Genomic DNA, 55,784 nt, shown 5'->3' on the forward strand with positions numbered 1-55,784 from the left:
GAAGCCAAAGCCAACGAGATTGCGCGCGCCGCAAACGCCCTAGCCCGCCTTGATGTGCTGGCAGCCCTTGGGGAATTGGCGGTGGAGCGCGATTACAACCGCCCGATCCTGTCCGATGGCTATGAATTTGATATCCAGGGCGGGCGTCATCCGGTCGTGGAAGCCGCCCTTGAAAAAGCCAACGAAGCCGCCTTCGTCGCCAACAATTGCGATCTCAGTAATGATCAGCGCCTTTGGCTGATCACCGGTCCCAACATGGCGGGTAAATCCACATTCCTGCGCCAGAATGCCCTGATCGCGATCTTGGCCCAAATGGGTGGGTACGTGCCTGCGGCTGCGGCCCATATCGGCGTGGTGGATCGCCTGTTCTCCCGCGTTGGGGCGGCAGATGATCTGGCGCGTGGTCGATCCACCTTTATGGTGGAGATGGTGGAGGCAGCGGCGATCCTTAATCAATCCAGTGATCGATCCTTGGTTATTTTGGATGAGATCGGGCGCGGAACGGCGACCTTCGATGGGCTATCCATCGCTTGGGCAGTGGTGGAACATCTGCATGAGCTGAATAAATGCCGCGCCTTATTTGCCACCCACTATCACGAACTGACGGCCCTGACCTCCAAGCTCAGCCACTTGTCCTGTCATTCCATGAAAGTGAAGGAATGGAAAGGCGATGTGATCTTCCTGCATGAAGTCGGTGCGGGGACCGCGGATCGGTCCTACGGGATCCATGTGGCCCGATTGGCAGGCCTACCGAAGGCCGTGATCAAACGCGCAGAGCAAGTTCTTGCCACACTGGAAAAAGGCGAACAAAGCAGTGCAGTCACAAAACTGGCAGACGACCTGCCCCTGTTCGCCGCCCTTGCAAGCCAACCCGATGTGGAAGAACCCGCCGGCCCCAGCGCCACAGACTTGGCGTTGGATGAGATCAACCCCGATGACCTCACCCCGCGTGAAGCCTTGGAAGCGCTCTACAAACTCAAAGACCTAAGGCAAGGCTAATTCAATCCCACCCGCAGTACCATATGTAACAGCGGGTAAGGTTTGCCTTGCCCGTCAAGGGGGGAACGTCCCACCACCTCAAAGCCCAGATGTTCATAAAAACCAAGGGCTTGCGGGTTTTGTTCATTCACATCGACCTTTGTTGCGCCTTGCGTCGTTGTCGCCCGCTGAACCAGCAAGCGTCCCACGCCTTGCCCGCGCGCGTCAGGGTCGATAAACAGCATTTCGATATTGCCCCCCTGCACACCGCAAAACCCCACAATTCGCCCCGTTGCGGTTACCGCACTGGTGAGTTCAACCGCATCAAAATAGCTGCCAAGGATCAGCGGGCGCAGTTCTTCGATATCCCTTTCTGACAAAAAGTCATGGGTGGCCCGCACCGACCTTTCCCAAATGTCGATCAGGGTCGGATAATCTGATTTTGTTGCAAGGCGCATATCCATGAAACGTTCATCCCATCCAGCACTTTAAAAACAAAGGGATAATAGAATTTCCCGTCCCTTTCCAGCCATAATTTACACAAGCGCCAGACTCTTATTTCGCAAAAAATGTTTACAAGACGAACAAAATGTTTGAAGACAGTTCCCCACGAGACATAACCACTAAAGCCGAGAGTAAGACGATGACAGCCAAGTTGTACCAGATCACCGGACAGGGCGCCCCGCTTGTAATGCTTCACAGTTCCATGAGTTCTAAAAAACAATGGGCGGGACTTGCAGAACGCGTGTCATCCGACTTTACCTGTATCGCGATTGATTTGATCGGCTATGGCGCGGCCTCACTGCCAACAGATCAAGACGGCTACAGCCTGCAAAGCGAGATCGACCATATTGACCAGATTCTGGCTGACGCTGGCCTCGACACATCAACGCCTGTTCATTTGATCGGACATTCTTTTGGCGGTGCTTGTGCCCTTTATTGGGCGCACCAAAACCCCGCGCGTGTCAAATCGATGCATTTGTTTGAACCCGTGGCTTTTCACCTGCTAGATCATGACAGTGAAGGCTGGCAGGAAATTGCAAATGTGGTAAGCAACCTTGAAAGGTACATGGCCCAAGGGGACGAAACGGCAGCCTGCACCCACTTCATCAATTACTGGTCCGGTGCCGGTGCCTTTGAAAGCTTCCCGCCCCATATCCAACAAGCCATGACCGCACAGGTGCCCAAAGTCATCCTTGATTTTGTCGGTATCCGAAACTGTACCCTCGACCTGTTGGACTACGCCGCTTTTGACTTTCCCATCAGTCTGATCAAGGGCAGCCGCAGCCCCATCGCCTCGCGCTCCGTTGCCAAGGCCCTGCAAACTGCCATAGCGCAAATCGACTTTAGCATCGTTGACTGCGGGCATATGGGACCGATCACCCACAGCCAACAGATCAACGATATCTGGGTAGAAAAGTTACACCAGCAAAAAGGCTAAACAGTCCTTACTTCAACAAGTCGAGCCTGTTTTTTGCCATCCAGTCCTGCATGGCTTGGGCAACAAAGGCATTGCCTGCTTCACGGATATGACCGTCTGCCAACCAATAGACCTCTTGATGTGGGTATTGAGTCTGCTTGGCGAAGACCTCCGACATATCAATGAAATCAATGTCTTTTTCGCGCAAAAAATCTTTCACTTGCGCAAAATAGGCTGTGTTTTGCCATTGATCCATCCGTGGAATCAACACAACAACCAGATTTGACGAGATCTGATCCGTATAAGCCTTAAAGGCTTCCAGCGCGGCCTTATTTTCATCGGCATTCGGGTTGTCTTTATAATAGACCTGATCGCCATCATCCAAAATCGGGGCGCTATAGATGCTAAACTGTGTCTGCGATGGATCGGGAGCTTGCGGCTTATCTTCGGTCAAACGCTTAAAGATATTGTATGTGACCGAATAGCGGCTGCCAAAGCTCACAGGTTTGTAATACAGATAATCCAGCAGTTTTAAGCGATCTTCTTCACTGCCAACCACTTTTTTATAGCGTTCTTTAAACCCTTCCACATCCGATGGTTCGCGCACAAACCTGCCATCATCCTCCCGCTTTAGATTGACCGTATTCACCTGCCAGCCATACGCCACGGTGGAATGGGGATGAGCCAAATCATTCTGAATATCGTTGGGGAAATAACCGATAAATGTCAGGGTCGGATTGATACCAATTTGCCCGGCAAGATCTTGCAATTTATCAAGCTGGTGTTTTTGACCCGTGTGGGTCACCCCGCATTTTAAAACGTCTACATTTGCTTTGCCTTCCAGCAAAGTTGCAAACTTCAAACGATAAGGGGTGTAGCCCCATGTGTGGCTATCCCCCGCCACATAGATATACGGGGCTTTAGGGTTTTGTTCGCGATCAAAGCAGCCCAGCTCATTTGACCAGATGGGATAGGCATGGCCCTGCACCACATGGATTTGCTTGCGCTGTCCGGGCGCAATGTCAAAACCACGTCGCGCATTTTCTTCAAAATAATCGTAGGGATAGCCGCCGCGCCCTTTGATTTTTGTCGCCTTTACACACTCATTGCAACGATAATAGGGCAGGTTTTTGGTCAGGCTGTCGGGTAGATATTTATAGGCCACCACATCAAATGCCACAATAAGCGCGATCACAAGCAACAGATTGATAAAGATAATTTTGAACAGTTTCATCACATGCCCCGATTGAAAGAGAGTGTTGCGTAAATCTAGACAGACCGCCCTTGAATTGCGAGCCTAAATTTCTCGTCATAGGGGATAAAAACTTTTCTCCCTCACGAGAGATGTGTTAAATCCCCTATACAAAATTTATCATGAGGAAAAAGATGTCTTTGATCAAATACCGTCGAGATATTGATGGTTTGCGTGCCCTTGCCGTCCTGCCTGTTGTTTTTTTTCATGCAGGTATTGACGTCTTTTCCGGCGGATTTGTCGGGGTGGATATCTTTTTTGTCATCTCCGGCTTTTTGATCACCAGCATTCTACTCAAAGATATTCAAGCTGGTACTTTTAGCCTCAAAAACTTTTACGAGCGCCGCGCCAGACGTATTTTGCCAGCTCTTTTCCTTGTTTGCTTCCTCTCCTTTGCGGCTGGGGCATGGTTGCTGTTGCCCTTTGATTTTAATGATTTTTCCCAATCACTTTTAGCCACCCTCGGATTTGCCTCCAACATCCATTTTTATGGGGATATCGGCTATTTTGCAGGGCCTGCGGACTTTAAACCCCTACTGCATACATGGTCGCTGGCGGTAGAAGAACAGTTTTATATCTTCTTCCCGCTAATTCTCATAGCGCTCTACAAATTTTGCCCGCGCGCCCTAAAGGGGGCAGTGGTTGTCCTCTTGGTTATCTCCCTTAGTCTAAACCTCTGGGGAATCGAGCATAATGCCAAACTAACGTTCTATTTCCTGCATACACGGGCATGGGAGCTTCTGTTCGGAGCTATTCTTGCCCTTGGACTTTTACCTTCCCTACCCAGCCGCAGCTTACGTCAAGTCACATCCCTCATTGGGTTAGGACTGATCTTGTATGCAACGTTCACCTTTACCCACCAAACCCTGTTCCCGGGCTATGCCGCAATCATTCCCGCCCTTGGCGCTTTGTTGCTCATCTGGTCCAACGACAAACAAGACACCATCATTGCCGCAATCCTCAGCTGGCGTCCCTTTGTCTTTATTGGCCTGATTTCATATTCACTCTACCTGTGGCACTGGCCTGTTATTGTTTATACAAAGATCTACCTTGATCGCCCACTGGACCAAATGGCAATCGCCTTTGTCCTAGCGTTGAGTTTAATCGGGGCAACCCTGTCTTGGCGCTTTGTTGAACAAATCGTGCGACGCAAGCAAATCTGGCCGACCCGCAAGAGCCTCTCCTACGGCCTAGGGGGTGTGTTTGCTGGTATCCTTATCCTTGCGCTGACAACCGACCTGACGGATGGTTTGCCCAACCGACTATCACCCACAGCCCTGACTTACCTCAGCGCCAGCAAAGACCTAAACCCGGACCTGGAAGAGTGCGACCGCATAGATGTTAAACGCATCAAAGAAGGTAGGCTCTGCCCCATGGGACCTTCGGATCAAGCGCCACGCTTTCTCCTCTGGGGCGACAGCCATGCCGATGCCATCATGCCCGGTATCAAAAAAATGGCCGAAGCCACCCAAATTGCCGGCTTGCACGCAAGTTTTAGCGATTGCCCGCCTTTGTTAGGGGTAATTCGCCCTGAAAAGACATCCTCTTACCAATGCGCGCCCTTTAATCAGGCAATGTTTGATTTCCTGAAAAAAAGCGGCATTAAAACCCTGATCCTCGCTGCCCGCTGGAACGGTTACGCCCAAGGCGCCATGCCCGACAGCGTGGACAACACCACCTACATGCTGGTCGGCCTGCCACAAGATCGCGGTCGCAGCGTCACCAAAGCTGAAAGCAAAACCAACTTCAAGTACGGAATTGCACAAACTCTGCCTGCCCTACAAGAACTGGGCGTCAACATTTGGATTGTGGAACAAGCACCCGCCTATAAAAAACATTTGCCCAATGCCCTGACACGGGCAGAAATTGCTGGCAAATCCTTCTCGGCATTTACACAAGCTTTACCCAGTCACCAGGCGCGATCCAGCTTTGTGGCAGACGCATTTGCGCCTTACCTAAACGACACGACACACTATCTTCGCCTCAGCGACACATTCTGTCCCCAAACAGAAGAAAATTGCCTTTTAACCCATGACGGGATACCGCTTTATCGCGACAGTCATCACCTATCCGCCTATGGCTCACGTTGGGTAGCCGAGGCCTTCGGTCCGGTTTTCACATCCTTAAGGAACGTAGATTAACAAGATATAGGTGATAAAGAGAACCAGATGAACAGCGCCGTGCAAGACCCCGGTGCGCGCCCCGCCGAAGGTGAGGGCGCTCATGAGTAAGGTTAAGAGCAGTAGGATCATCTGCACGCTGTCCAGCCCCAGGATCACTTTTTGATCCACGCTCAGGCCGATAAACAGCATGATCGGCACACTCAGGCCGATGGTGGCCAGCGCCGACCCCATCAACAGATTGACGGATCGTTGCAAGGCGTTTTTGCGTGCGGCATTCAGGGCGCTTAACCCTTCTGGCGTCAGGACAATCAGCGCAATGATCACCCCGCCTAACGAGATTGGCAACTGGTGCTGAGACACGCCGAAATCAACAAAAACCGCCAGACGTTTAGATAAAAACACAATGACCAAAATGCTGGCAAACAGGACAAGGGCATGAAAAATGGTCGCCTTTAAGCTGGCCTGTTCCTGCCCTTCCTCGACCACGCTCGGCACTTCTGCCACCGGTTCCTGAAAATAGCCGCGATGACGAAAGGTCTGTACCGAAATGAACACGAAATAAAGCAGCACTGTCGCAATCGAGATCACCACCGATTGCGATGTTGAAAAGGTCGGATCACTGGTCGAAACCGTAAAGCGCGGCAGAACAAGGGCAATGACAGCCAACGGAATGATAACCGCCAGAAACGCATTCGCACCCTGCAAATTATAAGACTGTTCCTTATGCATAAAGCCCCCGAGGAGCAGTGCAAGACCGACAAACCCGTTAAGGACAATCATCAGAACCGCCAACATAGTGTCACGCGTCAATGTGGGGGAGGCTTCCCCCGTCAACATGACCGTTGCGATCAAAGCAACTTCGATCCCCGTCACAGAGAAGGTGAGTAACAGCGTGCCATAAGGTTCCCCCAGACGGTGGGCGACTTTTTCTGCGTGGTGGACAACCCCAAAGGCGGCATAAAGCACTACCCCAAACAATCCAATAAAACCACCCGCTGCGACACTCGCGGACAACGGCCCCGTCAGATATCCATCCCCCCACGCCAAAAACAAACATAAAATCGTTAAAGACACGAGAAACGGGACACACTGACGGATCACTTGGGGCATAAAGGGAGGTCCAAAGATAAGAAATGAAAAACAGACGACTCTGTTATTAGTGACACAAAAACGCTTAATGTTTCATTTCACCAATTGAATATTTTATCTCTACAGCACCTGCAAACCGTAGGCCTGCAACAAATCAGATGCCTGATTCTTGGAGATAATGGCCCCTTTCAAAAGGCTTGCATCTTTCAATTCCAATCCACCTAAATCACAAGACCGTAAATCCGCACCGCTAAATTTCGCGCCCCGAATATTGGCATTCCGCAGACGGCAGTCTTCAAAGACCGATTCGGTAAAATCACAGCCGCCCAAATCCGCATCACTAAAATCCAGACCACAGACATGTTGTTTGCGAAAAGAAATCCCCTGCAGATTTGCCATCGCCAAAATGCAATGGCTGAAAGTAAGATCCAGCGCTTTACTTTTAAGGAAAGAGGCCCCAAGCAGCTTACAGTGCATGAACTGGGTTTGCGTAAGCTGTGCACCAACCCAGGCAGAGGAGGACAGATCACATCCTTCAAAGGTCGCATCCATCACACTGCTATATGACATATCCAACCCGTGAGCCTTGCATTTATACCAGTGGGAGTTATCCAACTGACAGCCCTTCAATTCAGTTTCACGAAAGATGCCGTTTTCAAACCTAACGGTCCCGGCTTCCACATCCCGACAGACCATCCCCTCAAACGTACAGTCCTTAAAGATCAGGGTTTGGTCCTGATGTTCTTCCAAAAGCTGTTCAAACGCATCGGACATCGCGTGGTCAAAGGTAGTTGCATTGATTATTTTATCCATTTCATCCCCCGTCTTTTCGCCACCATACGGAGCAACAGACGCCCCAACAAATAATCAAAATCTATTAGTATAGATAAATTAATCAATTTTACAGATTTAACCTTTCTGCTTAACCTTGGGTTCACAGCCCCAATGCTGTGCGTTGTTATGAGAAAGGGAACGATCATGCAGCTCAAAAATTTACGGATTACCGATCGACAAATATTAGGCTTCGGCACTCTGCTGGTCCTGATGCTCGCCCTCAGTGTGATGGCTGTGTGGGAAATGAACAAGATTGAGGCAAATCTGACACGCATTAACGATGTCAACGCCGTCAAACAACGTCATGCCATCAATTTCCGCGGGAGCGTCCATGACCGTGCCATTGCCGTGCGCGATGTCATCTTGCTGGATAAGGTCGATCAAATCGGCACCGTTCTTAATGAGATTGACCGATTAAAGAGCTTTTACCTGCAAGCGGATCAGGCCTTACAGGCGATGTTTCAAAGCCCGGACAATATGACCGAACAAGACTTGCGCTTATATCAGGCTATTCAATCCATAGCACAAGCGACCGATCCCCTCATTGATCAAACCATCGCCTTGCGTCAATCCGGTGCACTCAAAGACGCTCATGATCTCTTGCTCACCCAGCTGCGTCCTGCGTTTGTCGATTGGTTGGCTGCCATTAATGCCTTTATTGATTTGCAGGAAGATAAAAACCAGACCATTGCCGCAAACACCCGCAGCACTGCACAGAACTTTGTCTCCCTTATGCTGGTGACACTGGCTGTTGCCTTGTTGATCGGTATTTCCTTTGCCATCTGGAATATCCGGTCGATTAAACCCTTGAAAACCGCCACAAAGGTTATGCTGCGACTGGCTGACAATGACCTGAACGTTGAAGTTCCAAACCTGACCAATAAAGACGAAGTTGGCGATATCATCGCGGCCCTGACCGTCTTTAAACAGAACGCCCAACATATGGAAGAAATGCGCCTTGAGCGCCACCAAGCCGAAGAAGATAACGCCAAGGCCCGCAAAGCCGAAATGGAACAGCTCGCCGCCAACTTTGAAAGTTCCGTCGGCAGCATTGTCCGGATCGTCGCCAAAGCGTCCGAACAGGTGCGGGACTCTGCTGACTTTTTGGTCACACAAGCCGATCAATCCAAAACGGCGTCCAAAGAGGCAAACGGTGCAAGCGAACAAGCCGCCGCCAACGTCAATGCCGTTGCAACCACCCTGGAAGAAGTCAACCAATCCATCTCCGAGATTGTCAACCGCGTCACAGTCTCACGCGATATCGCCAGCCAAGCGGCCGATGAAGTCGCCCAAAGCAACGACAAGATTATGAGCCTGTCCCACTCCGCACAAAAAATCGGGGAAGTCGTGAAGTTGATCAGTGACATCGCCGATCAAACCAACCTGCTGGCCCTCAATGCCACCATCGAGGCAGCGCGGGCGGGGGATGCCGGCAAAGGCTTTGCGGTTGTGGCTTCCGAAGTCAAAAATCTAGCCAACCAGACCAGCCTTGCAACGAAGGACATCACCACACAAGTCAACGATATCCGCAACGCCACCGAAGATACGGTAAAGGCCATCGGTGATATTCACACCATCATCGAAAAGATGAACCAGAATACCGTCGTGGTCGCCAGCGCCGTCGACTCCCAAAAACAGGCAATCGATAATATCACCAGCCATGTCATCGAAGCCCGTGAGGTCAGCAGCTTGGCCCAAGCCAACATGCAGCAAGTCAATGAGGGGGCCGACCAGATCGAAGGTTCCGCCCTGAATATGAAAAACGCCGCCTCGCACCTGTCGCAACAATCAGGCGATCTGCAACAACAGGCAAACGCCTTCATTCATCATGTGAGAGGGGTTTAAAACGATCCTTACAGACAAAAACGGCACCCAACCCGCATGGTGCCGTTTTTTTTGAGCTAAATCCCCCAATCCCCCTCACCCCACGCGCCGCAACAGCCGTGAAAAATGATCGAAACCGCGTTGAATACAGTTGAGCCCAGCCCTTACGTCGGGAGCTTCTCAAAAGATGGGACTTTATGTAAATCCTCATCCCACGACGCTTTCGAGCCGGTAAACAAATGGGCACTCGGCGTGATTTCAAGGGTACTATCCAGACTCCCTGCCGGAACGACCAGCCACTTGCCGTCGGCCTGCAAATTTGGCAACGGAGAACCACAGCTGCCGCAGAAACTCCGCTGATGGCGGGTATCCTTGAGCTGAAAAGTCTTCACCAACGTCTCACCGGACAGCCAGTTTAACGTGGCGCCCGGCGCAAACAGGTTCGCCGCATGGGCAGAGCCTGTGCCTTTTTGACAGCGCGAACAATGACAGAGGTAGAGTGCTTCGAAATCTCCTTCGATTTCAAACGTCACCTCACCACAAAGGCAGCTTCCCGTGTGTTTGGTCACTCACTCACCCCCCATCCTGATTTTTTAAACAGCCGGATTGCGGTTTTGCATTTCAATCGTGAAGGCATGGCGGAAAAATCTAAATGCTGCCCAACAGGTCGTTGCAGCAATCACAACCTGAAACGACAGGTCCAGCCAATGTGGAAAAGCCATTTTATGGGCCAATGCCAGTTCAACACCCAGCAGCAAAGCACCCGCTTCGCCGACGATTAAAGCCGTTACAGACACTGCCGTAATCAAGGCCAGTAAAAATGCAGTTTTTGCAGCAGACATATCTTGTCACTCATCAAAGGGATCTGAGGAAATTCTCAGTTGATCCTAATTATGCCTAATCCATCCAAAAATCAAGTCTGCCCATCATTTCCCCCTCAACGATCAAACCTGTTTAAAGGTCAGGGAAGGATCAGTTTGACAACTTATTTGTCATAATATACGATCCTAATAATACCACACAAAAGGCCATCCATGATGCACGACACCCGCAATGCAAAAGCTTCTTACGCCCTTATCCGGCTCTTGCGCCCGCTTTACAAACAGTTGGAAAAAGCCGTTCAGGAGCGCCTGAAACCCTATGGGCATTCCGTGATCGATCGTGCCGTCCTGGAAGCGCTACACCCTGATCACTCAAAGACGGTTCCACAGATCGCACACGAGCTCATGGTTGAACGGCAGTTCATTCAACGCACCGTAAACGAGCTGCGGTCAGAAGGCTGGGTGCGACGACTGACCAATCCCCATCACAAAAGATCCTTCCTCTTTCAACTGACCCCTTCAGGACGAGATCGAATCGAAGAGATTTTACAGGCCGAACATACCGTCTTGGCAGAGATCATGGGCGACATTCCACTTGACGATATACACACGGCCCGCACTGTCCTCCAACATCTCGCGACTTCTTTTACCCAACTCAACAAGGAAGCCTCCCATGACTAAAAGCGCGCTGCTTCTCATTGATATTCAGGATGACTATCTAAGTCCTGATCTCCCGTTCCCTTTCCCTGCGGATCAGGTTGACCAGCTTCTCACAAACAGTACCCGACTTATCGACCACGCGCAGACATCAGAGATGGAGATTATATATATCCAGCATATTTTTGACGGATTTTTGGGACGGTTGACGTCTCGCCTTTTTCTAAAAGGGCATGGGGTTTCCAGCCGAAAAGGGATCAAGATCACTGAACGCCTCCCTCTGCGCAGCGATCACATTTTCGTCAAAAACAAACGCAATGCCTTCACAAATCCAGCGCTCGATAGCTTTTTAAAAGATCTCGGCATTCAGCACCTGTATCTTGCCGGTCTCGACGGGATTTATTGCGTCAACAGCACCGCAAAGGGGGCATTGGATCAGGGATATCAAATCACCCTGATCGAAGATGCCATCATCACAGTCAGTAAAAAGAAATGGCAAAAGTGCTGCGCCAACCTCTGCCAACGCGGGGCAAAGACCATGCAAGCAAAAGAGCTGATCTAACGCCCGTTCGGGTAATGGATCACCGTAATGACTTTCGCGTCCTCACCTGTCGCATTTCGGTACGCGTGTGGCTTGTCACCCGCAAAACGCAAGCTCTGGCCCTCTTCCAACTTGTGCCAAATCCCCTCGCAACAAATCTCCAGAACCCCATTTAAAACCGTAACGATTTCAATAACCCCCGGCGCATGGGCGGCCGATTCCCGGTCATATCCCGCTTGAAAGACCAGTTCCAGATATTCAAACCCCAACTGGCTTTCGTATGGGAACAAAGGTGCAATCATCAAACCACCTTCTGCCGGATGCTGACGGATCTCATCTGCTGTGCGCGCTACGGTTTTTTTAAGGTTTTGAGAGGTCGTCGGTTCAATGAAACTCGACAAGGACACCTCAAAACCCGTCGCAATCTTCCAAAGGGTAGAAACGGTGGGGCTCGATTCCCCACGTTCAATCTGGCCCAACATGGCTTTGCTCACCCCGGTCAAGTCGGCTGCCCGATCCAGGCTGAGCTTTTTATCTTTGCGCACCTGTTTCAAGGTCTGGGCAAGATGATCTTTTGGGTCTTTCATTATAATCCGCTAACCAGTGAAATTAAGTCTGGATGTTATAACGCACAAATGATAGGGTGACCAGAATGTACGTTATAACGCACGATTTTGGAAATACCCCATGCGCCAATATTTCTCCCTCTCCCATATCTCTGCCGGATTTGTTGCGATCCTTGTCGGCTACACCAGCGCCGCCGCGATTGTTTTTCAGGCCGCCCTTAGTGCAGGGGCGACGCCAGCGCAAGTCAGCTCGTGGCTCTGGGCCGTGGGGATTGCCATGGGGATCATGGGCATTGCCCTGTCGGTTTATTACAAACATCCAATTATGATTGCCTGGTCCACACCGGGGGCCGCTTTGCTCGTCACCAGCTTGCCCGGCATTGCCTATAGCGATGCCATTGGGGCTTTTCTTTTCTGTTCCGCCCTGATTACCATTTGTGGGATCACCGGCTGGTTTGACAAAATCATGAAGCTGGTGCCGCAATCCCTTGCCACCGCCATGCTGGCCGGTGTCTTGCTGCGATTTGGCCTCAACGTCTTTCCCGCCTTTGAAGCCGAAACCCTGATCGTTGGCGCAATGGTGCTGACTTATATCATTGGCAAATGGCGTCAATCGCCCTACGCCATCCCGCTGACCTTTGCCATCGGCGTCATCCTATCCGCCACCCAAGGCAAGATCGATATGAGTGGTATTTCTCTTGATCTGACCGTCCCGGTTTGGCAAACGCCGACCTTTGACCTCTCGGTGCTGATCGGGATCGGACTTCCTTTATTCATCGTTACGATGGCATCTCAAAACGTACCCGGCATTGCCGTGTTACGTGCCCATGGCTACCAGACACCGGCGTCTCCCCTGATCGGCTGGACGGGAGCCATGGGCCTTGTTTTCGCACCTTTTGGCGGCTACGCCTTTAATATGGCCGCCATCACCGCCGCCCTCTGTATGGGGGAAGATGTGGATAAAGATCCTGCCAGACGCTATCTGGCAACGGTCTGGGTCGGGGTGTTTTATTTTCTGGCAGGGCTCTTTGGGGCGACCGTGGCTGGCTTCTTCGCCGCCTTCCCCTCTGCGCTTGTCGCTGCCATTGCGGGACTGGCCTTGCTTGGCACCATCGCCAACAGCCTGAATGCCGCCCTCTCAGACGCAAAAGGCCGCGAAGCTGCGATCCTGACGTTTATCATCACAGCTTCCGGCGGCACTTTCCTGAGTGTAGGCACCCCGTTTTGGGGGCTACTGGTCGGCTTGGCGGTCTATGGCTTAAATCAACGGTTTGGACGTGGGTAACTCGATCGTCGTGTCATCCAGTGTGGCCCCATCAAACCGTTGTAGCTGGTTTGCATCCATGATGGCATGAATGCTGGTGATATATTCTTCACCGCGTTCAGAATATTTGTCTAACGTCAGCGCCAACTTATATCCGCTGAAATCTTCATGGTTCTGACGCATCTGTTTGCGCATCCCACGTAGTTTGGCATAGGCGGGATGGGTATTCAGATTCCGTACATAAGCACGCAAGGACCCTGCCAGATCGTCAAAAGACCGGATCCGGTGGGTCTTACCTTCCCCACGTCCGGTCGGCACAATCCCGTCATCATCGGGATTAAACGTCCACTGACCAAAAAGCGCATTGCCTTCACGGGCAAAACGCGATGTCCCCCAACCACTTTCTTCCGCGGCTTGAGCCAACGCAAGGGAAGCTGGGACCACATCCATTTTATCGAGCAGACGATCAAAGCTGCGGCCCTTCACCTTATAACGGGCAAAGATCGCATCCAGCCACACACGGTCCTTGGCTTGCAACACCATTCCCATGGTCTGGCGATGGCGCAGACGCCAGACGCGCTTGCGGTTCTCGACAATCTCTTCATTCACTTTCAAAACAAGCGGCAGCAATGTTCTGAAAAAGATCGACTTACGCTCTTCCGTCTCCGTCATGCGCGACAGGTCATAGGGCAGGTAGCGCACAAACACACGCGGCACTTCCACATCCCCTTCCAGCACAGGATCAAGGTCATAACCGATCTGTTTGAAGCGACTATCCAGATCAGACGCACTAAAGCGGCCCTTGCCAACCAGGTCCGTGCTGCCTTCCAACGCATCAATCCCGGCTTTGGAAACCGTTTTCGATTTTGGTAGCGGCAGGACCGACTGCGGGGCCATGCTCTCGGTATTCACCGGATTAAAAAACTGTGACAGGCATACTGTCAGAAATCCAATTCCCAGTAGAGACAATACGCCATACTGGAAGCCTTTGCTTTGATGAACTTCAGCCATATCCAAATCAATGTTGTTAACAAAAAAGCGCAACATCTCCCGTCTTTAAGTTATGCGGAGATAGGTCTTAAACTGCGCTGTGACCGTCTATCATTTAACCAGCCGTTAACCGGTCAGGCTGTGAGAAGGGAGTTTACAGATATCCAAACCAATTTCCAGACGATAATATTCTTAATAAAAATTGATATTTTTCAAAGCATACTAATAAAAACTTACAAAAATTTCTTACGTTTAGTCTTTTTTTCCTATCTACGCACTAATCTTCAGTCAATGTTTGCTTTTAAGCCAAATACAGCATAGGATAAATCACTTCTCAATCTAGGGCAGAATTCCATTTGCACCTGTTTAGTGAAAAAGAACAACAATATGGCTAACTCATCTGCGACCATTCAAACGGATTGGATTCAAAATGCCTCCTTTCCCGTCGCCCTATTGGATCAGACCTTTCAGGTTCGTATAAAAAGTGAAAGCGCACACCTGATTTGTGCCAGCATTCACCTCCCCGCGCTTCAATCTATTTTTGACAAAGTGATCCAGCATCAGGCCCCTGCCCTCCAGACCATCAATCTGCAAACAGACACAGGCCATGTCTATTTTGATTTAACGGTCACGCCTTGCGAAGACGGCTTTTTGATCTTTGCCAAAGACAGCAGTCTGGACCATAATTTACGTGCCGCCCTGATGGATTCCCGTCAACGCTTTAAGGACCTTGTGGAAATTTCCAGCGACTTTGCGTGGGAAGTCGGGGCAAGCGGCGAATTTATCTTTGTCTCCCAGCGCGGTGCCGTTGGTTATGAGCCGGAAGAACTGATCCAGAAACAGTCTGATGATATTGTCCTGAAACGGGATAAAAAACAATCTCTCAACCCCTTTATGTCCAAAAGCAAGCTGGAACGTGAAGAAGTCTGGGTCCTGCGCCCGGATGGGGAACCGGCCTGTCTTTTGGTTTCCTGCGTGCCGCTGTTTGATGAAAACAACATCTGGATCGGCGCGCGTGGTGTGTGTCGCGACATTACAGATGAGCGTGAACGCGATGCCGCCCTTGCGCGGGCCTATCACCGCGACCAGCTCTTGGCCTATATCGTCAAAACAATCCGCGATGAAGTTGATCCCAGCAATATGCTGAGCGCTGCCGCCAACGCGACCGCACGGGCCTTAAGTGCCAACGGCTGTCAGATTTTCAGACGACAGGGCAACAGCAGCCTGATCAAGGATGCCTCCTTTGGGGATATTCCGCAGGATATCGACGACCTGTTTGGACGTCTCAACGACATTCATGAAAATGAAGTCGGCTTGTTTGAAACGGAAAACTGGATCGCGATCTATTCCGCCACCCGATACCGCCGCACCATCAATGGTGCCATTTGTCTATGGCGCGAAAAAATCCGCGGCGGCTGGAACGATGATGATCAAATTCTTGCCATCGATGTGGCAAACCAACTCGGGATCGCCAACGAACAAATCTCCGGTCACGAACGGATTGTCGAACTGTCACGCACCGATGCATTGACTGGCCTGCTCAATCGCCGCGCCTTCTTTGAAGAAGAACTGCCGCGCCATATTGATCGGCTCAAATTCAACAAGTCACCCGCTGCCCTTATTTATGTCGACCTTGATCACTTTAAACAGGTCAACGATGCCTTCGGTCACCAAAAGGGTGATGACGTCCTGATTATGTTGCGCGACTTTCTGCTGCACCATATTCGCCCCGGTGATGTCGCCGCAAGATTGGGCGGAGATGAATTTGCCCTGTGGCTGGACGATATTGATCTGGACGCGGCCAAAGCACGTTGCCAGGGGATCATTGAGTCCAGCGTCTTTTTGAAAGAATATTCAGGCACCTCGGAAAAGCCACTCGGTGTCTCTGTCGGGCTTGCGCTCTTTGATCCCCATTCCGGGGAGACCATTGAAGAACTCATCAGCCGTGCCGATGCCGCCATGTATAAAGCCAAACGGGCGGGTCGCGGCAATTTCCGCACCGCAGACCCTTTTGTCACCCCCGCCTCCACCGGTCAGGGTGACTAAGATATGTTTCACAATCCTGTTCATGATGCCCCCCTCACCTACGAAGAAGCCAAAGAACTGGCGCAACATCATGACCTGACCGTCCGCAAATCACTGGCGGAACGCGAAGATATCCGACCGGAAATCCTCTTCTATCTGGCAGGCGACCCAGAGCCGGAAGTGCGCAAGGCCATTGCTAAAAACAAGGCAACGCCCGCGCGCGCCTATATAGAACTGGCACAGGACAGCAATGACGAAATTCGCTCCGACCTCGCACAAAAGATCGCTTCGCTTGCGCCAAAACTGACCGCCTATGAAGTCGATCGCGTCCAGAGCTATGCGTTTCAGGCCCTTGAAATTTTAGCGTCCGACCAGCTCTCGACCGTGCGGATTATTTTGGCGGAAACCTTAAAAGACGTCGCCCAAGCCCCGGAAGAACTGATTAAAAAGCTGGCTCAGGATTCAGAATTGTCTGTGTCCTGTCCCATTCTGGAACATTCCCCCATTCTGACAGATGATGATCTGTTGGAATTAATTTCCAAGGGGGTTTCATCCGGTGCCTTGGGCGCAATTTCCAATCGAGCCAGTGTCAGTGCCTCTGTTTCCGACGCGATTGTGCATACCCACGACGTGCCTGCCATCACCACTCTTTTGTGCAACGAAAGTGCTCAGATCCGCGAAGAAACACTTGATCAATTGGTCGATCAATCGCGCAATGTCACAGACTGGCAGAGTCCTTTAGTCCACCGTCCTATCCTGAGCAACACAGCCGTCCAGCGCCTTGCGGAATTTGTGGCGGATAATCTCATCGAGACCCTCAAGAAACGCGATGACCTGAGCCCGAAAACACTCAGTATCGTGCGCAAAGAAGTCAATCGCCGCCTGAGCGCTAGCCAAAAAGACAAACGCTTGAAACAGGCCCAGCTTGATCCTGAACAAACCAATCTGGTCCTGCGCAAAGAATATTCGTGGCTTTTTCAACAACCCCCGCACGTTATCGCACAAAACCTGCATCGGATGGGTAAATTGGCCCCTCAGGTCATTGCCAATGCCCTGCACGAAGGCGACTATGAGTTTGTAATCGCAGGATTAGCGGAACTGGCACGTATCCCGATGGCCGTCGCCCAACGCATGATCGCCATGCGCAGCGCCCGTGGCATCACCGCGCTCTGCTGGAAAGCCGGGATTGATCCCGTCACAGCCATTCGCATTCAAGCAAAAGTCGCCCACATCCCTTCAGAAGATATCGTGCGCGACCATGACGGCAGCTACGCCCTTAAAGAAGAAGAGCTGCAATGGCAACTCAACTTCTTTACAGAAATGGCGGTATAAAAGGCTTATTCGCCCAAACTGGCGCGCCCTTCGGCTTCCAGTTCACGGGTTTTATCTTCAATGGTATTGACCAACCGGTCCATAAACTCGCGGCGTTTCAACCCGGTTTCAATCGGCGGCATAATCTCCATGATGATCTTCCCCTTCTTTTTGAGAAAGCTGCGGCGCCCCCAATAAAGACCAGAGTTCAGCGCAACCGGGATAATCGGCAACCCTGACTGGGCGTAAATCGCTGCGACGCCGGGTTGATACTCACCGCGTTCACCGGGGTTGGAACGTGTCCCTTCCGGGAAGATCACAACGTTGCGGCCTTTTTCCAGCGCCTGTTTCACGTCTTTGATCATCCCTTTCAAAGCACCCGCACCGGCAGAACGATCAACCGCAATATGTCCACTGCGATCAACGTACCAACCGTAAAACGGGATCTTTGTCAGCTCTTTTTTCAGAATGTAAGCCGTTGACAGACGCAGCATTACAAAAATAGCGGTATCCCAAGCAGATTGGTGCTTACACGCGATAATCGCACCATTTTCCGGTAAATGTTCCAGACCACGAATTTCGTACTCAATCCCTGTGATATGACGCATTCCCCACATGACATAACGCGTCCAGAATTGAGACCCTTTGCGCATTTCATGGGAAGAAAACGGCAAAAGGATCAGCAAAATAAAAGCGATCACTGTCGTGCCACCGAACAGATAAATATTAAAGATCAAGGATCGTAAAAAAGTCATTTCAATATCTCTAAACCGGTCTGCCGGGCCAGTTCCTGACGCACCCAGACCAATAAAAATTTGTTATATTCCCCGACCAACAGGCTCGCCGTACCCGGCCAGCGCCACCATTGATCCACCTTTACATGCTCCGGAAAGACCGGATGGGCGATAATGGTGGTATAGGGCAAATAATAGGAAAATTCCAACAAACTTCTTGGCATATGATAATTCGCCGTCACCAAACGCACAGATTTAAAACCTGTCGCGGCAATCCAGTCTGATGTTTCCTGCGCATTTCCACGGGTATTATCCGCCTCATGACCAATATCGATGCAACATTCCAGCTCTTGCGGCGACTCCTTGGACAAACTCAACAGTTCCTCCAGCTCCACGCCATGATAAACACCGGAAATCAGCAACTTCTTGGCCTTGTGATCAGATAAAAGGCCTAATCCGGTATTCAGTCTTTCCGTACCACCGGTCAGCACCACAATCCCGTCCGTCACGGTGATATGATCCTTAACCTGGCTGGGCACCAACGTCGTAAACGCCAGAAAGCCTCCGGACCAAACCAACCCGATAATCAAAGAGACGATCAGAAGGGGCCCGAAAATTCTGCGTTTACGTTTTACTGGAAAATGGCGCATGTATTATATCATCTTTTTCAAACTATTCAGGACCGCAGATCGGGCTGTCAAATAGCCCATCAACGCCGACAAAAACGGCAAAGACAAGACCGCAACCCACTGTAATGCGGTAATATCAATCTGGGGCAAGAGCGCACGATCCACCTGATGATACAGATAGGCAAACCCGCCAAAGGTCGGACCTGCCACCGCCAGCCCCAACAGCCCCCCGCGAAACCCCATATACAAGGCATGTTCGGCAAATTGGCGGGCAATATAGCTGTCCTGCGCCCCGATCAGATGCAAAACTTCAATCACATCGTGATGGATAGCAAGGCCGGTCTTGGTCACAAAAAACACAGTGCCGATAGACACAGTTGCAATCAGCCCCAACACCAGATAAGCGCCCCATTCGAGGGTCCGGCTCATTTGGATCAGGCGATCCAGCCAGACGCGATGGTCATCTAGTGTCGCCCCCGGTGCCACCTTGTTCAATTGTTCGATCAACGCCTGCCCGTCCATAGGCACATCCTGACGCACCGTTACATCAATCAGATGAGGCAACGGCATGTCAGACAGACTTGCCGCATCGCCCAACCATGGCTCCAACAATTCAAGAACGCGGGCTTTCCCGACAGGGGCTGCCAAAACCACGGCAGGATGCGCACGCAGAATTTCCAGACTGGCTTCAATCTGTTTTTGATCCTGCTGCATACCTTTTTGCGGCGGAATTTGGACCGTCAGCGTATCACTGACACCCATTTCCCAACGCGCGCTGATGGATTGCATGATGCTGGTCGCAATCACCGCCAAAGCTGCCAGATAGACCATAAAGGCAATCAGCCACGGCAAAAAACGTGTGCCCGGATCTTTATCCAGCGGCAAATCCTTATGATGGTTAAAGGACAAGAAGGTCACGATATCTTCCCTTCCATACGCACGTTACCCCTACGCGGACCGCGCAACGGCCCCATCTGTTCGACACGTCCGCCATCAATACAGATGCGCGGATGACCAAACTGACGCACCAGACCTTCGTTGTGGGTCGCCATGACAATGGTCGTTCCCAGCTTGTTCAATTCTTCCAGCAAATGCAACAGGCGAACAGCAAGTTTATCATCCACGTTGCCTGTCGGCTCATCCGCCAGCAGCAGACGCGGACGGGTGATCACGGCACGCGCCAGTGCAACACGTTGTTGCTGACCGCCTGACAAAGTGGTGGGACGCGCACCCATATGATCTTTCAGGCCAACCCAGGCCAACAATTCCGTGACATGCTTTTTGATATCTTTTTCATGCACATTGGCAACCCGCATGGGCAGGGCTACATTATCAAAGGTAGAAAGATGATCCAGCAGACGGAATTCCTGAAACACAACACCGACTTCCCGGCGCAGGGCTGGTAACTTGGTTCGATCGGTCGTCGCGATATCGCTGCCAAACAGGGAGATCAGGCCACGGGTCGGACGGTTGGCAAGGTACATCAGCTTCAATAACGAGGACTTCCCCGCCCCGCTGGGGCCTGTGAGAAAATGAAAACTTCCCTCTTCCAGCGTCAACGAAACATCGCGCAGAATCTCAGGACCGACGCCATATCGCAATCCGACATTTTCCAGCTTAACAATAACCAAGTCTAAGTAATCCCTTCCTTTTTCGTCCTTCTTTTTACGCAAAGATAGGCGCTACGTTAAGACCTTATTCACACAATCTAGGCTAAAGTTAAAAATAGCAACCTTTTAGGGCTATTACCCTAAAAGATATTGAATTATGGGTAGTCTTGCTTCAAAGTAAGGAAACGCCTATAAAGTTTAAGGACTTACGTAGAAGTTGGTGGCCTTATGATTATTAGTTGTCCAAACTGTTCCGCACATTATTCCGTTCCGATCGCCGCATTGGGTGAAAACGGGCGTACGTTGCGTTGTGCCAAATGCTCGCACGCATGGGAGCAGCTGCCCTATCAAGACAGCGTTCTTGAGCTGGATGAACATGAGGTGACAACTGCACCGCCACCACCACCGCCACCCGCGCCAGAACCGGCCCCGATGCCGGAACCGGAACCGGAGCCTGTTTTTGAGCCGGAGCCCGAACCCGCGTTCGAACCAGAACCGGAAGTAGAGCCTGCACCTGTTTCAGCTTCTGACAAGCCGGTGGACGATCTGCCCTCAGACGAAGAACTCGACGAAATTTTCGGCAATGATGACATCGAACCGATGGAGTCTATGGCCGAGTCCATGTACAGCAAAGACGATATAGACACGCTGGACGATCTGGATGACGATCTTGACGACATGGATGATGACTTTGATGATCAAGACCCGATCCCGGAGGTCTTTACCGCCCCTGTTCGCAAAAAAGAAAAACAGAAGAAAAAAGGCGGCTTCTTCAAGCTCCTCTTCTGGTTGATCCTGATTCTCGCTCTGCTCGGGGCCGGCATTCATTATGGTCGCGGCTATATCACCCAGTTTGTGCCGCAGGCTGAAGGTTTCTACAAAGTCTATGATGACTATCTGGGCGCGGCGCAGGATATGTTGGGCCTGACACCGGATATCAGCGAATCTCTGGTCTTTAGAAATTACACCACCAGCTTTAACAAAGACGGCAATGATAATATTCTGACCGTTGCCGGTGATGTGGCCAATATTTCGGAAAGCAAAATGGCAATCCCGCAAATTCGCATCTCCCTGTTTGATGTGAATGAGGAAGAGGTCCATTTTGTGATTGTCGAAACGACCGATAAGGAAATTGAGGCAGGTGGCTTCTCTCCTTACGAAGCCAAGATCAAAAACCCGCCCAAAAGTGCCCGTCGTGTCGGTGTGGATTTTATCCTCCCCGAAGAACAGTAGGCCCTTAAGAATTTAACAAAAAACGCGCTTCCTGAATTCCGAAGCGCGTTTTTTTATTTCTGGTAAAACTTGACCATATTGGGCAGGGCAAACATCTCGCGAAACACCATATCAGCCCCCGCCAGATCCAGCATCTCCGCATACCCCGGCCCGGCATGGGCCGCACCGGCAAATCCAAAGACCGTCATGCCTGCCGCCAGTGCCCCTTTGATCCCGACCGGACTATCTTCAACAACCAGACAACGATCTGGCGCGACACCCATCTGTTGGGCCGCATGCAAAAACAGGTCCGGCGCAGGTTTGCCACGCATCACCATTTCCGCACTGAACAAATGAGGGGCAAACTTACCCAACATTCCTGTCAACGTCAGCGAATGGGTGATTTTTTCAATACTGCCACTTGAGGCCACACAGACCGGCAAGGTCAACAGTTCCAATATCTCTTCAATGCCGCTTACCGGCGACAGGCGCTTTTCAAAGACACCGCGATCCGCCTCGCGCACGATCTCTTCAAAGTTATCCGGCAGTTCAATGCCAGAACTTTTAAAGACCAATTCCTTCACCCGCTTGAGGCTCGATCCGGTGAACCGTTCACGACATTCACGCGGGGGGATATCAATATCGTGATCCGCCAACACTTCGGACAAAACTTCCGAGGCCAGCAGCTCACTATCAACAAGCACCCCGTCACAATCAAAAATGATGAGGTCAAAAGGTACAGAGGGCGAAATCATAATCTATCATTCAAAAAAAGTGCGGAGAAAGAATACTTTCCCCACACTATATACATTCAGGCGATAAAAGAAGCGGCCTTCTCATAAAATATCGTGCTTAAGTCAGGCAGACCGCCCCTTCTTTGCAAGCTTCTTCTTGTGAACACCGCGTGCCCACCAAAAAGATGATCGATAAAAAACTACAAACCGCTGCGCTCCACAAGCCAAGGGCACTGAAATTCAACTGCTCCATAGCGATACCGGCAAGGATCGGCCCAACGATTTGCCCCACCCCATAAGACACAACCAAAATACCGATCAGCGCGGATGGGTTATGCGGTGATAGCTTGCCCCCCAAGGCCAGAACCACGGTCACAATCCCCATAAAACACCCCCCAAACATAAAGCCGCCGATCAGGGCACTTGTCGGGGACGGGATCATCACCGGCAAGGCACAGCCCACAGCTTGCACCAAATAGGCCAGTGTCAGGGCTTTAAAATCACCAACCTTTGCCGCCACCTTCATCCAGAAATAACAAGACGGCGCCAAGGCCACCCCCAGCAGCACCCAGGCAAGGTTGCGGCTATCTGCCAGCGCTGGATTTTCCGCCATAATCGAAATGATAAAGGTCGTCCCGACGGAGAAGGAAGCCCCCGCAAATCCATAGGACAGCAACAGATATGTAATCTTTTTCTGGCGGAGTTTCACTGCATTGGCATGTCCGGCCACGGGCGTTGACAGTCCCTCGCCATTGACCCACATCATCGCGGGGATCGCAAGCGCCAACCCGATCAGGCCAATCGCTTCCCAAGATGTGGCCCACCCCAGCAACGGTTCAGCCCATGTCAAGACACTGCCGCTTAAGATCACCCCCAGACCAACACCACTAAAGTGGATGCCAATATAGTCAGGGCGGTGACGCAGTTTTAAATGATCCATCACCAAAGACGTACAAATCACCATCCCCGCCGCACTGGTCAAGCCGGAGACATAGCGCAGCCCCGACCAAATCACCACACTATCGGTATAGGCCATCAAAACCGTGGTCAAAACCGCCATCACCATCCCCCAACGATAGTAACGCACCTTAACCACCGGATTGCGCAATCGACTGGCAAGCAACGCACCGGACAGATATCCCGCGTAGTTAAAGGCCGCTAAAAAGCCTGCCCCGTCATCCCCTAGCCCCGTTGCCGTTTGCATCGCAGGCAATAAAGGGGTTAAGGCAAACCGGGCAATTCCCATTGTCAAAATTAACGAGGAAATACTCGCCAGTAGAAGCTTCCATGTTGGGAGTGAGTTTTGCATATCACGCCTTCTTTCTTATTCTTGAATTTGTTTGATCACTGAACAGAAGTTTATCCAATGAACTTTATCATTACAAACGATTAGTTTTGATGGTATCATTCATAAAAAGTGATACCAGAGGTTCCCATGGAAATTTCAGCCCTAAAAGTCTTTATCGCCGTTGCGGAAACCGGCGGCGTTTCCACAGCCGCAGAACGGTTGCATTGTGTCCAATCCAATGTCACCGCCCGCATCAAAAAACTGGAAGACGAGGTGCAGGTGCCATTGTTTATGCGCAAAAGCCGCGGCATGGAACTCAGCGCCCAAGGCCGCGTGCTGCTGGACCATGCCTATAAACTGTTGGATATGGAACGTCAGGCACGGCTGGCCGTCAGTGCCAGTCTAGAAGATGGCGGCAGCATCTCATTAGGCGCTATGGAAACGGCAATGGCGGTGCGTCTGCCCAGCATGATCAAAACCTTTCACCAGCGTCATCCCCATACGGAGCTATCGCTGTCCACCGGAACCACCGATGAAATGATCAAACAAGTTTTAAACCATCAACTGGATTGTGCCGTGGTCGGGTCCACCGTTGAAAATGACGGGGTGTTGCAATATCCCTTTTTTCGCGAACGGCTGGTGCTGGTCAGCACACCGGGTGACGAAACCTCCCACACCTTGCTGGTTTACCGCAAAGGCTGCGCCTATCGCGCGCGGGCAGAAGAATGGCTACGCCGCATCGGTCGCCTGCCCTTCAACGTCATGGAATTTGGCACGCAGGAAGGCATCGTCGGCTGTGTCTCCGCGGGGCTTGGCCTGACCATCCTGCCGCTAGAAGTCGCCAAAAACCTGAAAGGGGACTTCACCATCACTGATCTGCCCGACGACATCGCCATTGTGGACACTTATCTGATCTGCAAAAAATCAACCATTCAGACCAAACCGATGAAGACACTGCTTGAACTCGCCAACCAACAGAACCTGTCTCAAGTCGCCTAGCTTTACCAGTCGTCGCTATTTGGCTGACCGCTGCGGCCAGACCCGAAATAATCACCGTTCATCGACTGATCCTTGCGATACTCACGGCGAGAGACTGGTGGTTCTGACGGGGTATACTCTCCACGTCCGCTAGACATTTTCGCCGGGGGCAAGGCACCGCATTTATAGGTGTCTTTATAACCACGTTTACCTTCGGTCATTTTTGTGGCAACCCATGTGGCGGGCTTTTGATATCGCTGGCAGTATTCATCCGCGCTCTTGTCTGACAAAGACCGCCCATCATAAATAGTGCGCAAAAACACAATATAGCCGTCGCGATCCTCCGAAATCAACGTCGCGCGCATACAGCCTGTCAATATTAAGCTCAGGCCAATCCCCATAAGTAAATAACGCATAACCACCCCTTTCTTTTTAAAATCAAGGCGCAGTTATACGTTACTTAAAATTGTGCAACAATACTATTTTAAGCCATCATACTTTCAGGCAAGGACGTATCGCTAAAGGTCGGCAAGCGACGGGCATCAAACAGTTGATAGTGCCACCATTCATTTCTAAAGAAATCCCAGCCTGCCGTTGTCATAATCCCCATCAGGATCAAACGGTTTTTCTCTGCTTCCGGGGAGACATCGGGATTACCGTGGTGAGACAACGGCGTAAACGCATCAAAGCCCGTGCCCATGTCAAGGTCCACCCCGTTTTCGTCCATCAAAGTCAGATCAATCGCCGCCCCGCGTGAATGGGGGGATCCCCGGCGCGGGTCTGCCAAAAATTCGTCATCCGGCGTATGATTCCACAGCTTCCATTGGGCTTCGCTGGGGCGAAACGCATCAAAAATGCGAAAACGATAGCCCTGACGGGCCGCAATCTCGATCGCCACTCGCAATAGGGCCTCTGCCTCTTCATGCAGATAACAATGGGCCTTGGCATAGACCGGCTCGCCCGTAAAGTTATCGTTTGTTGCATATTTCAGATCCAGCACGACATCGTGGGTCTGTTCCGTAATTTCGATCAGCGCCATTTGTTCTTCTACCTGTTGATGAATGAAGCGGTTTCACAGTATAAGAGCCCATTGGTTGAGAAAAGGTAATTTTCTTTATGAAGATTTTGGCATTAGACAGCGCCGCGCAAGCATGCTCGGTCGCGATCTGGCAAGACACGGGCATCATTGCCCATGAGTTTGAAGAAATGGCACGCGGTCATGCAAGTGATCTGTTGCCCATGGTCGATCGCGTCCTAGCACAAGCATCCATGCGGGTCACTGACATGGATGCCATTGCTGTCACGGTTGGCCCCGGCGGCTTTACCGGCTTACGCATCGCTTTGGCCTGCGCGCGTGGATTTGGCGTCGCTGCCAAACTGCCCGTGATCGGCATTACGACACTGGAAGCCCTCGCCTATGCAGAATCCGATCGTCGCCTTCCCTTACTTGCCGCGCTTGATGCTAAACGAGCAGACCTCTATGCACAATATTTTGCCCCGGATAACACCGCGTTAAGTGACCCGGTGGCTCAAATGCCGCAAGATATCGTGTCTTTATGCCCACCGCAGACCACTGAAATCCTGATCGCAGGGGACTGCTTTGAGCGTTTACAGCCCCTGTTTTTAGAAAAAGGCGTGAGCGCGATCAAAGCTGACGCGCGTAATCCCGATGCGGCAGCCGTCGCCAGCCTTGCGGCACGCCGCGGCCTGCCGACAGACCCGAGCCAACGCCCGTCCGCCTTCTACATTCGCCCGCCAGATGCGGCCCTGCCCAAAAATGGCGGTCGCCTACGGCCATGACGCTGGTTGAACTCACAGCCTTTCATGCGGATATCGTCGCGGAGCTTCATCGCACCAGCTTTGAGGAGAACTGGAGTGCAAACGCCTTTGCCGAGCTGATGACCCTGCCCGCCAGCTTTGGCTTCCTCGCCCTAAAAGACGATCAGCCCGTCGGCTTTATCCTCTGCCAAGGCGATGCGGTTGAAGCAGAGATCATCACCATCGCCACAGATCCAGCGGCCCGGCGCACCGGCATTGCAGGCCAGCTCGTCACCAACATTGGCACCAAAACCCAGCGCCTGTTTCTGGAAGTCGCCGAAGATAATCCCGCTGCCCTTGCTTTTTATACGCAGTTTGGCTTCACCCAAGTTGGACGCCGTAAAAACTACTATAAACATCACAATCGTGATGATGTAGACGCTTTAGTAATGGAAAAGTCCTTTTAAGCCTTCTGAATAAACAGAAGATAGGTCTTCCCATCTTCTTGTGGAATCTCCTGCAATATAGAATGGCCCAATTCTCTTGCAGAAAGCGGTACATTCTTTAACGGCTCTCCCTCATTCAATAATACTTCAAGAACTTCACCCGACTGCATTTTTTCGAGACGTATCTTTGTCTTCACAAACGTCATCGGGCAGCTATCAGATGTAATGTCGATATAAGAATGAGAAGTAATACTTTTATTATTACTCAAAATACTATCCATTTAATCATTGTCACCATTTAGAAATGCAACTATAAACAAAGAGCCGCAGAACTAATATAATCGTAAGGAACATGTTTAGCATGAGCGAACAACCCAGCAAACTTGAACTTTTAGAACTGACCTCCGAAATTGTATCGGCTCATGTCAGCAACAATTCCGTCAGCACCAGCGACCTACCACAATTGATCGAAGATGTTTACAAAACACTCGGCACCGTTGGCGAGAAACCTGAAATAAAGGAAAAAGTCCAACCGGCTGTTCCTGTTAAAAAATCCATCCAGCAAGAATATCTGATTTGTCTGGAAGACGGCAAAAAGCTCAAGATGCTGAAACGCCACCTGAAAACAGCCTATAATATGACGCCGGAAGAATACCGCGAAAAGTGGAACCTGCCGTCAGATTACCCGATGGTTGCCCCCAATTATGCAGAGCACCGCAGCTCCCTTGCGAAAAAGATCGGTCTGGGTACGCGCGCCCGTAAAAAATAAGACGCCGCCCTAACGACAGATACAAAAAAAGCCCTGCCGATTATTCAGCAGGGCTTTTTTTTAAATTCAGCAAAGAACTGTCTGGACCTTAAAGGACAGACTCGATCCATTCCTGCAATTTGTTTTTCGGCAGCGCACCGATTTTAGTCGCCGCAACTTGACCGTCTTTAAACAGCATCAGAGTCGGGATACCACGCACACCAAACTTAGAAGGCGTGCCGGGGTTTTCATCGATGTTGAGTTTGGCAATAGTGACTTTACCTGCCAGTTCCTCAGACAGTTCGTCCAGTGCCGGAGCGATCTGCTTACACGGGCCACACCATTCTGCCCAGAAATCAACCAGTACAGGCTTATCGGAATTTACGACATCTGCATCAAAGCTGTCGTCTGTAATCTTTTGTGTCATAATCTTATCCTGAAGGATCAAAAAAAACGTGACTTGAATTTAGGGTCATGAACCCACCTCGTCAAGACATGGACGAAAGAAACTGAATTTGTGCCCGCTGCATCTTGTGTTGCGCCCGTGGATGTATAAGATGGCGGACCTTTATGGATCGCATTTGTTTAGAGAATCAGATTTTATGACCATTGCGTCTTTTGGCCCACAAACACACATGTGCGTCGGTTTACTCGGCGGCTCCTTCAACCCCGCGCACCAAGGTCACGTCTACATTTCAGAAATGGCACTCAAGCAAATGGGGCTAGATCAGGTCTGGTGGCTTGTCTCTCCACAAAACCCGCTAAAATCCAAAAAAGGCATGGCCCCGCTGGAAAAGCGTGTTAAAACTGCCGCACAAGTGGTGAAAAACCCCAAAATACGCATAACAGCACTTGAAACACGGCTGGGGACTCGGTATACCGCCGACACGCTAAAAGCATTGCATATGCGTTATCCCAACATCCGGTTTGTCTGGATTATGGGAGCGGACAATCTGGCAACGTTTCATCGCTGGAAAGACTGGCAGGTCATTTTCAACATGTGCAGGATTGCCATTTATCACCGTCCCACTTATGCTTTAAAGGCGTTGTCGTCGATAACAGCCCAACGATTCAGGAACAAGCGCTTACCTGCCCGCATGGCGCCCGTCCTGAAACAAAAGGACAACGGCAACTGGATTTTTCTGCCCATCCGGGGAAACACGTTATCGGCAACCGAAATACGTAACCGACTTGAACATAAGGAATAAGACCATAGCACGCGCGAAAAAAAGCCAACTTTCATCCAAGGAAATTCTGGATATGGCTGTGACCTCTTTGGACGACGACAAAGCCAAAGATATTGTCACCATCGATTTAGCAGGAAAATCAAGTCTCGCAGATCATCTGGTAATTGCGTCCGGTACCTCGCAACGCCAGGTCGTCGCCATGGCTGAGCACCTGATGGAAAAACTCAAAGCAGCCGGTATGAAAGGTCTCGTCGCCGAAGGGAAAGACCAAGGTGACTGGGTCGTCCTAGATGCATTTGACGTCATCGTTCACCTGTTCCGCCCGGAAGTGCGCGAGTTCTACAATCTGGAAAAAATGTGGGACGGCCCCAAAGCCAACGCCGCTGAAGCCGAAACCATCGGCTGATGCGCAGCCACATCATTGCCATGGGTAAATGGAAAAAAGGGCCTGAACAGGCCCTTTTTGATACCTACTGCGATCGCATGCGCCCGGCCCCTGTCCTCAAAGAACTGGATATCCGAAAAAAGCTTAGTGGTGACGAACTGAAACAGGCCGAAGCCACCCTGCTGCTGGAAGCCGTGCCCAAAGGGGCCGTCATCGTTGCCATGGATGAACGCGGCAAAACCCTGCCCAGCCGGACCTTTGCCGATAAAATCCAGACCTGGATGGATCAGGGACGCGGTGATATCGCCTTTATCATCGGCGGGGCTGACGGTCTGGATGAAAGCGTGCGCGCCCGCGCTGATCTCTTGCTCAGTTTCGGGGCCATGACATGGCCACACATGCTGGTCCGCCCCATGCTCGCAGAACAACTCTTTCGCGCACAGGCGATTCTGGCCGGCCATCCATATCATAGAGATTGATCACGACTGACTAAACGGCAGGTTTCGTTAAAACCTTCCCCCAAAAACATTGCCTGAATTCTCCTTTCTTGAAGATTTTCTGATAAATGTGGGGTATATCTCAAGAAAGGGATTTGCGGTTTTGACGAAACAGGTCATAATCCCATATAAATAATTGAGAAACAGTTTTCACCAGCAAAGGGCGAAGCGATAACGATGCAAGATTCAGTCAGCTCACATGCATATGAGGCACCTAATTCTCAGGTTGCACAGTACCAACACGAACTCTTCGGTCAATGCCGCAACACGCTGGAAGCCTTTCAGGGTCTGGGCGATGTTGCCGAAGACATGCGTATCCTGTCGCTGAACGCGGAATTGGCAGCCGGTCGCGCCGGATCTTACGGTGTCTCCATCCGTGCTCTGACCCAATATACCCGTGAACTGGTTAACCGCCTTGAGCAAATCAACCTCGAAATGGGGAAGGTTGAAGCCTTCAAGGAAGCCGACGAGCTTGAACAGTCAGAATCTGTCGCCCATGAAGAAGAGACATATCAAGAAGCCGAATATGCTGAAGAAGCAACTTATGACGAATATGCTTCTGAAGAGTATGCCGAAGGGGACTATGACTACAGCGATCAAGACTATGATAACGCGGGCTACACCGATGAAGGTGATCAAGCCATCGCTGCTTTGCTGGCACAGTTTGAACAAGAAAACGGCGGCGTCAAATACCTGAACGAACAGGCAAAACGTATTGCCGAAGTGGTTTCCCAGTCCAATTCCATCGCAACCAACATGGCGATTGAGGCCGCGACGGCCGGTCAATATGAGGGCACCTTTACAAACGTGGCAAATGACATGCGCGGTTTCGTAGACACCTTGAAAAACATGGTGACACGCGCGCAGGACTCTATCGAAAAGGCATTCCGTGCGGAAAAGAGCCTGAAAGAACTTGAAGCGTCTGCCCGTCAGTAACGACATCTTACTTTTAAGGATTTTTGTGGGTCGTCTCTATTTTAAAACCAGTCACTTGGTTTTATAATGGAACGACCCACATACATTAAGCCCCCTAACAAGCTTTGAAGATTGACATGACCCAGACTAATCCTCCCCGTCCAACTGTTTTGTGTATCCTTGACGGTTGGGGCAAACGCGCCGAAAAAACCGATAACGCCATTGCCCTTGCCCAAACACCAACATGGGATCGTCTGTCCACAGACTGCCCGACCACAGAGCTAAACGCCTCTGCTGAGCAAGTCGGCCTCCCCTCCGGTCAGATGGGGAACTCCGAAGTCGGTCACATGAACTTGGGCGCAGGCCGCGTTGTCATGCAAAACCTGCCCCGTATCGACAAGGCGGTTGCTGAAAAGACGCTCGGCACCACACAAGCCCTGCAAGACCTGATCACCCGCCTGAAAGACACAGGCGGTGCCTGCCACATGTTGGGGCTGTTGTCACCGGGCGGGGTTCACTCGTCGCAAGATCATATGGTCGCATTGGCAAAAACGCTGGATGACGCGGGCCTCACGGTTCATGTCCACGCCTTCCTTGACGGGCGCGACACCCCCCCCAGCAGCGCTAAAGACTATATGGCCCGCTTTGAAGCCGACCTTGCCGATTGCAAAAACGTTCAAGTGTCGACAGTCGCCGGACGTTTTTACGCCATGGACCGCGATGAACGATGGGACCGTGTCAGCAAAGCGTATGATGCCTTGACCCAAGGTGTTGGGGAAGCCGCACCAAGCGCCCTCGCCGCCATCGATCAATCTTACAGCAACGATGTCACCGACGAATTTGTCCTGCCAACCGCCATTAACGGCTTTGACGGCATGAAAGATGGCGATGCGCTGTTGATGGCAAACTTCCGCGCCGATCGCGCCCGTGAAGTTTTGTCCGCGCTGTGCGATCCGGCTTTTGCAGGCTTTGAGCGGGCGAAGATTGTCAAATTTGCGGCACAAACCGGCATGGTGGAATATTCCAGCCACCATAACACCTTCATGACCGCCCTGTTCCCGGCTGAAAAACTGCAAAACATTTTGGGGCAAGTGGTGTCTGATGCAGGACTGAAGCAACTGCGTATTGCGGAAACGGAAAAATATGCGCACGTCACCTTCTTCCTCAACGGGGGGGAAGAACAGGTTTTCCCCGGGGAAGATCGTATTCTGGTGCCGTCCCCCAAAGTCGCAACCTATGACCTGCAACCGGAAATGTCCGCCCCCGAACTGACCGACAAACTGGTCAACGCCATTGAAAGCAAGACCTACGATCTGATTGTCGTTAATTATGCCAACGGTGATATGGTCGGGCATACGGGTGTTTTGGAAGCCGCTATTAAAGCCGCTGAAACCATCGATGCCAGCCTTGCCCGTCTGGAAAAAGCGATCATCGCCAGCGGCGGCACCATGTTTGTCACCGCCGATCACGGCAATGCGGAAATGATGCGCGATGTCTCTACAGGTCAAGCGCACACCGCCCATACCCTGAACCCCGTTCCGGTTATTTTGGTTAACCCGCCCCAAGGCGTGTCCACATTGGGCAGCGGCTCCTTGGCGGACGTTGCCCCGACCTTGTTACAATTGATGGGCCTAGACCAACCGGCGGAAATGACCGGTCACTCTTTGATTAAGGATACAGGACTTCGTGCGGCACAATAAGTCCAGATGCTTGCTGTCTCTCTGTCTGGTTGCCCTTTTTACAGGGCAGCCCGCAGATGTATGGGGCGCAAGCAAACAGGATGAATTGAAAGCCATTGAACGCGATATCCGTCAGCAACAACAACGCAGTAAAGAGTTTTCCAACAAGTCCCAAGCCCTACAGGATGAAGTCACCGCCCTGCGCGCCGAACTGATTGCCCTATCCCAATCGGTACAGCAGCGCGAAGCCAATGTCACCCGCCTTGAACTCGCCCTCATGGACGTGACGCGTGACGAAAAGCTCGCCCGCGATGCCTTGGAAAAACGCTATGGTCAGTCTGTGGATACCCTCATGGCCCTGCAACGTCTGGCGCTTAACCCGCCAGAAGCCTTGATTGCCTCCCCGCAAGACCCTTCCGATATGGTGCGCAGTGCAATCTTGTTGCGCTCCATCATCCCTCACATCCAGCAACAGGCCGAAACCTTGCGCAGCGATGTGGAAACTTATGCGCAAAAACGTGAAAAACTGGAAAGTCAAAAAGCCAGTCTGGAACGGGCTAACGTCAATCTGGATGATGAACGCCGCCGTCTGGACGTGCTGATCCAAGAAAAGAAAACCCTCAGCAAGCGCTATATCGCTGACAGCAAGACAGCGCGCCAAAAAATGGCCAACCTGACACAAAAAGCCAAAGACCTGCGCGGCCTGATCCAGCGGCTGGAAGCAGAACGTAAAGAACGTGAAGCCCAGCAACGCGTCAATGTCATTCCCCCCAAGAAGCCCGATACGCCCGCCGAACGCACGGGTGAAACCGATATCGAGCCAGATAGCGAACCAGATACCGAGATTGTGTTAGGCACACCACCGAAAGGTAAACCCATCTCGCGATCCAAAGGCAACCTGTCCCGTCCGGCTGTGGGGCCCGTGGTCATGAGCTTTGGGCAAAAAGAAAAACTCGGCGGTAATCATAAGGGCATCAGTATCAAAACGCGAAACGGAGCCCAGATCGTCGCTACCTATGATGGGCAAATTGCATTTGCTGGACCTTTTCGGGGATATAAACAACTCTTGATCATTGATCATGGCGATGGATATCATACACTGCTGACAGGGATGGATCGCATTGATGTATCTGTTGGACAATGGCTTTTAAGCGGTGAACCCGTCGGAGTTATGTCGTCAAACAGTTCTAGCCATGCTACTCTCTATTTCGAGCTGCGCAAAAACGGCGCACCAATTAATCCGTCGCCTTGGTTAAGGCGACAAAACGCAAAGGCGCGAGGATGACCAATCGATTTTCTTTAACAACCGCTTTTCTGAGCGTGTTTTTACTTGCCACCCCTGTGTTGGCAGAAGATGCACCGAAAGAAGACCCGGCAAAAACCTATCAACTGCTGAACCTCTTCAGCCAGGTTTTTGAAAAAGTCCGCACAGATTATGTGGAAGAAAAGACCGATCAGGAAATTATTGAAGCCGCCATTCAAGGGATGCTCAGCTCGCTTGATCCGCACTCCAGTTTCTTGAATGCCGATCACTTTAAAGATATGCAGGTCCAGACCAAAGGCCAGTTTGGTGGCTTGGGGATTCAAGTCTCCATGGACCCCAGCGGCTTTATCAAAGTCATTTCCCCCATCGATGATACCCCCGCTTTTAAAGGGGGTGTGGAAGCCGGCGATTTGATCACCCATCTGGATGGGGAAAGTGTTTCTGGCCTCACGCTAAACGAAGCGGTTGATCGAATGCGCGGCCCGGTCGGGGCAGATATCACCATGACGCTACGCCGTAACGGTGACAAGCCGTTTGACGTGACCCTGACCCGCGCCGTGATCAAAGTTCCGTCCGTGCGCCACCGCATGGAAGGTGATATCGGCTACGTTCGCATCACCAGCTTTACCGAACAAACAGAAATTGGCCTGAATAAAGCGATTGAAAGCTTTAACGAAGAAAAAGGCGACCGTTTAAAAGGGATCGTCCTTGACCTGCGCAACAACCCCGGTGGGCTGCTTGATCAAGCGATTGCCGTTTCCGATGCTTTCCTCAGCCGTGGGGAAATCGTCTCTACCCGTTCCCGCCGCGCCGAAGATATCCAGCGTTTCAACGCGCGTCCGGGTGATATTGCAGACGGCCTGCCGATTATCGTCCTGATCAACGGTGGCTCCGCGTCAGCTTCCGAGATTGTTGCGGGTGCCCTGCAAGACCATGCCCGTGCGTTGGTTTTAGGGACACGTTCCTTCGGGAAAGGTTCTGTTCAAACCATCGTCCCGATGGGCGTCAATGGGGCGATGCGCCTGACCACAGCGCGTTATTACACGCCGTCCGGTCGTTCCATCCAAGCCTTGGGGATTGAGCCGGACATCAAAGTCGATGTGGCGAAAATCGAAAAACTCGGCATTGGTCTTGGCAGTCGCGAAGCGGACCTGCGCGGATCACTGGAAAACACCGACGAAAATGCTGAAGAACGTCAGAAAAAAGTGGAAGAAGAACTCAACGGCGATGAGAAAAAAGAAGAGGTTCAGGATTACCAGCTCAGCCGAGCGCTCGACCTGATCGAAGGTATCTCTTTATATTCTGAAATGCCCAGAACCACTGAAGAGTAATCGAAGGTAAAAGACCATGGCTGCCGACGACGATGATTTCGACCTCGATGACGACAAAATAACCGGTGAAAGCGGGGTTCCGGCCCCCACCGATTATGATGACGACGACGATTTTGACTTTGACGATGACTTTGATGATCACGACAAAGAGTCCAAACTCAAGGCTCTGTTCGCTGAAAAAGGCAAGTTAATCGGCATCGTCGCCGGTGCCGTCATCGGGTTAAGTGTCATCGGCGGTGGGGCCTACTGGTTCTTTTCCGGGGACGATGGCGACACGGCGGATGGGACAAAACCTAAAGGCAATGTCGGCAGCGCTGTCGAGATGGCCTTGCAGCAACAAGCAACCGGTGGTCTGACACCGCCAACGACTGGCGCTAAATTGACACAAGGCGGCGTCACTGGCGGCACAACAGCAGGTGTCACCGCAAGCCCTAAATTATCCGCCACCACCGCAGCCGGTGCCACTGCCAACATGGCAAGCGCCACTGTCACAGGCGGTATGGGCGGCTATACACCTGATAATCCCGACGCACCGCTTTCAACGGCAGCGGTGGGGGAAGTCGGGGTCACAATCCCTGCCGTCCTGCCCCAAGCCGTGAAAAATCTGGGGGAGCCGATTGCGGCACAACCCCTGCCTGCGGCCAATGATCAAAGCTTGTTTGAACCAACCGAGCTTGGCCTGTTGCCGACCATTTCTAAGGATGGGCGCGAACCATGGAAGAGCTATGCGCGCCCGTTTGCGGCTGATCCATCCACACCCGTTGTGGCCTTGATCGTCGAAGGACTGGGCCAAAGTACAGCCCTGACAGAAGCTGCCATTGCCCATCTACCGCTGGACGTTACCTTGTCTTTCAGCGCCTATGGACAAGGCCTTAAAAACTGGGTCGCGGCGGCGCGCCAGCAGGGCCATGAAGTCTTGCTGGAACTGCCCATGGAAAGTGAAGCCTTCCCCGCAGACGATCCCGGCCCCATGGCGATGATGACGAGCAAGACCCCTTCCGAAAACCTGAAGAACCTGAACCTGCTGATGATGCAGGCCCAAGGCTATGTCGGCTTTGTCGGCACCCATGGATCACAGTTCACCAAAAACCCGAAAGCCCTGGCCCCCGTCCTGGGGGAAATGAAAACCCGTGGCTTGTTGTTTATGGACCCGCGCACATCCGATAGCAGCCTGACGCTGGACCTGGCCGATCAGATGCAAATGCCCCGCGCCATTGCCGATATCACCATTGACCCTAATGTCAGTGACCGCCGCCTGCGCGCCCAACTGGACACGCTGGAAACCCTCGCCAAAAATCAGGGGGCCACTGCTGCGATCATCAGCGCGACTCCCAACAGTATCAAAACCATCAAGGACTGGGCAACCTCCCTCAACGGGGTCAAAATTGCACCTATTTCCAGCCTTGTCGGACGCCAAAAGCAATAAGCTCATGAGTAAGAAAAAGAAAAGTCTGCCCTATCGCCCCTGTGTCGGTATCTGCCTTTTCAACGACAAAGGGCAAGTATTTGTCGCCGAACGGATCGACACACCCAACGCCTGGCAGATGCCCCAAGGCGGGATCGACAAAAAAGAAGACCCTTATGATGCGGCTTTACGCGAACTGAAAGAGGAAATCGGCACGGACAAAGGCCATATCCTCGCGCGTACAGACAACTGGCTTTATTATGATTTACCAGACCATTTGATCGGCAAGGTTTGGAAAGGTAAGTATCGCGGCCAAAAACAAATCTGGTTTGCCCTGAAATTTGATGGCACCGATGATGATATCAACATCGCCACCAAGCACCCGGAATTTGCCCGTTGGAAATGGGTCGAGCTGGAAGAGATCGTGGACCTGATCGTCCCCTTTAAACGCGAGCTTTATCAGGAAATCGTCTACCAGTTTAAAGGGCTGGTTTAAATCACCTTGCCACCACCAAACAGGTCCAGCGCATCATCGATTGATCCCCGCCAATGTTGACGCTGGGTCAATTTGTCCTGCGCTGCCAGCGGTAACTCATAAAAACTGATTGCACCGTTTTTAATCAAAAGCTCAATTAAATCTTCCACGACGCGGGCCATGGCCATATCGCTTTCCGCCAAATCCAGCAGCGTGGCTGCCGTCCCCGATTGCGTACTCAAAAAGGCGATAATGTCGGGATGGTTCATAGGCAACTCTTCCTCCACCCCATCGTGGGGGTTTTGGTAAATCGCCTGTATCTGCCCGGATGGTTCCCGAAGAACATAAGGCATTGAAAATTCTCCTCAGACATGCAACCTGTTGGATTGTGACCTGATTTCCAGAAAATTTCAATGCCTTGATGTTAACCCCCTTAGGGACGGCACTGACCTGTGCCACGCACCTTATATTTAAAGCTGGTCAACTGTTCGACACCCACCGGACCACGGGCGTGCATTTTGCCTGTGGAAATCCCGATCTCCGCGCCCATGCCAAACTCGCCGCCATCGGCATATTGTGTGGAGGCATTAAGGACACAGATCGCACTATCGACCTGATTTAAAAAGGTTTCTGCAACCGCCATATCTTCGGTGATAATACAATCCGTATGGTGAGACCCATAGGTGTTGATATGCTGAACCGCTTCGTTGACATCGCCAACCACTTTTACAGAGATAATGGCATCCAGATATTCCGTGCCCCAATCTTCCTCACTGGCAGGCAGAATACGGCTGTCGATTTTTTGTGCTTCTGCATCCCCGCGGACTTCACAGCACGCCTCGATCAGGTCCGCAATGATACCCTTCATATCCACGCTGCGGTTGACCAGAAGCGTTTCGGTCGCCCCGCAAACGCCGGTACGACGCATCTTGCCGTTGACCACGACTTTACGCGCTTTTTCCAGATCAGCTTTCGCATCTACATAGATATGACAAATACCGTCCAGATGTTTAAACAACGGAATTTTAGACTCTTGGGTAATGCGCTCAATCAAGCCTTTGCCGCCGCGCGGGACAATCACATCAATGGTGTCGGACATGGTCAGCATCTCGCCCACCGCCGCACGATCCGTAGTCGGGATCATCTGGATACAGGTTTGCGGCAGATCAACGGATTGAAGCGCCTCGCTCAGACATTCCATGATCGCATGGCTGGAATGGAAACTTTCCGACCCACCGCGCAGGATCGCAACGTTGCCGGACTTCAACGACAACGCCGCTGCATCCGCCGTCACATTGGGGCGGCTTTCATAGATAATCCCGATCACCCCTAATGGTACGCGCACACGCTGGATTTCCAGCCCATTGGGGCGGTCCCATTCAGACATAATGTCACCCACCGGATCATCCAGTTCGGCAATCGCTTCAAGGCCCGACGCCATGCTTTCAATGCGCGCATCATCCAGCATCAGGCGATCCAGCATAGAGGCGCTCAGGCCTTTTGCTTCACCCGCCGCCATATCCTTGGAGTTGGCCTCTTTGATTTTTGGCATATTCTGGCGCAACAAGTCAGCCGCTTTTAAAAGGGCATTGTTTTTCTGCTCAGTTGGGGCGATGGACAAAACTTGGGCAGCGGCTTTCGCCTTGGAACCGAGGTCTTGCATAATCGCTTTAATGTCATGAGCTTGCGCCGTCATTAAACTATTCCTTTATCATAGAGTTAGGCGGGTAAAATAAGTCTTTCTTTTGCATCCTGCAAGCTGTATCAAGCCTATATTATGGAAGATACATATAATTGGTCAAAAGACCGGCTTCAGGTGTTTTTACTCGCCGCCGTCCAAGCGATGGTCATGAGTGGCTCCAGCCTGATTATGACAACCACTGCCCTGACCGGGGCCATTCTTGCTGATAAACCGTCAATGGCAACCTTGCCGCTGGCCTTTCAGTTTGTCGGAATGATGTGCGCAACGATCCCCGCCTCCCTGTTTATGGGTCGGGTCGGGCGTAAGTTTGGTTTTTCTGTTGGCTTATCTATCGGCATCGCCTCGGCGCTTTTAGCCACCTATGCTATCTTTCAAGGGAATTTCTGGCTGTTTGTCGTCGGCAGCTTCGGGCTGGGCATCAACAACAGCTTTGCCGCTTTCCTGCGTTTTGCCGCTGCCGAAGTGGTGAATAAAGAACATCGCCCCACCGCCATCTCCTATGTGATGGCAGGGGGCATTGTCGCAGCCTTTTTAGGGCCATGGCTTGCCACACAGTCAAAAGAATGGTTTGAACCCGTCCTGTTTGCCGGCGGCTTTTTGGCGATGGCGGGACTTTATATCGTCGCGATGTTCATCGTCATGGGGATCCGCTTTCGCAAAGAAACACCCAATAGCGAGATGCATGGCCCAGCGCGGCCCTTGTTGGAAATCGTCAAGCAACCGGCCTTCATCACCGCAGGACTGTCTGCCACGATGGGGTATGGCGTAATGATTTTGGTCATGACCGCAACGCCCCTTGCCATGGTCGCCTGTGGGTTGGACTTTAGCGACGCGGCCTTTGTCATCCAATGGCACGTCTTAGGCATGTTTCTGCCCAGTTTCTTTACCGGAAAGCTTATTCAAAAGTTCGGCGTGCTCAACATTATCCTCATCGGCGCGGTCCTCAATGGGATTTGTATGGCCTTTGCCCTCGCCGGCGTTGACCTGATGAATTTCTGGTTTGCGCTCGTCGCCCTGGGGGTGGGCTGGAACTTTATGTTTATCGGCGGCTCCAGCCTGTTGACCCAATGCTACCGCGAAACAGAACGCGCCAAAGTCCAAGCCCTCAACGACTTTCTGGTCTTTGGCACGGTTGCGGCCGCCAGCTTCTCCAGCGGCGCCATTCAAAACGCGATGGGCTGGTCATGGGTCAACTTTATGGTCGCTGTCCCGATGACCCTCGCGCTCATATCCGTGATTTGGTTAAAAGTACGTAACCCAAAAACGAGCTCTCATCGTATCTAAAAATCGTAAGACAAACCAATTTTTGCCCCACCCAACGACAGAGATTGATATTGGATCTTACCCCATACCTGAGCATCTATGCTCTCGCGGGCAAATTTCGTCCATGAAACCTCACTAAATAACGAAAGATTATCATAAACTTTATATTTCAAACCAACAGCCCCCACAACTCCCTTGTGGGTAGTAGATTTCTCCTCCGACTGAGGACCTGTTAGATCTAGGAAACCATACTTTACTTTAGCAATTGTGGGGCCTGCAGAAATATATAGCAATCCTTGATCATCAAACACTTTTTTTCCGACCTTTGCTCTCACAGAAGTCGTATACACAACGTCAGAATACACAACCCATTGCTGCGAATACAACTGATTCAATTTTTGATTTGCGGTATCGCTTGCCGTCATCCAATCAAAGGTTGCCTCGCCGCCAAGCAACACCCCATCACTGACTTCCCAATTGTACCCTGCAGAAGTTGCCCAATTGAAATCAGTCAAATTCATTTTCTGGGATGCACTGTCTTGACCATTTGACGCGAACTTCTCTTTACCATTGTTGAACCCGTAAACATATCCAACAGCTCCGGTGACATAAGGTCCTGTAAAGTCACTTGCGATAGCTGTAGTAGACAGCAACATGATAGTTGTAAAAACGATATTTTTCACATTCACCTCAAAAGATGTATTCTGACTCAACTTAAGATAATTATTCCGGCGCCGTTTATCATAAAAACATGGAAAATAACACTAATTTATTTTATTTTCCGCTCGATCAGTTCGTCCAAAAGGCGAATAACCTCTTTGGAATAGGTGTCCACTTTGGCAATCTCAGCCAAGGCACCTTCCACATCCCCTGCATTATAAAGGCGCACCGCCTCAATCCCGTGGGCGTGAACTTCTTTGTGCGGATCTTCAAGGTCGGCAAAGGCGCTATGGGCATGACAGGCCTTCGCGTCTTCTGAATAATACCATTTCCCCAGACGACAGCAGGTATGATCTGCCAATTCATCAGGGTTGAGACCTTCTAGCCCCGCGATCATATCCGCCAAACGTTTTTTCCAAATCACATGGTCCGACTTCGCCACCCGAATAATGCGCTGCGGGATGTCGAAGTTGTCCAGTGTCTCCATCTGTTCTTTGATCATATGTTCCACAGACTGCATGGCAATCATGTTGGATTTCACGTCTTCTACGTTCTTGGCACTGCTTTGGGCAATGCCGTTGATGGCAGTATTGATACTATCCGATGCCTCGATCTGTTCATCCAGAACGACACTGATCTGATCCATACTTTGGGAAGCCACCTGAATTTGTTGTGCGACGGTATGCATATTGTCATCCACCGTCTTCATCACTCCCTGCCCGTTGGAAACAGCCTGTGTGCCTTCATGCATAGAAACTACGATACGCGCCATCTCATCACGCAGATTGTCAATCCGGCTGCGGATTTGATCGGTCGCCCGCGACGTTTGATCCGCCAAGGCCTTGACCTCGCCAGCCACAACCGCAAAGCCTTTACCTGCCTCGCCCGCACGCGCCGCTTCAATGGTCGCGTTTAGTGCCAGCAAATTGGTTTGAGAGGCAATTTTTTCGATAGAGCCGACGATTTCCCCAATTTGTTGAGAGGCTTCGGACAGCTCATCCACACGTGACGCCGCTGTCATAACCGCTTGGGAGATCTCGTTCATGCTATCGACAGCCTGACGGGTCGCTTCTTGCCCGTTCTGCGTCGACAGCAACGCTTCGGTCGCAGAGCGCGAGACTTCTGTGCTGTTTTCACTGATGGTTTGGAAGCCCATAACCATTTGCTCGATAGCTGCCGCAATCTGCTGCGTGTCACTATCCACCGTCCGAATGGAATGCAAAATCGACGCATTGGCAATGGAGGCTTCGTTCACAGACATGGACAGGTTCACGGAACGATCCATTAAGTGATCCGCAAAATTGCTTTGGGCTTTTTTCGTATAGGTCTGGCTGGAATGATCAACAAACGAGCTCATGGATACTTCCAAATCCAGAAACGCCGCAGAGGTGATCGCCTGACACAATGGCATCGCCTTTTGAGGGGACTTGCCATATGTCTTCAAGACCAGACCCAACAGTTCGTCCACAATCAGATTATAACCTGCAATATACCATTGCGGTGTGATGCCAAACTTTTCGTGTACTTCGCCAATTTTTGCAGATTTTTGCAAAAAATCGTCATCAAAGTCCCCGTTAAAAATACGGAACCAATGTTTTTTTTGCACGTCTTTTAGGACATTTAGATTTTGCGCATCCTTTAAAACCTCGGGAACACCTTCCCATTTTTGGATATAAGAATAGAAAATGTCTAATATGGGATCAATATTGCGCTCAATCGTTGGCAAAAAGTCCCGCAATGCCGATACTGCCGTCGCATCCAAGCGAAAATGCTGCAATTTTTCAGCAATATTATTCATAAGTATGATCCCCTGAACCAAAATCTATCTCAATGTATAGAATGGTTTAGCAGGTGATCATTAACGCTTTATGAGTCATTCTAAAAATAGTTACATAAAATTGTAAAAAAACGATCTTTTTTAACACCTATGGTCGGCGTACATCTTCTTTATCCCAGACGTACAAAGTTTTCTCGATCCAGCCCGCGGTTTTAGACCAAACAGGTAACTGCGCCATCACATAAAGAAAAAATGCCCGACAGAACATACTCTGCTTCTGTTCGCGTTTGGCCCATTTCCAAGCACGTCCGGCACAACGCTTGAAGGCCACCTGTTGCAATGCAGCCGGGACCTCTGGATGGTCGCGCAAAAAATGCTGGATGGTAGCAGACAGGTCATGAATGACCGTTGCAGAAGCATCAAGCACGCGCCCTTCTGCCGTCTTGGGGCCAAAGACCGCCAACAAATCAGTCTTCCCCATACGCCCTTCATAGCTGATCCGCAAGGGAATGGAAAAATCCTGCACAAAGACGGTTTCATCACAACCGCCGACCTGTTTAAACGTCGCGGTGCGCATCATAGTCGAGGTGGAACCGCCCATGCCTTTTTTGATAAAAACTTCAAAAGGCTTGTCGATCAACTCAACCGTACCGCTTTCATCATCCGTTGCATGAAAAGCTGCCACCAGATCATCTGCCAATTGCCATTTGGCCTGCAAATGATCTAGCTTGTGGTCCCGCATCAATTCCAGCATGCGGCGGGTGGCAAAATGGGTCATCACATCATCGGCATCGACAATCTTGATAAATTCCCCTTGGGCGACAAATCCGCCTGTGTTGGTTGCCACCGACACACCGCCATTTTCTTGCTGGATGATTTTAACGTTGGGCCAGTCTGCGGTTTTCTGTCGAATGATCTCTACTGACTTATCGGTTGACCCATCATCAACAAAAATAAATTCCCGTGTGAAATCACCGGATTGATTGCCCAAGGACAACAGCATCGCGTCCAGAAAAGGCGCTTTGTTGTAGACAGTGATCACAAAGGAAACATCAATCATGGGTCCACCACCAGATCGTCGCGATGGATCATCACATCACGCCCATGATACCCGAGCTTTTCTTCAATCTCCGACGATTTAACCCCGACAATCCGTTTGGCATCGTCTGAACCATAGGCCATCAGCCCGCGCGCCACTTCCTGTCCAGCCAAAGACATAACCTGCACGGCCTCGCCGCGCTCAAAGTCCCCGATGACCTCTTTTACGCCGATTGGTAGCAGGCTTTTACCCGCCTTCAGCGCTTTTAAGCACCCTTCATCAATGATAACTTTTCCAACGGTTTTCAAACTGCCGGAAATCCATTGTTTGCGTGCCTTCTTAGGGGTTGCTTCAGGCAGGAACCATGTGGCTTTTACACCGTCTTCCAACGCTTGTAGCGGGTGCGGACGCTCCCCTTTGGTAATGACCATGCGGCAGCCTGCGTTCAGCGCGATTTTCGCGGCGGCGATCTTTGTCGTCATGCCCCCGGAACCCACATTGCTCGCAGATCCGCCTGCCATGGCTTCGATCTCCGGCGTAATGTGATGGACAACGGGAATAAACTCGGCAGCTAAATCTTTCGATGGATCGGCCGTATAAAGCCCATCAATATCAGAAAACAGAACCAAGGTATCCGCACTAATCATCGCCGCCACACGTGCCGCCAGTCGATCATTATCGCCAAAACGGATTTCATCCGTTGCCACACTGTCATTTTCATTAATCAACGGAACAGCCCCCACCTTCAACAGTGTTTCAATGGTATTACGGGCATTGATGTAGCGGCGGCGGTTTTCGCTATCTTCCAGCGTCACCAAAATTTGTGCAACTGTTGTGCGGTGATGGCCCAGCACTTCCTGATAAGCATGGGCCAGACGGATATTACCACAGGCGGCAGCCGCCTGCTTTTCTTCCAGACGCAAGCTGCCTTGCGGTAAATCCAGATAACGTCGCCCGACAGCCACCGCACCGGAGGTCACGATCACAACTTCCTGACCGCGTGCGCGTGCGGCAGCGATATCGCTTGCCAGACTTTCCAGCCAACTACGATGGACCGTACCATAAGTGGCATCAACCAACAGGGCAGACCCGATTTTGATGACAATACGTTTACCGTCTTTAAGTGCCGTACTTTGAAATAGGTCTGCCATGGTCTGACTTTATAAAGTTATTGATTTCAGTCTGTTATAAGCAAATTATGCCAAGGGATCAAACGGTTTGGCGTCCTCTGGCCATTCTTCCTCTGGCGCCGTAGGGGTATCGTCCCATGGACCCGCGGTAAATTCTTTAATGCCGCCATCATCGCCACGGATGATACGGTCCATCTTCAGCAACAGATCGTCAATCCCTGTACGCGCCACGCCGGAGATCGTGTAGATCTCACCGTCATAGACCTTGGACAGAAGTTCTTTTTGTTCTTCCACTTGTTCATCCAGCAAGGCATCACACTTGTTGAGCGCAACCACTTCCGGCTTCAAGGACAGCTCTTTGCTATAAGCTTCCAGCTCATGACGAATGGTGGTGTAGGCTTCATCCACATTGTCCTGCGTCACGTCAATCAGATGCAACAGCACCGAACAGCGCTCCACATGCCCAAGGAAGCGATCGCCCAGACCTTGACCTTCATGCGCGCCTTCAATCAAACCGGGGATATCGGCGACCACAAATTCGTGCCCGTCTTTTTGATCACCGGCATGCACAACGCCCAAATTGGGGTGCAAGGTGGTAAAGGGATAATCCGCAATTTTCGGACGCGCGCGTGACACCGCCGACAGGAAAGTGGATTTACCCGCGTTCGGTAAGCCGACCAAACCGGCGTCCGCAATCAATTTCAGGCGCAACCAGACCCACCGTTCCACACCGGGCCAGCCCGGCTCCGACTTACGCGGGGCTTGGTTGGTCGAGGTCTTAAACTGCGCGTTCCCGCGACCGCCATCACCACCGCGCATCAACACGCGGCTGACGCCCGGTTCCAGAAAATCTGCCAGAACGGTTTCTTTATCTTCATCCAGAATTTGCGTACCGACGGGCACTTTCAGGACAATATCATCGCCCTTTTTACCACTGCGGTTACGACCCGCGCCGCCATCGCCACGCTTGGCTTTGAAGTGTTGCTGGTAGCGGTAATCGATCAGGGTGTTGAGGTTATCCACACATTCCACGATCACATCGCCGCCCCGTCCGCCGTCACCGCCATCGGGACCGCCGAACTCCACGTATTTTTCGCGTCTGAAACTGGTACAGCCGTTCCCGCCGTCGCCACTTTTCAAAAAAATCTTTGCTTGATCGAGGAATTTCATTGTTTTTAACCGGTTGTATGTTCCTGCCAAGGCAGGAATGTATATCCAACAGCCCCCATCTGTATAGAGGGGACAAGACGAAAAAAGAGGAATGGAAAAAACCACCCCTCTCTTCTCTAACTTTTAATAAGCTTAAAACAGCTTATTCAGCAGCTTCTACGTTTACGTAGGTGCGGCCTTTGGCTTTGGTGCGGAAGTTCACTTTACCTTCTGCTTTTGCAAAAAGTGTGTGATCTTTACCCATACCAACGTTGTCGCCAGCATAGAATTTGGTGCCGCGTTGACGGACCAAAATGTTGCCAGCCAAAACAGCTTCGCCACCGAATTTTTTTACACCGAGGCGTTTGCTTTCTGAATCGCGACCGTTACGGGACGAGCCACCAGCTTTCTTATGAGCCATAACTTAATCTCCTAAATTTAACGGCCTTAGCCTTTGATAGACTTGATGCGCAAAACAGTCTGCTCTTGGCGGTGACCTTTTGTGCGGCGATATTGTTGACGACGTTTCTTCTTGAAGATGATCACTTTGTCACCTTTGCCTTGTTCCAGAACTTCTGCAGTCACAGAAGCACCGTTTACAAGCGGTGTACCAACAGTGGTTTTACCTTCAGAACCAACCAGAAGAACATCTTCCAGTGTGATTTCAGAACCGGCTTCACCAGCCAGTTTTTCAACGATGATAACGTCATTTTCAGCGACAGTATACTGCTTGCCGCCTGTTTTCACGATAGCGAACATGGTTCGTCATATCCTTCAATTTACGCGTTCTGCGGTGCCGGGATTGCCGGGCTTCGACTCGCAAGCGAGAACCTCGAACAGCGCGTTAACAAATATAGGGCTTTATGAACACATAAAACCCTTCAAGTCGGCGTACTATACGCATCTTTCGCCCAGAGTCAATAAATAAGCGGCTTCCCGGTGCCGCGCCCAAATCCCACCCGGATGTCTACGTAGATATTTTAGGGTATATTTTTCTACCAAAGTTTGACAAGATGCACTGGGAAAAAACATTTATATATGAGCGTACTATGGTGGAGAACACTACTCCGGTCAGCGGAGTTGAGCAGACCTTTAAAGACAATGAAATCATTGTAAGCAAGACCGACCTGAAAGGTCGGATTACCTATGCAAACAAGGTTTTTCTGGATGTCGCAGGCTATCAACTGTCTGAAGTGATGGGCCAACCACATAATATGATCCGACACCCGGACATGCCACGTTGCATCTTTAAACTGCTGTGGGACACCCTTGAACAGAAAAAAGAACTGTTCGCCTACGTGATGAACCGCTGCAAAAACGGCGATCACTATTGGGTATTAGCACACGTCACACCAAGCTACGACACCGACGGACAGCATACGGGCTATCACTCCAACCGCCGTGTGCCCAACCGAAAAATCCTAGAAGAGACCATCATGCCCCTCTATTCAAGGCTGCTCCAAGTCGAACAATCGCACGCCAACCGCAAAGAAGGTATGGCAGCCTCCACACAAGTATTGCTTGATATTCTGAACGAAAAAGGGGTCGGTTACGATGAATACATTCTCTCTTTATAAGGGCAAAATCCTACTGGTCGTCGCCTTGATCGCTTTACTTGGCCTGTTTATCTATTTTTCTGTTTCTTCCGGTTTTTCCATCATTACACTCGCTCTGTGTGGTCTGATCGCCGCCTGCATCCTGATCGCGCTGACAAGTTCAGGGGCAACAGGAGGCGGCTCGCCCGATGCGCTCACTGAAATTATGCTGGTCAGCCAGGAAATCGATATGGGGAACTTTGAAGCCCGTATCACCAAACAGGCCGACGGACAGGTCAAAGACGTCTATGACGCCGTCAACTCCATGATCGACAGAACGGACGCGTTTGTGCGCGAAGCTGCGGCTGCTATGGAGTATGTCGCGCAAAAGCGCTATTTCCGCTATATTCTGGAAACGGGTATGACAGGCGCCTTCCTCAAGGCTGCGCGCGATATCAACGCCTCTATTGAAAACCTGTCTCGCATGCAAGCCAGCTCTTTGGTTGTTCAAGACAAGGTCACCACTGTTGTTGGCAACGTGGTTGCAAATTCCCGCTCCATCGTGCAAGAAGCCGAAAATATGGGCGGTCGAATTGACAAAAGTTCCTCCGGCACCATCGAAGTTGCGGAAGCGGCCATCCAAACATCTGAAAGCATCACCCTTGTAGCCGCAGCAGCGGAAGAACTGGCGGCAAGTGTACGTGAAATTACCCGTCAGGTCTCATACGCGAGCGAAACTTCACAAACCGCCATGAATAACGTCAACGCCATTCAAGATGACATTAAAATGTTATCGGCAGAAGCGAACAACATCGGCGAAGTGATCCAGCTTATTTCCGATATTGCCGCAAAAACAAACCTGCTAGCCCTCAACGCTACGGTCGAAGCAGCCCGGGCGGGGGAAGCAGGTAAAGGCTTTGCGGTTGTTGCAGCCGAAGTGAAAAACCTTGCCGACCAGACCAGTAAGGCGACCGATCGCATTTCCGATCAAATCGGCAATATCCAGGATGCAACCGAAGGCGTTGTTTCGAAATCCCGCGATATCTACCGTACGATTGAAGAGATCAACGAAGTCTCCGCCGCGATTGCTGCCGCCGTAGAAGAGCAAGGTGCGGCAACCAATGACATCTCCGACAAAGTCGGCGTGGTTGCCACACAATCAAGCAAAGTCTCTGACCGGATCAGTGACATCGCACAGGCGTCTGCCGGGTCCTACGCCGGTGCCATCACCGTGATCTGGGCGGCTGACGACCAGATCAAACCGGTGGAAGAACTGGATGTGGACCTCAAAGCCTTCTTCAAGCTGCTTTGAGATCTCTATCCTAGATGCTCTTTCAAGAAAGACGTCGTGCGGGTCCAGGCCAGCGCGGCGTCTTTTTCGTCATAGCGCGACCCTGTCGGGTTGGCGAAGGCGTGATCGGCCTCATACCAATAATTGGTGTAATCGGTTTTGCCCGCTTCTTTCAACGCGGCTTCAAACCCGTTCACCATATCTTTGTTGATACTTTTATCCAGCGTGCCGAAATGTCCCAACACCGGACTGGACAGACTTTGCAGATCCGCCGCTGACTTATTGACCCGACCATAATAAATCACCGTTGCATCAACGGGTGTGGCAAGCGATGTGTTCAGCGACCAGCCACCGCCAAAACACCAGCCCATTGTGGCCACTTTGCCGGACCCGTTTGCGCGCAACCAATTGACCGCCGTGACCAGTTTTTCCGTCGCGGCCGCCTCATCCATCCCCTTCATCAGGGACATGGCTTCGTCACGGGTAGCGCCATACTGGCCGTCATAGAGATCAATTGCCAGCGCAAGATAACCCATCTCGCTCAGTTCATGGGCAACCGCGCGGATTTGATCGTTCAGCCCCCACCATTCGTGGATCAACAAAACCGCCGGACCTGTGCCACCTTTCGGTTTTGCAAGCGAACCGGTCACGGTGTGACCATTTGCTGTGGGGAGGGAGAAATCCGCCATCATATGGCTGGCGGCTTTTGCCAGATCAGGATAGGCCAGCACCGTTGCCAAGGGCAAGCTCGCCAATCCCAGACTAAACTGACGCCGATCCAGCGCTGTGACTTTGGGTAAAGGTTTGTTTGATTTTTGTGATCCGCAACCGTTGATATCGCACATTGTGCTCTCCCAGATAATTTTCCAATAAAAGGTATCTGAGGTTTGTACGCCTTTTTCTCAATAGCGGATTTCAAGAATTTCCAGTTCTTCTTCCCCCTTCGGGGTTTTGACCGTTACCAGATCACCAACACGGCCCTTGATCAAGGCGCGCGCCACCGGGGAAATCCAGCTGATCAAGCCTTTGGTCGAATCGACTTCATCTTCCCCAACAATGCGCACAGTGACTTTTTCTTCGCGATCATTTTCATAAATGACGGTTGCGCCAAAGAAAACCTGATCGCGGTTGGTTTGTTCTTGCGGATTAACCACCTGCGCCGCCTCAATCCGTTTTGTCAAAAAGCGCACACGGCGATCAATCTCGCGCAAGCGCTTCTTACCATACTGATAATCGGCGTTTTCACTCCGGTCCCCATTTCCTGCAGCCCAAGTCACCACCTTCACGACCTTTGGACGCTCGATTGACCAGAGCTGATACTTTTCACCCTTAAGGTTCAGCAAGCCTTCGGGAGTAATATAATTCGGTCTGTCTGCCATAGAAATCTCTTGTTTGTTTCTGCTTTCCTACTAGATTATCACGCAAACGTCAAAACAGGTGAGACTAGGTATTTTTATGAAACGCAGTAAATCTTTAAAACTGGCCCTGATGGGCGCAACCATCCTGACCATGAGCGCATGTGACAATACAGAAGACACTGCCGCCATCTTCAAAGACGTGGATGAATGTGCGCAGTTTGAAGGTGAAAATCTTGACCAGTGTCGTCAAGGTTGGGAACAGGCTGCCGAAGAACATGTCCGTACAGCCCCCAAATACACCTCTATTGCAGAGTGTCAGGCTGACTTTGGTGAAGAGCAGTGCGAGCAAGCCCCGCAACAGACCTCTTCTGGCGGGTCTGTCTTTATGCCCATGATGATGGGCTATATGATGGGCTCTATGCTGGCAAACGGGACACGTTCCAACGTGGCGACCCAGCCGCTTTATCGCTCCAAGGATGACCCGAAGACATTCCGCACCGGCGATAACCAAAAAGTGTCGACAAAAACCGGCGTTCAGCCCGTGCCAAGCACCGTCACCAAAGCCCCCAGCACAAAAACATCAACCGTGCGCCGCGGCGGATTTGGTACAACAGCCGCCCGTACAAGCACCAGCTCACGTAGCTACGGCGGTTAATCTCCATGATTCGCATTTCCATTCAGGAACGTGAGAACTGGCAAGAACTGGCAAAAGAAGTCGGCTTCCAGTTCCACACCATTGACGGCGAGAAATACTGGGATGAAAGCGCCTGTTACCGCTTCACCCTTGAACAGATTGAACAAGACATTGAAGATCCAACGGCAGAGCTGGAACAGATGTGCTTTCAAGCCGTTGATCGCGTCATCAATGACGAAAGCCTGATGGAAAAGCTCGCGATCCCGCAACCCTATTGGGACTATGTCCGTTCCAGCTGGCAGAATCGGGAACGAAACCTCTATGGGCGCATGGACTTTTCCTATGACGGTAAAAGCCCTGCAAAACTGCTTGAATATAACGCCGATACGCCCACATCGCTTTATGAAAGCGCGGCCTTCCAGTGGGTCTGGATGGAACAGGCCATGGAACAGGGACTGATCCCGCCGGATTGCGACCAGTTCAACTCGATCCATGAACAGCTCATCAGCGCCTTTCGCGCGATGGAAATCGACGGCACCCTGCATATGGCAGCCTGTCAGGGCAGTCTGGAAGATGAAGGCACCGTCCTGTATCTGGAAGAATGTGCCACCCAAGCCCATGTCAAAACCCACTTCATCCATATGGAAGAAATCGGCATTGACGCAGATGGTCGCCTGACAGACTTGCAAGACAACGTCATCACCAACCTGTTTAAGCTCTACCCGTGGGAATGGATGATGCGCGAAGAATTCGGCGAAGCCATGCCAACGTCTGGCGTGACTTTTATCGAACCCGCATGGAAAACCATCCTGTCCAACAAAGGCATCCTGCCCGTCCTGTGGGAGATGTTTGAGGGCCACCCCAACCTATTGCCCTCTTACTTTATGGAAGATGCCCACAAACTGACCGGTGGCTTTGCCAAAAAACCGATCTATTCACGCGAAGGCGCAGGCGTCAGCTTGCACGAAAATGGACAGACACTGGAAGAGGTCAAAGGCCCCTACGGTGAAGAAGGCCATATCGTCCAAGCCCTGCACCCGCTGCCCGTCTTTGAAGGTAATCACGCGGTCATCGGCAGCTGGCTCGTCGCATCGCAACCCAGTGGCATCGGTATCCGCGAAGATAACTCCGCCATCACCAAAGACACCTCCCGCTTCGTCCCTCACGTAATTCGGGAGTAAGCTAAAAGCCCCAATACGCCCCAAACATTATACTGGGATACGAGTAATAATCTCACCCGTAGATACAATCTCAAATTCCTCTAGGTCAGTCCCCTTAGGTTTGAGATCATATCTCGTCCCCTCTTCATCATGCCCAAAATATACCGCATTGCCATTCGAATACAAAGGCCCACCATAGGTTTTGTAGATCACAACTTTTTGACTTTCGACCACCCCAATCCATCTATCGGATGCTTGAAAGGCACCAATCACTCGTTCATTTCTCATTTAATACTCTCTCTACAAAATTAACTTCAATAAGGTTAATTATTGCACATACAATATTAAATTGCAAGTAAATATCATTTCCACTTTGTAACGTGTCTCGCGTAGCTCAAATTCTCATTTGGCAGTCTCGACACCTTGGGCTATCCTCTTCGCCTGAAAGCAAAAATTTAAAACTTGCCAAGCTTTCAGGCAAACGAGGAGATTACGTCCAAGGAATAGATAGAATGACCATGAAAATTTTGGGCGCTGCCCTGCTCGCAGCGACCTTAACGCTTGGTGTCACGCAAGACGCTGCGGCTCAACAAAAAAGCAATCCATTTAAAACCGGGGGCGATCTGGCCCATGCCTGCGCTTATTATCGGGCCGACCCTAGTGCTTTGACCCCGCTACAGCTCATTCAAAAGACATCTGCTTTCCAAAGAATATCTCGTTTAATAACAAGGGGCTGGCAAATATGTATCTGAATACGGCATACGAATACCCGGCACTGGCAGGTTTCCCGCTTAGGGATGCTGTATATAACGCCCTTAGCGTCAATTTCCCCTGCGAAAACTAGTCCCTAGGAAATTACTTCGCGCAACCCTTCCAAACTCCGAACCTTGACATCCGCATGCACCTCACTCGCTGTCGTCTGAGTGACATTCAACACCAGTCCCCCCGCCATCAAGAAGGGGCGGTTCTGGCTAAACTCTGTGCGGATCATATCCATAATTCGTTTAAGGTCGGGGATTTGGCGACTCAGGCAGACAGACAAGCCAACCATATCCGGCTTGTCTTGATCGATATGCCTTAAAATACTGTCAATCGACGCCCCAGCACGGAGGTTGCGCGTTTCAAATCCCCCAAGGTCAAGCCGGTCCTGAATCATCTTTAATCCCAGTTCGTGCTGATTGCCGGGTACACAGGACAGCAACACTTTGCGCTTATTGCGCGGCAAAGTCGGGGACAACACCTTCACTTGTGCGAGGATGGCTTGGGCACTGATCGTTGCCATCTGTTCCTGCAAAGTGCCGATTTTCCCCTGCTCCCACAAGTCCCCGATGTAATACATCGTCGGCTGGATCAGGCTTTGCGCCACATGTTCATAAGTGCTCCCGCCCTGCACTTTGGCAGACGTAAACATATCATAGGGAAAAACCTGTGTACCGGCAATAAGCGACCCCGCCAAGTTCTGGATATCCGTTGCCTCCAAGGCCACTTCAGGAAAAGACGTTATCGGCGAGAACTTGTCACTGAGATGATCCTGTGCGATATTTTTCAACCCATGAATTTCGTGAAACACATCTCCCGTCAAGGCTTCCAGAGAATGTGAAATCTGCTCAAAGATGGTTTCAATAATCTGTGACCAGATTTCAACCGATACCACTTCCTGTTCTAACGTGCGTCGCAGCCAACCAAGATAATCCAACAGGATTTGATGATCCCCACATTCAATTGCCGCTGAAATTGACTTGGTCAGGCGTCTCATCTCATCAAGTAAAAATTCTTTCTGAGCGCAATCCAATTCCAAGACGACTTTTTCATGGGCAGTGACATGTTGAGTCCAAGCGGAGTGAACAATCTCTTGGATAGGCAAAAATGTGTTCATAGGTCGCCCGTTTTAAAAAACGCATTAAATTATTCAACTGGTTTTATTCTCGGCCATATTTCAACCAAAGATATCACACCCCCTTCCCTAAAACCATAAATATATTATGGTTACGTTAAGTTACATGCGGATAACCTAAAATGATCCCTCTATTCTAGAAAAAGCACATTGCCCCGAACGTGTTTCAATATAAAAAATATCTTTGTGACGCTCTTTATTCTCGCTTCGCTCCCCTGTTGTGCCTGCCTCTTTTTTTTGAAAAATCACCTTCAAAATCATCTTTCCGCTTGACCCCACGGTCATTCCGGCTACCTTCGCCTGCATGCGCATATTCAGACATTTTGAAGACCTGCCGCCCGATGTCAAAGGGGGCGCGGTCGCGATCGGAAACTTTGACGGCGTGCACCTCGGGCACCGGGAGGTCATTGGCGAAGCAGGGCTTATCGCCAAGGCCCATAATTTGCCGTGGGTTGTCCTGACGTTCGAGCCACATCCGCGTATGGTCTTCAAGCCCGACCAGCAACCGTTTCGTATTACCCCCTTTCGCATCAAGGCCCGTCATATTGAAGAGATGGGTGTGGATGATCTGGTGGTGCTGCAATTCGACATGGATTTTGCCAGCCGCGAAGCGGAAGACTTTATTCAGGATGTGCTGATCGACGGCCTTGACGCGCGCCATGTGGTGTGTGGCTATGATTTCTATTTCGGGGCCAAACGCCGGGGTAACCCGGATATGCTGTTACATAAAGGCCGCGAGCTGGGCTTTGGCTTTACCTGCGTTAATCCGGTCAAGGATGACGGGGATCACGCCTATTCCTCCACGCGCGTGCGCGATTATCTTTATGCTGGACAGCCTGATCAGGCCCGCGCCGTCTTGGGCCGCCCGTTTGAGATTGAAGGCCGCGTGGTCAAAGGTGATCAACGCGGACGTGATCTGGGCTTCCCGACCTGCAATATCGAACTGCATGATTACCTGGAACCGGCCTATGGCGTCTATGCCATCCGTGCCGGTGTGGATGATGGCACCAACACGGTGTGGCATGACGGGGTCGCCAATTTTGGCAAACGTCCAACCTTTGACAAACGCGATGTGCTTTTAGAAACCCATCTCTTTGATTATGATGGTGATCTTTATGGCAAGCATCTACGCGTTGCGCTGATCGAGTTCATTCGGACTGAGAAAAAGTTTAATGGATTGGACGAAATTAAAGAACAGATCGCAAAAGATTGCATCCGTGCCCAAGACATACTAAAGAAGACCGAACCTTTTTAACCCTCTCCTGTAAAGAGAAGACCATGACTGTGGACTATAAATCGACTGTATTCCTGCCTAAAACCGACTTTCCAATGCGTGCCGGCCTTGCTCAGAAAGAGCCCGCGATTCTGGAAAAATGGGAAAAAATTGGTCTTTATGAGAAATTACGCGAAGATGCAAAATCGCGAGAACCGTTTATCCTGCACGATGGCCCCCCTTATGCAAACGGCCACCTGCACATCGGTCACGCGCTGAACAAGATCCTCAAGGATATCATCGTTCGCTCTCAACAGATGATGGGCAAAAATGCCAACTACGTTCCGGGTTGGGACTGCCACGGTCTGCCGATCGAATGGAAGATCGAAGAGAAATATCGCAAAAAGAAAAAAGACAAAGATCAGGTTCCGGTTCTGGAATTCCGTGAGGAATGTCGCCAGTTTGCCAAACAATGGATCGATATCCAGCGCGAAGAATTCAAACGTCTGGGCATCATCGGCAACTGGGAAGATCCGTACCTGACCATGACCAACAAAGCCGAAGCCACAATTGCCAAAGAATTGTGCCGCTTCCTGATGAACGGTGGCCTGTATAAAGGCGCAAAACCGGTCATGTGGTCTCCGGTGGAAAAAACCGCCCTCGCCGAAGCCGAGGTGGAATATTATGATCATGAGTCCACAACCATCCATGTGCGCTTTAAAGTCGAAAGCAGCAAACTGGATGTGTTGAGCGATGCAACCATCGTCATCTGGACCACGACTCCTTGGACGATGCCGGGCAACCGCGCGATCTCCTACGGTAATGATATCGATTATGCTGTCTACGAAGTGCTGGACGTGCATGACGGTTCCCTCGCGCGCGTGGGAGAGAAAATCTGTGTGGCGGAAGCCTTGGCGGCAGACACCATGGGCCAAGCCAAAGTTGCTGATTTCAAACAAGTCGCAACCCTTAAAGGCCGCGAGCTGGAAGGCACGATCTGTTCCCACCC

Annotated in this window: 63 protein-coding genes (2 of these 63 running past the window's edge); 31 read left to right on the top strand and 32 right to left on the bottom strand. The window is 51.1% G+C overall.

Going from position 1 to position 55,784, the window contains the following annotated elements; genetic code table 11:
* On the top strand, nt 1-999 hold the final stretch of the coding sequence (mutS, locus tag Q397_RS0100890; protein ID WP_420864610.1) for a DNA mismatch repair protein MutS. It extends 1,701 nt beyond the left edge of the window; only the last 999 of its 2,700 coding nucleotides appear in the window; its start codon lies beyond the left edge, outside the window; the stop codon is at nt 997-999.
* Here the strand turns inward: mutS and Q397_RS0100895 are convergent.
* A complete protein-coding gene (locus Q397_RS0100895) occupies nt 996-1,442 on the bottom strand; it encodes an acetyltransferase (protein ID WP_028877814.1) in 447 nt (148 codons plus the stop codon). The two genes, mutS and Q397_RS0100895, sit on opposite strands and share 4 nt — an antisense overlap.
* A gap of 179 nt (nt 1,443-1,621) precedes the next feature.
* Here Q397_RS0100895 and Q397_RS0100900 point away from each other — a divergent pair, with 179 nt between their 5' ends.
* Nucleotides 1,622-2,419 carry an alpha/beta fold hydrolase gene (locus Q397_RS0100900; RefSeq protein ID WP_028877815.1) on the top strand — a complete coding sequence of 266 codons (798 nt, stop codon included), beginning with the start codon at nt 1,622-1,624 and terminating at the stop codon, nt 2,417-2,419.
* Nucleotides 2,420-2,426: 7 nt separating this feature from the next.
* Here the strand turns inward: Q397_RS0100900 and Q397_RS0100905 are convergent, their stop codons facing one another.
* Nucleotides 2,427-3,632 carry a hypothetical protein gene (locus tag Q397_RS0100905; RefSeq protein WP_028877816.1) on the bottom strand — a complete coding sequence of 402 codons (1,206 nt, stop codon included), beginning with the start codon at nt 3,630-3,632 and terminating at the stop codon, nt 2,427-2,429.
* Nucleotides 3,633-3,784: 152 nt separating this feature from the next.
* On the opposite strand from Q397_RS0100905, the gene Q397_RS23710 reads away from it, so the two are divergent.
* Nucleotides 3,785-5,791, top strand: coding sequence for an acyltransferase family protein (locus Q397_RS23710; RefSeq protein WP_051609570.1), 2,007 nt, complete (start codon nt 3,785-3,787; stop codon nt 5,789-5,791).
* On the opposite strand, the gene Q397_RS0100915 is transcribed toward Q397_RS23710, so the two are convergent.
* Entirely contained in the window at nt 5,774-6,883 is a 1,110-nt protein-coding gene (locus Q397_RS0100915; RefSeq protein WP_028877817.1) for a calcium:cation antiporter, read from the bottom strand. The two genes, Q397_RS23710 and Q397_RS0100915, sit on opposite strands and share 18 nt — an antisense overlap.
* 99 nt (nt 6,884-6,982) lie before the next feature.
* Nucleotides 6,983-7,675: a pentapeptide repeat-containing protein gene (locus tag Q397_RS0100920; protein ID WP_051609571.1), complete on the bottom strand. Its 693-nt coding sequence runs from the start codon at nt 7,673-7,675 to the stop codon at nt 6,983-6,985.
* Nucleotides 7,676-7,840: 165 nt separating this feature from the next.
* Between Q397_RS0100920 and Q397_RS0100925 the strand changes: the two genes are divergently transcribed.
* Nucleotides 7,841-9,541, top strand: a complete 1,701-nt coding sequence (locus Q397_RS0100925; RefSeq protein WP_028877819.1) for a methyl-accepting chemotaxis protein — start codon at nt 7,841-7,843, stop codon at nt 9,539-9,541.
* A 143-nt stretch (nt 9,542-9,684) separates the two neighbouring features.
* Here Q397_RS0100925 and Q397_RS0100930 read toward each other — a convergent pair whose 3' ends face one another.
* Nucleotides 9,685-10,089 (bottom strand): GFA family protein, encoded by a 405-nt coding sequence (locus tag Q397_RS0100930; RefSeq protein WP_028877820.1) that lies wholly within the window; start codon nt 10,087-10,089, stop codon nt 9,685-9,687.
* Nucleotides 10,090-10,113: 24 nt separating this feature from the next.
* A complete protein-coding gene (locus Q397_RS0100935; RefSeq protein ID WP_028877821.1) occupies nt 10,114-10,362 on the bottom strand; it encodes a hypothetical protein in 249 nt (82 codons plus the stop codon).
* A gap of 192 nt (nt 10,363-10,554) precedes the next feature.
* Here Q397_RS0100935 and Q397_RS20410 point away from each other — a divergent pair, with 192 nt between their 5' ends.
* Together Q397_RS20410 and Q397_RS0100945 are read left to right on the top strand one after the other, a co-directional pair.
* Nucleotides 10,555-11,022, top strand: a complete 468-nt coding sequence (locus Q397_RS20410; protein WP_051609572.1) for a MarR family winged helix-turn-helix transcriptional regulator — start codon at nt 10,555-10,557, stop codon at nt 11,020-11,022.
* Entirely contained in the window at nt 11,015-11,560 is a 546-nt protein-coding gene (locus tag Q397_RS0100945) for a cysteine hydrolase family protein (protein ID WP_028877822.1), read from the top strand. Before Q397_RS20410 ends, Q397_RS0100945 begins: the two co-directional genes overlap by 8 nt.
* Here the strand turns inward: Q397_RS0100945 and Q397_RS0100950 are convergent.
* A complete protein-coding gene (locus Q397_RS0100950) occupies nt 11,557-12,126 on the bottom strand; it encodes a helix-turn-helix domain-containing protein (RefSeq protein ID WP_028877823.1) in 570 nt (189 codons plus the stop codon). The two genes, Q397_RS0100945 and Q397_RS0100950, sit on opposite strands and share 4 nt — an antisense overlap.
* 100 nt (nt 12,127-12,226) lie before the next feature.
* On the opposite strand from Q397_RS0100950, the gene Q397_RS0100955 reads away from it, so the two are divergent.
* Complete coding sequence (locus tag Q397_RS0100955) at nt 12,227-13,390, top strand: benzoate/H(+) symporter BenE family transporter (RefSeq protein ID WP_028877824.1); 1,164 nt, start codon at nt 12,227-12,229, stop codon at nt 13,388-13,390.
* On the opposite strand, the gene Q397_RS20415 is transcribed toward Q397_RS0100955, so the two are convergent.
* Nucleotides 13,364-14,380 carry a glucosaminidase domain-containing protein gene (locus Q397_RS20415; RefSeq protein ID WP_169737948.1) on the bottom strand — a complete coding sequence of 339 codons (1,017 nt, stop codon included), beginning with the start codon at nt 14,378-14,380 and terminating at the stop codon, nt 13,364-13,366. The genes Q397_RS0100955 and Q397_RS20415 overlap by 27 nt on opposite strands.
* 366 nt (nt 14,381-14,746) lie before the next feature.
* Between Q397_RS20415 and Q397_RS20420 the strand changes: the two genes are divergently transcribed.
* The gene (locus Q397_RS20420) at nt 14,747-16,405 is read left to right on the top strand and encodes a sensor domain-containing diguanylate cyclase (RefSeq protein ID WP_051609574.1); all 1,659 of its coding nucleotides are present in this window, start codon (nt 14,747-14,749) and stop codon (nt 16,403-16,405) included.
* 3 nt (nt 16,406-16,408) lie between these two features.
* A complete protein-coding gene (locus Q397_RS0100970) occupies nt 16,409-17,716 on the top strand; it encodes a DUF2336 domain-containing protein (protein ID WP_028877825.1) in 1,308 nt (435 codons plus the stop codon).
* A 5-nt stretch (nt 17,717-17,721) separates the two neighbouring features.
* Here Q397_RS0100970 and Q397_RS0100975 read toward each other — a convergent pair whose 3' ends face one another.
* The 4 genes from Q397_RS0100975 to ftsE are packed head-to-tail and all read right to left on the bottom strand — an operon-like array spanning nt 17,722 to nt 20,683.
* Nucleotides 17,722-18,450, bottom strand: a complete 729-nt coding sequence (locus tag Q397_RS0100975) for a lysophospholipid acyltransferase family protein (RefSeq protein WP_028877826.1) — start codon at nt 18,448-18,450, stop codon at nt 17,722-17,724.
* On the bottom strand, nt 18,447-19,079 hold the full coding sequence (locus Q397_RS0100980; RefSeq protein WP_038012406.1) for a YdcF family protein: 633 nt from the start codon (nt 19,077-19,079) through the stop codon (nt 18,447-18,449). The genes Q397_RS0100975 and Q397_RS0100980 overlap by 4 nt, the downstream gene beginning before the upstream one ends.
* Nucleotides 19,080-19,082: 3 nt before the next feature.
* Nucleotides 19,083-19,976 carry a cell division protein FtsX gene (locus Q397_RS0100985; protein WP_051609575.1) on the bottom strand — a complete coding sequence of 298 codons (894 nt, stop codon included), beginning with the start codon at nt 19,974-19,976 and terminating at the stop codon, nt 19,083-19,085.
* On the bottom strand, nt 19,973-20,683 hold the full coding sequence (gene ftsE, locus Q397_RS20425; protein WP_051609593.1) for a cell division ATP-binding protein FtsE: 711 nt from the start codon (nt 20,681-20,683) through the stop codon (nt 19,973-19,975). Before ftsE ends, Q397_RS0100985 begins: the two co-directional genes overlap by 4 nt.
* Nucleotides 20,684-20,896: 213 nt before the next feature.
* Here ftsE and Q397_RS23715 point away from each other — a divergent pair, with 213 nt between their 5' ends.
* Nucleotides 20,897-21,901, top strand: a complete 1,005-nt coding sequence (locus tag Q397_RS23715) for a zinc-ribbon domain-containing protein (protein ID WP_051609576.1) — start codon at nt 20,897-20,899, stop codon at nt 21,899-21,901.
* Between the two features lie 53 nt (nt 21,902-21,954).
* Here the strand turns inward: Q397_RS23715 and Q397_RS0101000 are convergent, their stop codons facing one another.
* Both Q397_RS0101000 and Q397_RS20435 read right to left on the bottom strand, forming a co-directional pair.
* Entirely contained in the window at nt 21,955-22,635 is a 681-nt protein-coding gene (locus Q397_RS0101000; RefSeq protein ID WP_028877829.1) for an HAD family hydrolase, read from the bottom strand.
* Between the two features lie 97 nt (nt 22,636-22,732).
* Nucleotides 22,733-23,923 carry a YbfB/YjiJ family MFS transporter gene (locus Q397_RS20435; protein ID WP_084148878.1) on the bottom strand — a complete coding sequence of 397 codons (1,191 nt, stop codon included), beginning with the start codon at nt 23,921-23,923 and terminating at the stop codon, nt 22,733-22,735.
* A gap of 126 nt (nt 23,924-24,049) precedes the next feature.
* On the opposite strand from Q397_RS20435, the gene Q397_RS0101010 reads away from it, so the two are divergent.
* Complete coding sequence (locus Q397_RS0101010; protein WP_028877830.1) at nt 24,050-24,901, top strand: LysR family transcriptional regulator; 852 nt, start codon at nt 24,050-24,052, stop codon at nt 24,899-24,901.
* A gap of 2 nt (nt 24,902-24,903) precedes the next feature.
* Here the strand turns inward: Q397_RS0101010 and Q397_RS0101015 are convergent, their stop codons facing one another.
* Entirely contained in the window at nt 24,904-25,296 is a 393-nt protein-coding gene (locus Q397_RS0101015) for a hypothetical protein (protein WP_028877831.1), read from the bottom strand.
* A gap of 68 nt (nt 25,297-25,364) precedes the next feature.
* Nucleotides 25,365-25,919: a D-alanyl-D-alanine dipeptidase gene (ddpX, locus tag Q397_RS0101020; RefSeq protein ID WP_028877832.1), complete on the bottom strand. Its 555-nt coding sequence runs from the start codon at nt 25,917-25,919 to the stop codon at nt 25,365-25,367.
* 77 nt (nt 25,920-25,996) lie between these two features.
* On the opposite strand from ddpX, the gene tsaB reads away from it, so the two are divergent.
* Together tsaB and Q397_RS0101030 are read left to right on the top strand one after the other, a co-directional pair.
* On the top strand, nt 25,997-26,680 hold the full coding sequence (gene tsaB, locus Q397_RS0101025) for a tRNA (adenosine(37)-N6)-threonylcarbamoyltransferase complex dimerization subunit type 1 TsaB (protein WP_028877833.1): 684 nt from the start codon (nt 25,997-25,999) through the stop codon (nt 26,678-26,680).
* Nucleotides 26,677-27,105 carry a GNAT family N-acetyltransferase gene (locus Q397_RS0101030; protein WP_028877834.1) on the top strand — a complete coding sequence of 143 codons (429 nt, stop codon included), beginning with the start codon at nt 26,677-26,679 and terminating at the stop codon, nt 27,103-27,105. Before tsaB ends, Q397_RS0101030 begins: the two co-directional genes overlap by 4 nt.
* On the opposite strand, the gene Q397_RS0101035 is transcribed toward Q397_RS0101030, so the two are convergent.
* Nucleotides 27,102-27,365 (bottom strand): sulfurtransferase TusA family protein, encoded by a 264-nt coding sequence (locus Q397_RS0101035; RefSeq protein WP_038012409.1) that lies wholly within the window; start codon nt 27,363-27,365, stop codon nt 27,102-27,104. The genes Q397_RS0101030 and Q397_RS0101035 overlap by 4 nt on opposite strands.
* Before the next feature lie 80 nt (nt 27,366-27,445).
* Between Q397_RS0101035 and Q397_RS0101040 the strand changes: the two genes are divergently transcribed.
* A complete protein-coding gene (locus Q397_RS0101040; RefSeq protein ID WP_028877836.1) occupies nt 27,446-27,853 on the top strand; it encodes a Ros/MucR family transcriptional regulator in 408 nt (135 codons plus the stop codon).
* An 88-nt stretch (nt 27,854-27,941) separates the two neighbouring features.
* On the opposite strand, the gene trxA is transcribed toward Q397_RS0101040, so the two are convergent.
* On the bottom strand, nt 27,942-28,259 hold the full coding sequence (gene trxA, locus Q397_RS0101045; RefSeq protein ID WP_038012411.1) for a thioredoxin TrxA: 318 nt from the start codon (nt 28,257-28,259) through the stop codon (nt 27,942-27,944).
* A 175-nt stretch (nt 28,260-28,434) separates the two neighbouring features.
* Between trxA and Q397_RS20440 the strand changes: the two genes are divergently transcribed.
* The 9 genes from Q397_RS20440 (at nt 28,435) to Q397_RS0101090 (ending at nt 36,991) form a co-directional block, all read left to right on the top strand.
* Nucleotides 28,435-29,040, top strand: a complete 606-nt coding sequence (locus tag Q397_RS20440) for a nicotinate-nucleotide adenylyltransferase (RefSeq protein WP_038012418.1) — start codon at nt 28,435-28,437, stop codon at nt 29,038-29,040.
* A 52-nt stretch (nt 29,041-29,092) separates the two neighbouring features.
* Entirely contained in the window at nt 29,093-29,425 is a 333-nt protein-coding gene (rsfS, locus tag Q397_RS20445; protein ID WP_051609579.1) for a ribosome silencing factor, read from the top strand.
* Nucleotides 29,425-29,883: a 23S rRNA (pseudouridine(1915)-N(3))-methyltransferase RlmH gene (rlmH, locus tag Q397_RS0101060; RefSeq protein ID WP_028877838.1), complete on the top strand. Its 459-nt coding sequence runs from the start codon at nt 29,425-29,427 to the stop codon at nt 29,881-29,883. Before rsfS ends, rlmH begins: the two co-directional genes overlap by 1 nt.
* Before the next feature lie 195 nt (nt 29,884-30,078).
* Nucleotides 30,079-30,837 (top strand): hypothetical protein, encoded by a 759-nt coding sequence (locus tag Q397_RS0101065; RefSeq protein ID WP_028877839.1) that lies wholly within the window; start codon nt 30,079-30,081, stop codon nt 30,835-30,837.
* A gap of 116 nt (nt 30,838-30,953) precedes the next feature.
* Nucleotides 30,954-32,516, top strand: a complete 1,563-nt coding sequence (gene gpmI / locus Q397_RS0101070) for a 2,3-bisphosphoglycerate-independent phosphoglycerate mutase (RefSeq protein ID WP_028877840.1) — start codon at nt 30,954-30,956, stop codon at nt 32,514-32,516.
* Nucleotides 32,503-33,780, top strand: coding sequence for a murein hydrolase activator EnvC family protein (locus tag Q397_RS0101075; RefSeq protein ID WP_156950601.1), 1,278 nt, complete (start codon nt 32,503-32,505; stop codon nt 33,778-33,780). Before gpmI ends, Q397_RS0101075 begins: the two co-directional genes overlap by 14 nt.
* Complete coding sequence (locus Q397_RS0101080; RefSeq protein WP_028877842.1) at nt 33,777-35,090, top strand: S41 family peptidase; 1,314 nt, start codon at nt 33,777-33,779, stop codon at nt 35,088-35,090. Before Q397_RS0101075 ends, Q397_RS0101080 begins: the two co-directional genes overlap by 4 nt.
* Before the next feature lie 16 nt (nt 35,091-35,106).
* A complete protein-coding gene (locus tag Q397_RS23720; protein WP_051609580.1) occupies nt 35,107-36,516 on the top strand; it encodes a divergent polysaccharide deacetylase family protein in 1,410 nt (469 codons plus the stop codon).
* Nucleotides 36,517-36,520: 4 nt separating this feature from the next.
* Entirely contained in the window at nt 36,521-36,991 is a 471-nt protein-coding gene (locus Q397_RS0101090) for an RNA pyrophosphohydrolase (RefSeq protein WP_028877843.1), read from the top strand.
* Here the strand turns inward: Q397_RS0101090 and Q397_RS20455 are convergent.
* Nucleotides 36,988-37,323, bottom strand: a complete 336-nt coding sequence (locus tag Q397_RS20455) for a hypothetical protein (protein WP_051609581.1) — start codon at nt 37,321-37,323, stop codon at nt 36,988-36,990. The genes Q397_RS0101090 and Q397_RS20455 overlap by 4 nt on opposite strands.
* 80 nt (nt 37,324-37,403) lie before the next feature.
* Nucleotides 37,404-38,666, bottom strand: a complete 1,263-nt coding sequence (locus Q397_RS0101100; protein ID WP_028877844.1) for a glutamate-5-semialdehyde dehydrogenase — start codon at nt 38,664-38,666, stop codon at nt 37,404-37,406.
* Nucleotides 38,667-38,747: 81 nt separating this feature from the next.
* On the opposite strand from Q397_RS0101100, the gene Q397_RS20460 reads away from it, so the two are divergent.
* Complete coding sequence (locus Q397_RS20460; RefSeq protein ID WP_051609582.1) at nt 38,748-39,956, top strand: MFS transporter; 1,209 nt, start codon at nt 38,748-38,750, stop codon at nt 39,954-39,956.
* Here the strand turns inward: Q397_RS20460 and Q397_RS0101110 are convergent.
* From Q397_RS0101110 to rplU, 7 genes are all read right to left on the bottom strand, one after another.
* On the bottom strand, nt 39,953-40,618 hold the full coding sequence (locus Q397_RS0101110) for an outer membrane protein (RefSeq protein WP_156950602.1): 666 nt from the start codon (nt 40,616-40,618) through the stop codon (nt 39,953-39,955). The genes Q397_RS20460 and Q397_RS0101110 overlap by 4 nt on opposite strands.
* An 86-nt stretch (nt 40,619-40,704) precedes the next feature.
* Entirely contained in the window at nt 40,705-42,393 is a 1,689-nt protein-coding gene (locus Q397_RS0101115; RefSeq protein ID WP_051609583.1) for a methyl-accepting chemotaxis protein, read from the bottom strand.
* A 127-nt stretch (nt 42,394-42,520) separates the two neighbouring features.
* A complete protein-coding gene (locus Q397_RS23725) occupies nt 42,521-43,432 on the bottom strand; it encodes a glycosyltransferase family 2 protein (protein ID WP_028877847.1) in 912 nt (303 codons plus the stop codon).
* Nucleotides 43,429-44,562, bottom strand: coding sequence for a glutamate 5-kinase (proB, locus tag Q397_RS0101125; RefSeq protein ID WP_028877848.1), 1,134 nt, complete (start codon nt 44,560-44,562; stop codon nt 43,429-43,431). The genes Q397_RS23725 and proB overlap by 4 nt, the downstream gene beginning before the upstream one ends.
* 45 nt (nt 44,563-44,607) lie before the next feature.
* Nucleotides 44,608-45,711 (bottom strand): GTPase ObgE, encoded by a 1,104-nt coding sequence (gene obgE, locus Q397_RS20470; RefSeq protein ID WP_051609584.1) that lies wholly within the window; start codon nt 45,709-45,711, stop codon nt 44,608-44,610.
* A 142-nt stretch (nt 45,712-45,853) separates the two neighbouring features.
* On the bottom strand, nt 45,854-46,111 hold the full coding sequence (gene rpmA, locus Q397_RS0101135; protein ID WP_028877849.1) for a 50S ribosomal protein L27: 258 nt from the start codon (nt 46,109-46,111) through the stop codon (nt 45,854-45,856).
* Between the two features lie 26 nt (nt 46,112-46,137).
* Complete coding sequence (gene rplU, locus Q397_RS0101140) at nt 46,138-46,449, bottom strand: 50S ribosomal protein L21 (protein ID WP_028877850.1); 312 nt, start codon at nt 46,447-46,449, stop codon at nt 46,138-46,140.
* A 290-nt stretch (nt 46,450-46,739) separates the two neighbouring features.
* Between rplU and Q397_RS0101145 the strand changes: the two genes are divergently transcribed.
* Entirely contained in the window at nt 46,740-47,267 is a 528-nt protein-coding gene (locus Q397_RS0101145) for a PAS domain-containing protein (protein ID WP_028877851.1), read from the top strand.
* A complete protein-coding gene (locus Q397_RS0101150; RefSeq protein WP_051609585.1) occupies nt 47,245-48,537 on the top strand; it encodes a methyl-accepting chemotaxis protein in 1,293 nt (430 codons plus the stop codon). Before Q397_RS0101145 ends, Q397_RS0101150 begins: the two co-directional genes overlap by 23 nt.
* A gap of 5 nt (nt 48,538-48,542) precedes the next feature.
* On the opposite strand, the gene Q397_RS0101155 is transcribed toward Q397_RS0101150, so the two are convergent.
* Both Q397_RS0101155 and greB read right to left on the bottom strand, forming a co-directional pair.
* The gene (locus Q397_RS0101155) at nt 48,543-49,361 is read right to left on the bottom strand and encodes a dienelactone hydrolase family protein (protein ID WP_028877853.1); all 819 of its coding nucleotides are present in this window, start codon (nt 49,359-49,361) and stop codon (nt 48,543-48,545) included.
* Nucleotides 49,362-49,418: 57 nt separating this feature from the next.
* Nucleotides 49,419-49,895, bottom strand: a complete 477-nt coding sequence (greB, locus tag Q397_RS0101160; RefSeq protein ID WP_038012422.1) for a transcription elongation factor GreB — start codon at nt 49,893-49,895, stop codon at nt 49,419-49,421.
* A 76-nt stretch (nt 49,896-49,971) separates the two neighbouring features.
* Here greB and Q397_RS0101165 point away from each other — a divergent pair, with 76 nt between their 5' ends.
* On the top strand, nt 49,972-50,529 hold the full coding sequence (locus Q397_RS0101165) for a DUF1190 domain-containing protein (RefSeq protein ID WP_028877855.1): 558 nt from the start codon (nt 49,972-49,974) through the stop codon (nt 50,527-50,529).
* 5 nt (nt 50,530-50,534) lie between these two features.
* Nucleotides 50,535-51,689, top strand: coding sequence for a glutathionylspermidine synthase family protein (locus tag Q397_RS0101170; protein ID WP_028877856.1), 1,155 nt, complete (start codon nt 50,535-50,537; stop codon nt 51,687-51,689).
* A gap of 27 nt (nt 51,690-51,716) precedes the next feature.
* Here Q397_RS0101170 and Q397_RS0101175 read toward each other — a convergent pair whose 3' ends face one another.
* Entirely contained in the window at nt 51,717-51,956 is a 240-nt protein-coding gene (locus Q397_RS0101175; protein WP_028877857.1) for a hypothetical protein, read from the bottom strand.
* Nucleotides 51,957-52,180: 224 nt separating this feature from the next.
* Between Q397_RS0101175 and Q397_RS0101180 the strand changes: the two genes are divergently transcribed.
* Nucleotides 52,181-52,420, top strand: coding sequence for a hypothetical protein (locus Q397_RS0101180; protein ID WP_028877858.1), 240 nt, complete (start codon nt 52,181-52,183; stop codon nt 52,418-52,420).
* A 95-nt stretch (nt 52,421-52,515) separates the two neighbouring features.
* On the opposite strand, the gene Q397_RS0101185 is transcribed toward Q397_RS0101180, so the two are convergent.
* The gene (locus Q397_RS0101185; RefSeq protein ID WP_028877859.1) at nt 52,516-53,544 is read right to left on the bottom strand and encodes a cobalamin B12-binding domain-containing protein; all 1,029 of its coding nucleotides are present in this window, start codon (nt 53,542-53,544) and stop codon (nt 52,516-52,518) included.
* A gap of 135 nt (nt 53,545-53,679) precedes the next feature.
* Nucleotides 53,680-53,868: a hypothetical protein gene (locus Q397_RS0101190; protein WP_156950603.1), complete on the bottom strand. Its 189-nt coding sequence runs from the start codon at nt 53,866-53,868 to the stop codon at nt 53,680-53,682.
* Here Q397_RS0101190 and Q397_RS0101195 point away from each other — a divergent pair.
* A complete protein-coding gene (locus Q397_RS0101195) occupies nt 53,867-54,817 on the top strand; it encodes a bifunctional riboflavin kinase/FAD synthetase (RefSeq protein ID WP_028877861.1) in 951 nt (316 codons plus the stop codon). The genes Q397_RS0101190 and Q397_RS0101195 overlap by 2 nt on opposite strands.
* 23 nt (nt 54,818-54,840) lie before the next feature.
* Nucleotides 54,841-55,784, top strand: partial view of an isoleucine--tRNA ligase gene (gene ileS / locus Q397_RS0101200; RefSeq protein ID WP_028877862.1) — the beginning only. Its footprint extends 1,846 nt past the window's final position; the window shows 944 of its 2,790 coding nt (coding positions 1-944); the start codon lies at nt 54,841-54,843; the stop codon falls past the right edge of the window.

The organism is Terasakiella pusilla DSM 6293 (assembly GCF_000688235.1).
Taxonomy (GTDB): domain Bacteria; phylum Pseudomonadota; class Alphaproteobacteria; order Rhodospirillales; family Terasakiellaceae; genus Terasakiella; species Terasakiella pusilla.

Bases quoted from the DNA above. Each gene is read 5' to 3' on its own strand.
- Q397_RS0100895 (WP_028877814.1), bottom strand. From the start codon at position 1,442: ATGGATATGCGCCTTGCAACAAAATCAGATTATCCGACCCTGATCGAC.
- Q397_RS0100900 (WP_028877815.1), top strand. From the start codon at position 1,622: ATGACAGCCAAGTTGTACCAGATCACCGGACAGGGCGCCCCGCTTGTA.
- Q397_RS0100905 (WP_028877816.1), bottom strand. From the start codon at position 3,632: ATGAAACTGTTCAAAATTATCTTTATCAATCTGTTGCTTGTGATCGCG.
- Q397_RS23710 (WP_051609570.1), top strand. From the start codon at position 3,785: ATGTCTTTGATCAAATACCGTCGAGATATTGATGGTTTGCGTGCCCTT.
- Q397_RS0100915 (WP_028877817.1), bottom strand. From the start codon at position 6,883: ATGCCCCAAGTGATCCGTCAGTGTGTCCCGTTTCTCGTGTCTTTAACG.
- Q397_RS0100920 (WP_051609571.1), bottom strand. From the start codon at position 7,675: ATGGATAAAATAATCAATGCAACTACCTTTGACCACGCGATGTCCGAT.
- Q397_RS0100925 (WP_028877819.1), top strand. From the start codon at position 7,841: ATGCAGCTCAAAAATTTACGGATTACCGATCGACAAATATTAGGCTTC.
- Q397_RS0100935 (WP_028877821.1), bottom strand. From the start codon at position 10,362: ATGTCTGCTGCAAAAACTGCATTTTTACTGGCCTTGATTACGGCAGTG.
- Q397_RS20410 (WP_051609572.1), top strand. From the start codon at position 10,555: ATGATGCACGACACCCGCAATGCAAAAGCTTCTTACGCCCTTATCCGG.
- Q397_RS0100945 (WP_028877822.1), top strand. From the start codon at position 11,015: ATGACTAAAAGCGCGCTGCTTCTCATTGATATTCAGGATGACTATCTA.
- Q397_RS0100950 (WP_028877823.1), bottom strand. From the start codon at position 12,126: ATGAAAGACCCAAAAGATCATCTTGCCCAGACCTTGAAACAGGTGCGC.
- Q397_RS0100955 (WP_028877824.1), top strand. From the start codon at position 12,227: ATGCGCCAATATTTCTCCCTCTCCCATATCTCTGCCGGATTTGTTGCG.
- Q397_RS20415 (WP_169737948.1), bottom strand. From the start codon at position 14,380: ATGGCTGAAGTTCATCAAAGCAAAGGCTTCCAGTATGGCGTATTGTCT.
- Q397_RS20420 (WP_051609574.1), top strand. From the start codon at position 14,747: ATGGCTAACTCATCTGCGACCATTCAAACGGATTGGATTCAAAATGCC.
- Q397_RS0100970 (WP_028877825.1), top strand. From the start codon at position 16,409: ATGTTTCACAATCCTGTTCATGATGCCCCCCTCACCTACGAAGAAGCC.
- Q397_RS0100975 (WP_028877826.1), bottom strand. From the start codon at position 18,450: ATGACTTTTTTACGATCCTTGATCTTTAATATTTATCTGTTCGGTGGC.
- Q397_RS0100980 (WP_038012406.1), bottom strand. From the start codon at position 19,079: ATGCGCCATTTTCCAGTAAAACGTAAACGCAGAATTTTCGGGCCCCTT.
- Q397_RS23715 (WP_051609576.1), top strand. From the start codon at position 20,897: ATGATTATTAGTTGTCCAAACTGTTCCGCACATTATTCCGTTCCGATC.
- Q397_RS0101000 (WP_028877829.1), bottom strand. From the start codon at position 22,635: ATGATTTCGCCCTCTGTACCTTTTGACCTCATCATTTTTGATTGTGAC.
- Q397_RS20435 (WP_084148878.1), bottom strand. From the start codon at position 23,923: ATGCAAAACTCACTCCCAACATGGAAGCTTCTACTGGCGAGTATTTCC.
- Q397_RS0101010 (WP_028877830.1), top strand. From the start codon at position 24,050: ATGGAAATTTCAGCCCTAAAAGTCTTTATCGCCGTTGCGGAAACCGGC.
- Q397_RS0101015 (WP_028877831.1), bottom strand. From the start codon at position 25,296: ATGCGTTATTTACTTATGGGGATTGGCCTGAGCTTAATATTGACAGGC.
- ddpX (WP_028877832.1), bottom strand. From the start codon at position 25,919: ATGGCGCTGATCGAAATTACGGAACAGACCCACGATGTCGTGCTGGAT.
- tsaB (WP_028877833.1), top strand. From the start codon at position 25,997: ATGAAGATTTTGGCATTAGACAGCGCCGCGCAAGCATGCTCGGTCGCG.
- Q397_RS0101030 (WP_028877834.1), top strand. From the start codon at position 26,677: ATGACGCTGGTTGAACTCACAGCCTTTCATGCGGATATCGTCGCGGAG.
- Q397_RS0101035 (WP_038012409.1), bottom strand. From the start codon at position 27,365: ATGGATAGTATTTTGAGTAATAATAAAAGTATTACTTCTCATTCTTAT.
- Q397_RS0101040 (WP_028877836.1), top strand. From the start codon at position 27,446: ATGAGCGAACAACCCAGCAAACTTGAACTTTTAGAACTGACCTCCGAA.
- trxA (WP_038012411.1), bottom strand. From the start codon at position 28,259: ATGACACAAAAGATTACAGACGACAGCTTTGATGCAGATGTCGTAAAT.
- Q397_RS20440 (WP_038012418.1), top strand. From the start codon at position 28,435: ATGACCATTGCGTCTTTTGGCCCACAAACACACATGTGCGTCGGTTTA.
- rsfS (WP_051609579.1), top strand. From the start codon at position 29,093: ATGGCTGTGACCTCTTTGGACGACGACAAAGCCAAAGATATTGTCACC.
- rlmH (WP_028877838.1), top strand. From the start codon at position 29,425: ATGCGCAGCCACATCATTGCCATGGGTAAATGGAAAAAAGGGCCTGAA.
- Q397_RS0101065 (WP_028877839.1), top strand. From the start codon at position 30,079: ATGCAAGATTCAGTCAGCTCACATGCATATGAGGCACCTAATTCTCAG.
- gpmI (WP_028877840.1), top strand. From the start codon at position 30,954: ATGACCCAGACTAATCCTCCCCGTCCAACTGTTTTGTGTATCCTTGAC.
- Q397_RS0101080 (WP_028877842.1), top strand. From the start codon at position 33,777: ATGACCAATCGATTTTCTTTAACAACCGCTTTTCTGAGCGTGTTTTTA.
- Q397_RS23720 (WP_051609580.1), top strand. From the start codon at position 35,107: ATGGCTGCCGACGACGATGATTTCGACCTCGATGACGACAAAATAACC.
- Q397_RS0101090 (WP_028877843.1), top strand. From the start codon at position 36,521: ATGAGTAAGAAAAAGAAAAGTCTGCCCTATCGCCCCTGTGTCGGTATC.
- Q397_RS20455 (WP_051609581.1), bottom strand. From the start codon at position 37,323: ATGCCTTATGTTCTTCGGGAACCATCCGGGCAGATACAGGCGATTTAC.
- Q397_RS0101100 (WP_028877844.1), bottom strand. From the start codon at position 38,666: ATGACGGCGCAAGCTCATGACATTAAAGCGATTATGCAAGACCTCGGT.
- Q397_RS20460 (WP_051609582.1), top strand. From the start codon at position 38,748: ATGGAAGATACATATAATTGGTCAAAAGACCGGCTTCAGGTGTTTTTA.
- Q397_RS0101115 (WP_051609583.1), bottom strand. From the start codon at position 42,393: ATGAATAATATTGCTGAAAAATTGCAGCATTTTCGCTTGGATGCGACG.
- Q397_RS23725 (WP_028877847.1), bottom strand. From the start codon at position 43,432: ATGATTGATGTTTCCTTTGTGATCACTGTCTACAACAAAGCGCCTTTT.
- proB (WP_028877848.1), bottom strand. From the start codon at position 44,562: ATGGCAGACCTATTTCAAAGTACGGCACTTAAAGACGGTAAACGTATT.
- obgE (WP_051609584.1), bottom strand. From the start codon at position 45,711: ATGAAATTCCTCGATCAAGCAAAGATTTTTTTGAAAAGTGGCGACGGC.
- rpmA (WP_028877849.1), bottom strand. From the start codon at position 46,111: ATGGCTCATAAGAAAGCTGGTGGCTCGTCCCGTAACGGTCGCGATTCA.
- rplU (WP_028877850.1), bottom strand. From the start codon at position 46,449: ATGTTCGCTATCGTGAAAACAGGCGGCAAGCAGTATACTGTCGCTGAA.
- Q397_RS0101145 (WP_028877851.1), top strand. From the start codon at position 46,740: ATGGTGGAGAACACTACTCCGGTCAGCGGAGTTGAGCAGACCTTTAAA.
- Q397_RS0101150 (WP_051609585.1), top strand. From the start codon at position 47,245: ATGAATACATTCTCTCTTTATAAGGGCAAAATCCTACTGGTCGTCGCC.
- Q397_RS0101155 (WP_028877853.1), bottom strand. From the start codon at position 49,361: ATGTGCGATATCAACGGTTGCGGATCACAAAAATCAAACAAACCTTTA.
- greB (WP_038012422.1), bottom strand. From the start codon at position 49,895: ATGGCAGACAGACCGAATTATATTACTCCCGAAGGCTTGCTGAACCTT.
- Q397_RS0101165 (WP_028877855.1), top strand. From the start codon at position 49,972: ATGAAACGCAGTAAATCTTTAAAACTGGCCCTGATGGGCGCAACCATC.
- Q397_RS0101170 (WP_028877856.1), top strand. From the start codon at position 50,535: ATGATTCGCATTTCCATTCAGGAACGTGAGAACTGGCAAGAACTGGCA.
- Q397_RS0101175 (WP_028877857.1), bottom strand. From the start codon at position 51,956: ATGAGAAATGAACGAGTGATTGGTGCCTTTCAAGCATCCGATAGATGG.
- Q397_RS0101180 (WP_028877858.1), top strand. From the start codon at position 52,181: ATGACCATGAAAATTTTGGGCGCTGCCCTGCTCGCAGCGACCTTAACG.
- Q397_RS0101185 (WP_028877859.1), bottom strand. From the start codon at position 53,544: ATGAACACATTTTTGCCTATCCAAGAGATTGTTCACTCCGCTTGGACT.
- Q397_RS0101195 (WP_028877861.1), top strand. From the start codon at position 53,867: ATGCGCATATTCAGACATTTTGAAGACCTGCCGCCCGATGTCAAAGGG.
- Q397_RS0101190 (WP_156950603.1), bottom strand. From the start codon at position 53,868: ATGCAGGCGAAGGTAGCCGGAATGACCGTGGGGTCAAGCGGAAAGATG.